52 protein-coding genes, 1 tRNA gene and 2 pseudogenes (2 of these 55 cut by a window edge) are annotated in these 56,325 nt (G+C 61.7%); 30 read left to right on the forward strand and 25 right to left on the reverse strand.

The window, feature by feature from the left end:
- The 5 genes in view from ACXYMS_RS15670 to ACXYMS_RS15690 are tightly spaced (at most 52 nt apart) and all read left to right on the forward strand, a layout consistent with a single transcriptional unit that may run on beyond the window.
- On the forward strand, positions 1–509 hold the end of the coding sequence (locus ACXYMS_RS15670; RefSeq protein WP_458907747.1) for an ABC transporter substrate-binding protein. Its footprint begins 1,087 nt before the window's first position; 509 of the gene's 1,596 nt are visible here — the last part of the coding sequence; the start codon falls outside the window, past its left edge; the stop codon is at positions 507–509.
- A 52-nt stretch (positions 510–561) separates the two neighbouring features.
- Positions 562–1,569, forward strand: coding sequence for an ABC transporter permease subunit (locus tag ACXYMS_RS15675; protein ID WP_458907748.1), 1,008 nt, complete (start codon positions 562–564; stop codon positions 1,567–1,569).
- A gap of 8 nt (positions 1,570–1,577) precedes the next feature.
- Positions 1,578–2,492, forward strand: a complete 915-nt coding sequence (locus ACXYMS_RS15680) for an ABC transporter permease subunit (protein WP_458907749.1) — start codon at positions 1,578–1,580, stop codon at positions 2,490–2,492.
- 3 nt (positions 2,493–2,495) lie between these two features.
- A complete protein-coding gene (locus ACXYMS_RS15685; protein ID WP_458907750.1) occupies positions 2,496–3,344 on the forward strand; it encodes an ABC transporter ATP-binding protein in 849 nt (282 codons plus the stop codon).
- Positions 3,341–4,168, forward strand: coding sequence for an ABC transporter ATP-binding protein (locus tag ACXYMS_RS15690; protein WP_458907751.1), 828 nt, complete (start codon positions 3,341–3,343; stop codon positions 4,166–4,168). The genes ACXYMS_RS15685 and ACXYMS_RS15690 overlap by 4 nt, the downstream gene beginning before the upstream one ends.
- Here the strand turns inward: ACXYMS_RS15690 and ACXYMS_RS15695 are convergent.
- Complete coding sequence (locus ACXYMS_RS15695) at positions 4,165–5,199, reverse strand: Gfo/Idh/MocA family protein (protein WP_458907752.1); 1,035 nt, start codon at positions 5,197–5,199, stop codon at positions 4,165–4,167. The two genes, ACXYMS_RS15690 and ACXYMS_RS15695, sit on opposite strands and share 4 nt — an antisense overlap.
- 85 nt (positions 5,200–5,284) lie before the next feature.
- Between ACXYMS_RS15695 and ACXYMS_RS15700 the strand changes: the two genes are divergently transcribed.
- Positions 5,285–6,010: an SIMPL domain-containing protein gene (locus ACXYMS_RS15700; RefSeq protein ID WP_458907753.1), complete on the forward strand. Its 726-nt coding sequence runs from the start codon at positions 5,285–5,287 to the stop codon at positions 6,008–6,010.
- A gap of 635 nt (positions 6,011–6,645) precedes the next feature.
- Here the strand turns inward: ACXYMS_RS15700 and ACXYMS_RS15705 are convergent.
- From ACXYMS_RS15705 to ACXYMS_RS15735, 7 genes are all read right to left on the reverse strand, one after another.
- Positions 6,646–9,291: a bifunctional diguanylate cyclase/phosphodiesterase gene (locus ACXYMS_RS15705; protein WP_458907754.1), complete on the reverse strand. Its 2,646-nt coding sequence runs from the start codon at positions 9,289–9,291 to the stop codon at positions 6,646–6,648.
- Between the two features lie 165 nt (positions 9,292–9,456).
- Positions 9,457–9,867: a methylmalonyl-CoA epimerase gene (gene mce / locus ACXYMS_RS15710; protein WP_458907755.1), complete on the reverse strand. Its 411-nt coding sequence runs from the start codon at positions 9,865–9,867 to the stop codon at positions 9,457–9,459.
- A complete protein-coding gene (scpA, locus tag ACXYMS_RS15715) occupies positions 9,864–11,978 on the reverse strand; it encodes a methylmalonyl-CoA mutase (protein WP_458907756.1) in 2,115 nt (704 codons plus the stop codon). Before scpA ends, mce begins: the two co-directional genes overlap by 4 nt.
- The gene (locus ACXYMS_RS15720) at positions 11,978–13,957 is read right to left on the reverse strand and encodes an acetyl-CoA carboxylase biotin carboxylase subunit (RefSeq protein WP_458907757.1); all 1,980 of its coding nucleotides are present in this window, start codon (positions 13,955–13,957) and stop codon (positions 11,978–11,980) included. Before ACXYMS_RS15720 ends, scpA begins: the two co-directional genes overlap by 1 nt.
- 11 nt (positions 13,958–13,968) lie before the next feature.
- Positions 13,969–15,501, reverse strand: a complete 1,533-nt coding sequence (locus tag ACXYMS_RS15725; protein ID WP_458907758.1) for an acyl-CoA carboxylase subunit beta — start codon at positions 15,499–15,501, stop codon at positions 13,969–13,971.
- Positions 15,502–15,603: 102 nt separating this feature from the next.
- Positions 15,604–16,158, reverse strand: a complete 555-nt coding sequence (locus ACXYMS_RS15730) for a gamma carbonic anhydrase family protein (protein ID WP_458907759.1) — start codon at positions 16,156–16,158, stop codon at positions 15,604–15,606.
- A gap of 17 nt (positions 16,159–16,175) precedes the next feature.
- Positions 16,176–17,585, reverse strand: coding sequence for a protein adenylyltransferase SelO (locus ACXYMS_RS15735; RefSeq protein ID WP_458907760.1), 1,410 nt, complete (start codon positions 17,583–17,585; stop codon positions 16,176–16,178).
- A 104-nt stretch (positions 17,586–17,689) separates the two neighbouring features.
- On the opposite strand from ACXYMS_RS15735, the gene ACXYMS_RS15740 reads away from it, so the two are divergent.
- Positions 17,690–18,385 carry an HAD family hydrolase gene (locus ACXYMS_RS15740; RefSeq protein WP_458907761.1) on the forward strand — a complete coding sequence of 232 codons (696 nt, stop codon included), beginning with the start codon at positions 17,690–17,692 and terminating at the stop codon, positions 18,383–18,385.
- 292 nt (positions 18,386–18,677) lie between these two features.
- A complete protein-coding gene (locus ACXYMS_RS15745) occupies positions 18,678–19,571 on the forward strand; it encodes a cell wall hydrolase (protein ID WP_458907762.1) in 894 nt (297 codons plus the stop codon).
- Positions 19,572–19,830: 259 nt separating this feature from the next.
- Here ACXYMS_RS15745 and pckA read toward each other — a convergent pair whose 3' ends face one another.
- Positions 19,831–21,423 carry a phosphoenolpyruvate carboxykinase (ATP) gene (gene pckA, locus ACXYMS_RS15750; protein ID WP_458907763.1) on the reverse strand — a complete coding sequence of 531 codons (1,593 nt, stop codon included), beginning with the start codon at positions 21,421–21,423 and terminating at the stop codon, positions 19,831–19,833.
- 257 nt (positions 21,424–21,680) lie between these two features.
- Between pckA and ACXYMS_RS15755 the strand changes: the two genes are divergently transcribed.
- The 10 genes from ACXYMS_RS15755 to ACXYMS_RS15800 all read left to right on the forward strand — a co-directional run bounded on the left by ACXYMS_RS15755 (position 21,681) and on the right by ACXYMS_RS15800 (position 31,139).
- Positions 21,681–22,397, forward strand: a complete 717-nt coding sequence (locus tag ACXYMS_RS15755; protein ID WP_458907764.1) for a response regulator transcription factor — start codon at positions 21,681–21,683, stop codon at positions 22,395–22,397.
- Between the two features lie 113 nt (positions 22,398–22,510).
- Positions 22,511–24,193 carry a stimulus-sensing domain-containing protein gene (locus tag ACXYMS_RS15760; RefSeq protein ID WP_458907816.1) on the forward strand — a complete coding sequence of 561 codons (1,683 nt, stop codon included), beginning with the start codon at positions 22,511–22,513 and terminating at the stop codon, positions 24,191–24,193.
- A 10-nt stretch (positions 24,194–24,203) separates the two neighbouring features.
- Entirely contained in the window at positions 24,204–24,671 is a 468-nt protein-coding gene (locus ACXYMS_RS15765; protein ID WP_458907765.1) for an HPr kinase/phosphorylase, read from the forward strand.
- Between the two features lie 142 nt (positions 24,672–24,813).
- Positions 24,814–25,212 carry a PTS sugar transporter subunit IIA gene (locus ACXYMS_RS15770; protein ID WP_458907766.1) on the forward strand — a complete coding sequence of 133 codons (399 nt, stop codon included), beginning with the start codon at positions 24,814–24,816 and terminating at the stop codon, positions 25,210–25,212.
- A gap of 4 nt (positions 25,213–25,216) precedes the next feature.
- A complete protein-coding gene (locus ACXYMS_RS15775; RefSeq protein ID WP_458907767.1) occupies positions 25,217–25,516 on the forward strand; it encodes an HPr family phosphocarrier protein in 300 nt (99 codons plus the stop codon).
- A gap of 77 nt (positions 25,517–25,593) precedes the next feature.
- Positions 25,594–26,106 (forward strand): DUF2937 family protein, encoded by a 513-nt coding sequence (locus tag ACXYMS_RS15780; protein WP_458907768.1) that lies wholly within the window; start codon positions 25,594–25,596, stop codon positions 26,104–26,106.
- Positions 26,107–26,200: 94 nt separating this feature from the next.
- Positions 26,201–27,604: an adenosylhomocysteinase gene (gene ahcY / locus ACXYMS_RS15785; RefSeq protein ID WP_458907769.1), complete on the forward strand. Its 1,404-nt coding sequence runs from the start codon at positions 26,201–26,203 to the stop codon at positions 27,602–27,604.
- 358 nt (positions 27,605–27,962) lie between these two features.
- Entirely contained in the window at positions 27,963–30,425 is a 2,463-nt protein-coding gene (locus ACXYMS_RS15790) for a sensor histidine kinase (RefSeq protein WP_458907770.1), read from the forward strand.
- 18 nt (positions 30,426–30,443) lie between these two features.
- Positions 30,444–30,866 carry a tRNA (adenosine(37)-N6)-threonylcarbamoyltransferase complex ATPase subunit type 1 TsaE gene (gene tsaE / locus ACXYMS_RS15795; RefSeq protein ID WP_458907771.1) on the forward strand — a complete coding sequence of 141 codons (423 nt, stop codon included), beginning with the start codon at positions 30,444–30,446 and terminating at the stop codon, positions 30,864–30,866.
- A 45-nt stretch (positions 30,867–30,911) separates the two neighbouring features.
- On the forward strand, positions 30,912–31,139 hold the full coding sequence (locus tag ACXYMS_RS15800) for a hypothetical protein (protein ID WP_458907772.1): 228 nt from the start codon (positions 30,912–30,914) through the stop codon (positions 31,137–31,139).
- A 56-nt stretch (positions 31,140–31,195) separates the two neighbouring features.
- On the opposite strand, the gene ACXYMS_RS15805 is transcribed toward ACXYMS_RS15800, so the two are convergent.
- Complete coding sequence (locus tag ACXYMS_RS15805) at positions 31,196–31,456, reverse strand: hypothetical protein (protein WP_458907773.1); 261 nt, start codon at positions 31,454–31,456, stop codon at positions 31,196–31,198.
- A 140-nt stretch (positions 31,457–31,596) separates the two neighbouring features.
- On the opposite strand from ACXYMS_RS15805, the gene ACXYMS_RS15810 reads away from it, so the two are divergent.
- On the forward strand, positions 31,597–31,806 hold the full coding sequence (locus ACXYMS_RS15810) for a hypothetical protein (RefSeq protein WP_458907774.1): 210 nt from the start codon (positions 31,597–31,599) through the stop codon (positions 31,804–31,806).
- 14 nt (positions 31,807–31,820) lie between these two features.
- On the forward strand, positions 31,821–32,291 hold the full coding sequence (locus tag ACXYMS_RS15815) for a hypothetical protein (RefSeq protein ID WP_458907775.1): 471 nt from the start codon (positions 31,821–31,823) through the stop codon (positions 32,289–32,291).
- Here ACXYMS_RS15815 and ACXYMS_RS15820 read toward each other — a convergent pair.
- Positions 32,280–32,726: a DUF1810 domain-containing protein gene (locus ACXYMS_RS15820; protein ID WP_458907776.1), complete on the reverse strand. Its 447-nt coding sequence runs from the start codon at positions 32,724–32,726 to the stop codon at positions 32,280–32,282. The genes ACXYMS_RS15815 and ACXYMS_RS15820 overlap by 12 nt on opposite strands.
- A 756-nt stretch (positions 32,727–33,482) precedes the next feature.
- On the opposite strand from ACXYMS_RS15820, the gene ACXYMS_RS15825 reads away from it, so the two are divergent.
- A complete protein-coding gene (locus tag ACXYMS_RS15825; protein ID WP_458907777.1) occupies positions 33,483–34,874 on the forward strand; it encodes a biosynthetic peptidoglycan transglycosylase in 1,392 nt (463 codons plus the stop codon).
- 9 nt (positions 34,875–34,883) lie between these two features.
- Here ACXYMS_RS15825 and polA read toward each other — a convergent pair whose 3' ends face one another.
- Positions 34,884–37,808: a DNA polymerase I gene (polA, locus tag ACXYMS_RS15830; RefSeq protein WP_458907778.1), complete on the reverse strand. Its 2,925-nt coding sequence runs from the start codon at positions 37,806–37,808 to the stop codon at positions 34,884–34,886.
- A gap of 240 nt (positions 37,809–38,048) precedes the next feature.
- Between polA and ACXYMS_RS15835 the strand changes: the two genes are divergently transcribed.
- Positions 38,049–38,402 carry a response regulator gene (locus ACXYMS_RS15835; protein WP_458907779.1) on the forward strand — a complete coding sequence of 118 codons (354 nt, stop codon included), beginning with the start codon at positions 38,049–38,051 and terminating at the stop codon, positions 38,400–38,402.
- An 18-nt stretch (positions 38,403–38,420) separates the two neighbouring features.
- Here ACXYMS_RS15835 and ACXYMS_RS15840 read toward each other — a convergent pair.
- Positions 38,421–38,762 (reverse strand): annotated as a pseudogene (locus ACXYMS_RS15840) (transglycosylase SLT domain-containing protein); the annotation flags it as partial.
- 556 nt (positions 38,763–39,318) lie between these two features.
- Here ACXYMS_RS15840 and ACXYMS_RS15845 point away from each other — a divergent pair.
- The gene (locus tag ACXYMS_RS15845) at positions 39,319–39,756 is read left to right on the forward strand and encodes an FKBP-type peptidyl-prolyl cis-trans isomerase (RefSeq protein WP_458907780.1); all 438 of its coding nucleotides are present in this window, start codon (positions 39,319–39,321) and stop codon (positions 39,754–39,756) included.
- A gap of 353 nt (positions 39,757–40,109) precedes the next feature.
- Here the strand turns inward: ACXYMS_RS15845 and ACXYMS_RS15850 are convergent, their stop codons facing one another.
- The 4 genes from ACXYMS_RS15850 to ACXYMS_RS15865 form a co-directional block, all read right to left on the reverse strand.
- On the reverse strand, positions 40,110–41,012 hold the full coding sequence (locus tag ACXYMS_RS15850; RefSeq protein ID WP_458907817.1) for a sugar-binding protein: 903 nt from the start codon (positions 41,010–41,012) through the stop codon (positions 40,110–40,112).
- 160 nt (positions 41,013–41,172) lie between these two features.
- Positions 41,173–42,204, reverse strand: a complete 1,032-nt coding sequence (locus ACXYMS_RS15855; RefSeq protein ID WP_458907781.1) for an ABC transporter permease — start codon at positions 42,202–42,204, stop codon at positions 41,173–41,175.
- Entirely contained in the window at positions 42,204–42,920 is a 717-nt protein-coding gene (locus tag ACXYMS_RS15860; RefSeq protein ID WP_458907782.1) for an ATP-binding cassette domain-containing protein, read from the reverse strand. The genes ACXYMS_RS15855 and ACXYMS_RS15860 overlap by 1 nt, the downstream gene beginning before the upstream one ends.
- Positions 42,921–43,267: 347 nt before the next feature.
- Complete coding sequence (locus ACXYMS_RS15865) at positions 43,268–43,867, reverse strand: DNA-3-methyladenine glycosylase I (RefSeq protein ID WP_458907783.1); 600 nt, start codon at positions 43,865–43,867, stop codon at positions 43,268–43,270.
- 172 nt (positions 43,868–44,039) lie between these two features.
- Between ACXYMS_RS15865 and ACXYMS_RS15870 the strand changes: the two genes are divergently transcribed.
- A tRNA-Arg gene (locus tag ACXYMS_RS15870) sits at positions 44,040–44,116 on the forward strand.
- 564 nt (positions 44,117–44,680) lie between these two features.
- Here ACXYMS_RS15870 and ACXYMS_RS15875 read toward each other — a convergent pair.
- The 4 genes and pseudogenes from ACXYMS_RS15875 to ACXYMS_RS15890 form a co-directional block, all read right to left on the reverse strand.
- A pseudogene (locus tag ACXYMS_RS15875) lies at positions 44,681–45,742 on the reverse strand (recombinase family protein); the annotation flags it as partial.
- Positions 45,720–45,950 (reverse strand): hypothetical protein, encoded by a 231-nt coding sequence (locus ACXYMS_RS15880; protein ID WP_458907784.1) that lies wholly within the window; start codon positions 45,948–45,950, stop codon positions 45,720–45,722. The gene ACXYMS_RS15880 and the pseudogene ACXYMS_RS15875, both read right to left, overlap by 23 nt.
- A 379-nt stretch (positions 45,951–46,329) precedes the next feature.
- Positions 46,330–47,358, reverse strand: coding sequence for a site-specific integrase (locus tag ACXYMS_RS15885; protein ID WP_458907785.1), 1,029 nt, complete (start codon positions 47,356–47,358; stop codon positions 46,330–46,332).
- A gap of 147 nt (positions 47,359–47,505) precedes the next feature.
- Positions 47,506–47,928, reverse strand: coding sequence for a hypothetical protein (locus ACXYMS_RS15890; protein WP_458907786.1), 423 nt, complete (start codon positions 47,926–47,928; stop codon positions 47,506–47,508).
- Positions 47,929–47,996: 68 nt separating this feature from the next.
- On the opposite strand from ACXYMS_RS15890, the gene ACXYMS_RS15895 reads away from it, so the two are divergent.
- The 4 genes from ACXYMS_RS15895 (at position 47,997) to ACXYMS_RS15910 (ending at position 51,364) form a co-directional block, all read left to right on the forward strand.
- Positions 47,997–48,695 (forward strand): division plane positioning ATPase MipZ, encoded by a 699-nt coding sequence (locus ACXYMS_RS15895; protein WP_458907787.1) that lies wholly within the window; start codon positions 47,997–47,999, stop codon positions 48,693–48,695.
- Positions 48,696–48,697: 2 nt separating this feature from the next.
- Positions 48,698–48,997 carry a hypothetical protein gene (locus ACXYMS_RS15900; RefSeq protein WP_458907788.1) on the forward strand — a complete coding sequence of 100 codons (300 nt, stop codon included), beginning with the start codon at positions 48,698–48,700 and terminating at the stop codon, positions 48,995–48,997.
- Between the two features lie 252 nt (positions 48,998–49,249).
- Positions 49,250–50,158: a tyrosine-type recombinase/integrase gene (locus tag ACXYMS_RS15905; protein ID WP_458907789.1), complete on the forward strand. Its 909-nt coding sequence runs from the start codon at positions 49,250–49,252 to the stop codon at positions 50,156–50,158.
- Between the two features lie 3 nt (positions 50,159–50,161).
- On the forward strand, positions 50,162–51,364 hold the full coding sequence (locus ACXYMS_RS15910; RefSeq protein WP_458907790.1) for an IS91 family transposase: 1,203 nt from the start codon (positions 50,162–50,164) through the stop codon (positions 51,362–51,364).
- Positions 51,365–51,828: 464 nt separating this feature from the next.
- Here the strand turns inward: ACXYMS_RS15910 and ACXYMS_RS15915 are convergent, their stop codons facing one another.
- Positions 51,829–52,710, reverse strand: coding sequence for a LysR substrate-binding domain-containing protein (locus tag ACXYMS_RS15915; RefSeq protein ID WP_458907791.1), 882 nt, complete (start codon positions 52,708–52,710; stop codon positions 51,829–51,831).
- A gap of 92 nt (positions 52,711–52,802) precedes the next feature.
- Between ACXYMS_RS15915 and ACXYMS_RS15920 the strand changes: the two genes are divergently transcribed.
- Together ACXYMS_RS15920 and ACXYMS_RS15925 are read left to right on the forward strand one after the other, a co-directional pair.
- On the forward strand, positions 52,803–53,339 hold the full coding sequence (locus ACXYMS_RS15920; RefSeq protein ID WP_458907792.1) for a GNAT family N-acetyltransferase: 537 nt from the start codon (positions 52,803–52,805) through the stop codon (positions 53,337–53,339).
- A 1-nt stretch (position 53,340) separates the two neighbouring features.
- Positions 53,341–54,105, forward strand: coding sequence for a phosphodiesterase (locus ACXYMS_RS15925; RefSeq protein WP_458907793.1), 765 nt, complete (start codon positions 53,341–53,343; stop codon positions 54,103–54,105).
- Between the two features lie 806 nt (positions 54,106–54,911).
- Here the strand turns inward: ACXYMS_RS15925 and ACXYMS_RS15930 are convergent.
- The 3 genes from ACXYMS_RS15930 to ACXYMS_RS15940 form a co-directional block, all read right to left on the reverse strand.
- Positions 54,912–55,493, reverse strand: a complete 582-nt coding sequence (locus ACXYMS_RS15930) for a DNA-binding protein (RefSeq protein WP_458907794.1) — start codon at positions 55,491–55,493, stop codon at positions 54,912–54,914.
- Between the two features lie 107 nt (positions 55,494–55,600).
- Positions 55,601–55,900: a DUF6634 family protein gene (locus ACXYMS_RS15935; RefSeq protein WP_458907795.1), complete on the reverse strand. Its 300-nt coding sequence runs from the start codon at positions 55,898–55,900 to the stop codon at positions 55,601–55,603.
- On the reverse strand, positions 55,900–56,325 hold the 3' portion of the coding sequence (locus ACXYMS_RS15940; RefSeq protein WP_458907796.1) for a hypothetical protein. It continues 177 nt past the right edge of the window; only the last 426 of its 603 coding nucleotides appear in the window; the start codon falls outside the window, past its right edge — the gene reads right to left on this strand; its stop codon occupies positions 55,900–55,902. Before ACXYMS_RS15940 ends, ACXYMS_RS15935 begins: the two co-directional genes overlap by 1 nt.

Consider the following 56,325-nt stretch of genomic DNA (forward strand, 5'->3'; position numbering starts at 1 on the left):
GCGTCGAAGATCTCTCCATGAAGGTCTGGGCCATGCCCGTCTCGCGTCCGTACAATCCGGATGCGCGCCGTATGGCCGAGCTGATCCAGGCTGACTTTGCCGAAGTCGGCGTGACCGTCGAGATCGTCTCGATGGAATGGGCCGAATATCTCGAACAGTCGTCTTCGGTTGATCGCGATGGTGCGGTGCTGCTGGGCTGGACCGGTGACAATGGCGATCCGGACAACTTCCTCGCCGTGCTGCTCGGCTGCGATGCCGTCGGGGGTGCCAACCGCGCCCAGTGGTGCAACGAGGAGTTCGAAGCTCTTGTTCAGGAAGCCAAGACCATTTCCGATCAGGCCGAGCGTACCGCGCTCTACGAAAAGGCCCAGGAAGTGTTCAAGCGCGAAGCCCCCTGGGCGACCATTGCCCACTCGCTGGTCTTTATGCCAATGAGCAACAAGGTCACTGGCTATGTGATGGACCCCAAGGGCACGCACGCCTTTGACGGCGTCGATATCGCCGAGTAATCGGGACTAAGACCGGGGGCGGCGCCGCTGCCCCCGGCATCCCTGAAAAGATATGATCCGTTTCATTCTCAATCGCCTGCTGCTGATTGTACCGACCTTTATCGGTATCACGATCGTGGCCTTCGCCTTCGTCCGCGTCCTGCCGGGCGATCCCATTCTCCTCATTGCCGGCGAGCGCAGTGTTTCGCCCGAGCGCTACCAGGCGCTCCTGGTCCAGTTCGGTTACGACCAGCCGATCTGGGTGCAGTACTGGGACTACCTTTCCGGCATATTCCAAGGTGATTTCGGCACCTCGATCTCGACCAAGCGTCCTGTCATCCGCGACTTCCTCACCCTCTTCCCGGCAACGGTCGAGCTGGCCTTCTGCGCCACCATCTTTGCCGTGGTCCTGGGTATTCCCGCCGGCGTCATCGCTGCCGTCAAGCGCGGCTCGTGGTACGACCAGACCCTTATGGGCACGGCCCTTGTGGGCTATTCCATGCCCATTTTCTGGCTCGGGCTGCTGCTCATCATTTTCTTCTCGGGCATTCTGGGTTGGACCCCGGTCTCCGGGCGCATCGACCTGCTCTATTTCTTCCCTGCCGTGACTGGCTTCATGACTATAGACGCGCTGATTTCCGGGCAGGAGGGAGCCTTTGTTTCGGCCATGCGCCATCTCATTCTCCCCTCCATCACCCTGGGCACCATTCCGCTGGCGGTGATCGCGCGCCAGACCCGCTCGGCCATGCTCGAAGTGCTTGGTGACGACTACGTGCGCACCGCCCGCGCGAAGGGACTGTCGCCTCGCCAGGTGGTCGGGGTGCATGCCCTGCGCAACGCGCTGATTCCGGTGGTGACCACCATTGGCCTGCAGGTCGGGGTGATGATGGCCGGCGCCATCCTCACCGAGACGATCTTTTCCTGGCCCGGCATCGGCAAATGGATGATCGATGCCATCTCGCGCCGCGACTATCCGGTGGTCCAGGCAGGTCTGCTGCTGATCGCGTTGATCGTCATGGCGGTCAATCTCATCGTCGATGTGCTCTACGGGCTCATCAATCCCCGTATCCGGCATAATTAGGAGGCGACATGTCAAATCCCGCCACCATCGCCGATCCCAATGCTGCGCCGCGCATCTCCGCGCTGACCCAGTTGCGCGAGTTCTGGTATTATTTCTCGGTCAACCGCGGCGCCGTCATCGGTCTCGTGGTCTTCGTCCTCCTGGTGCTGACTGCGCTTTTCGCCAATTGGATCGCCCCTCATTCGCCCATCCAGCAATATCGCGACGCGCTGCTGATCCCGCCCTTCTGGGCCGAAGGCGGCCGGGCCGACTTCCTGCTCGGTACGGACGCGGTGGGCCGCGATATCCTTTCGCGCCTCATCCATGGCGCCCGCTATTCGCTGCTGATTGGCACCGTTGTGGTGGTGATTGCTTTGGTCACCGGCATCATTGTTGGGTTGGTCGCGGGCTATGCCGGCGGCTGGGTCGATACGGTGCTGATGCGCGTCATGGACCTGATCCTTGCTTTTCCATCGTTGCTGCTGGCCCTGGTGCTGGTGGCCATACTGGGGCCGGGGCTGTTCAATATGATGATCGCCATCGCCCTGGTGCTGCAGCCCCATTTCGTGCGCCTCACCCGTTCGGCAGTGATGGGCGAGATGGGCAAGGACTATGTGACCTCCTCCCGCATGGCCGGCTCCGGCCATATGCGCCTGATGTTCAAGACCATCCTGCCCAATTGCCTGGCGCCACTGATCGTCCAGGCGACGCTGAGCTTCTCGAGCGCCATTCTCGATGCGGCCGCGCTGGGCTTTCTCGGCCTTGGCGCCCAGCCGCCGACGCCCGAATGGGGCACCATGCTGGCCGAGGCGCGACAGTTCATCCTGCGCGCCTGGTGGGTCGTGACTCTTCCCGGCCTTGCCATCCTCATCACCGTGCTGGCAATCAACCTGATCGGCGACGGGCTGCGCGACGCGCTCGATCCCAAGCTGAAGCGGAGCTGAGCCATGCCCCTGCTTGAAATCAGGAACCTTACCGTCGCCTTCGACACCTCGGTCGGCCTGTTCAAGGCGGTAGACGGCATCGATATTGCCGTCGATGCGCACGAAGTGCTCGCCATCGTGGGTGAATCGGGCTCCGGCAAATCGGTGGCCATGCTCGCCACCATGGGCCTGCTGCCCAATACGGCGACGGTCACCGCCGACGTCATGACTTTCGAGGGCAAGAACCTGCTCGGCATGAGTCCGGCCGACAAGCGCAGGATCATCGGCAGAGACATTGCCATGATCTTCCAGGAACCGGTGGCCAGCCTCAATCCCTGCTTCACCATCGGCTTCCAGATCGAAGAAGTGCTGTCCCGCCATATGGGGCTGAAGGGCAGGGCGGCGCGCGACCGGGCCGTCGAACTGTTGCATCTGGTCGGCATCAAGGATGGCGCCGAGCGCCTCGGCGCCTTCCCGCACCAGATGAGCGGCGGCCAGTGCCAGCGCGTCATGATCGCCATCGCACTCGCCTGCAACCCCAAGCTGCTGATCGCAGACGAGCCGACAACGGCGCTCGACGTCACTATCCAGAAGCAGATCCTGGACCTGCTGGTGGGGCTGCAGGCCGAGACCGGCATGGCGCTGATCATGATCACCCATGATATGGGCGTGGTCGCCGAAACGGCCGACCGTGTCATCGTCCAGTACAAGGGCCACAAGATGGAAGAGGCCGATGTCCTTTCGCTCTTTGCCAATCCGCAATCGAACTATACCCGCGCCCTGCTCTCCGCCCTGCCGGAAAATGCAGTCGGTGACCGCCTGCCCACCGTCTCGGACATGATGTTCGAAGCCGCGCCGGGGGTGGGCCGATGAGCACACCCGTTCTCGAAGTGCGCGACCTCAAGCGCGACTACATCGTCTCGGGCGGCTTCCTACGCCCGGTCAAGGCGGTGCATGCTGTCAAGGGCGTGAACTTCACGCTCGAAAAAGGCAAGACCCTCGCCGTCGTGGGGGAAAGCGGATGCGGTAAATCCACCCTTGCCCGCATGATCACTCTAATCGATCAGCCGACCTCCGGGGATATCTTCATCGATGGCCTGCCCGCCAGCGCCAGCCATGTGACCAAGCAGATGCGCCAGAAGGTGCAGATCGTCTTCCAGAATCCCTATGGCTCGCTCAACCCCCGCCAGAAGATCGGGGACGTGTTGGCCGAGCCGCTGCTGCTCAATACCGATATGCCGCTATCCGAGCGGCGGGAACGGGCCATGGCCATGCTCATCAAGGTGGGCCTCGGACCGGAGCACTTCAACCGCTACCCGCACATGTTCTCGGGTGGCCAGCGCCAGCGCATCGCCATTGCCCGGGCGCTGATGCTCAATCCGAGCTTCCTGGTACTCGACGAGCCGGTCTCGGCGCTCGACCTTTCGGTGCAGGCGCAGATCCTGAACCTGCTCAAGGACCTGCAGGACGAGTTCGGCCTCACCTATGTCTTTATCAGCCATGACCTCAGTGTGGTGCGCTATATCGCCGACGAGGTGATGGTGATGTATTTCGGTGACGTGGTCGAACATGGCAGCCGTGACGCGGTCTTTGCCGATCCGCAGCACGACTATACCAAGACCCTGTTCGCGGCCACGCCGCGCGCCGATGTCGAATCCATCCGCGCCCGCATCGCCAGGAAACAGGCCGCCGCCTAAACCTCCACCCTTCTCCCGTCCTTCCCCGAGCGGATCAGGGCGTCGATCAGCCTGTGCACGTTGAGCGCCGTGCGGCCGGTCGAGACCGGCTGCCGGCCCTGCTGCACCGCCTCGGAGAAATCGGCAATCTGGGCCATGTGCCAGTCAAAGGGGAAGGCCATAGGGTCGGCGCCGCCGCCCGAATTGCTGGCCTCGCCTATGGTTTCCGTGCGACCGTCGAACCAGTGGAGGGTCAGATTGCCCCCGGTCAGCGTGGCGCTGACTTTGGCAAAATTGAGTGTCAGGCTTTCCGCGCCGCCGGGGAAATTGGCGGTGGTGGCCATCAGCCCGCCCACGGCGCCGTTCTCGAATTCCATACCCCCGGCGACGAAGTCCTCGGTCTCCATCTGGTGCAAGCCCGTTGTCGCCGAAAGCGCCGTCACTGCCTTGACCGGACCGGTCAGGCTCAGCATCAGGTCGAGCGAATGGATGGCCTGGGTGATCAGCACGCCGCCACCGTCCTGCGCGAAGGTCCCGCGGCCCGGCTTGTCGTAATAGCCCACCTGCGGCCGCCACCACGGCACGACCAGATGCACCGCCTGCAATGCACCGAGTTCGCCACTTGCCACTTTTTCGGCCAAGGCCTTTGAAGCGGCGCGGAACCGGTGCTGGAAGATGATGCCCAGCGTCACGCCCGCGCTTTCGCAGCTTTCGACAATGCGCTGCGCCGCCGCGGTGGAGCGCTCCACCGGCTTTTCCATCAGCACATGCTTGCCCGCTTGTGCAGCGGCAGCTACGATATCCTCGCGCGCATTGGGCGGCGTCAGCACGAGGATGGCGTTAATGGCCGGGTCGGCCAGCATGGCCTCATAATCGTCGGCGGCGGGGAAGTCATATTCAGCGCAGAATTGGTCGAGCTCGGCCCGATTGCGCCGCCAGACCCCGCGCACGTCGATCCGGTTCCTGAGCGCATTGAGCGCCAGCGCATGCGGCTTGGCCCCCATGCCCGCACCCACCACGCCCAGACCGAACTTCCCCTGTTCATTGCCCATTCAGCCGCCTCCTTGTAATGCCTTTATCGCGCCATGATCGCGGCGCTCAACTCCCCATCAGGGGATATAGGGTGAGGGACCTAACATGAAATTGGCTGGTATTGTTGCAGCGCTTTGTGTGGCGCTGGGAATTGCGTTGGCGGGCTGGTTTGTCGGCACCTCGCTGGTGGAAAGCCGCCAGCCGCTGCGGGTGGTGACGGTCAAGGGGCTGTCCGAACGTTCGGTCGAGGCCAATCTCGGCTTCTGGCCGATCCGCTTCGTCGCCACCGGCCCCACCCTGGAAGCTGCCCGTTCCAGCCTTGAAACATCGGAAGCCTCGGTTCGCGGCTTCCTTGACGCGCGTGGTTTTGCCGAGGATGAAATCCAGGTGCAGAATGTCTTGGTGGAAGATCGCGCCGCCGGCTACAGCGCCGGTTCGATGAATGACGAATACCGCTTCGTGCTCACCGAGGACATGCTGGTCACCACCGACCGGGTGCAGGATCTTGCCGAGGCCAGTCGCTCGGTCGCGGACCTGCTGCGCCAGGGCGTGGTGTTTTCCTCTGATGCCTATAGTGCCGGTGCAAGTTTCGTCTTTACCGGCATCAATGACCTCAAGAGCGAGATGCTGACAGAGGCAACGCAGCGCGCCAAGGAAACGGCCGAACAATTCGCCACCGAATCGGGGGCACAAGTGGGCGATATCCAGACCGCTAACCAGGGCGTGTTCGAAATCCTGCCCGCCGTGGAAATCCCCAATGACCGGCCGGAGAAGCAGATCGACAAGAAGGTGCGGGTGGTGACCACCATCACCTATTTCCTCGTGGACTGACAAAGTCGCTCCTTGGGGCAGCGGCAAGTGCCGGCCAGCCCTTTCGGCCTCCGGTTCTGAAAATGGACGTGTCCCGAGGCGCGTGCGTCTCAGTAAGTTTTAGTAGATAGAGACGTCGCCGCCTCGGGACACCGGTTTTTCGTAGAGGACTCCGGACCCCATTGAACGCTCGTCGCAGGGTGACCGCTTCCTAGACGCGCAACTGGAGCGACCCAGTTCCGCCCGGCTCCCCCCGCAAAGTTCGCTGCAGTCCGTCCGCGCGGGAGTGATAGATGGGAGTATGGGGCAGGATCGAGGGGCGGGGATTACTTTTTGTTTCGACAGGCACGATGCCAACTCGCGCCCTTGCGGGGCTTCGGCCCGTCCCGCAGGGCCAATCACGCCGGTGACGTGATTGGAGCAGAGAAGGCCATGAGCGATGTACGCTGATGGCTGGAGTAGGGTGGGGGACTGGCGGGCTGGTTGTCAGTCAATGCCCACCAATGCGTGACGCACCCCCACCAGCTCTGCTACGGCCCGTCGGGCCTAGTGTCGCTGCCTCCCCCATCGAGGGGGAGGAGAAGCGTCGCGTTTGCCACATTATATTACGAAGCCATGCTTCACCGTGGGTTTCAGCGGGTTGCGCACCTACTCGCCTAGACTTTCCTCACAGGGGAGAGCTTGCCAGCGGCACGGTTGGAAGCCCATGCATTTTCCCGCAGGAAACTTTCCAGCGCGTCGCGGCTCATGGGCCGAGCAAAGGCATAGCCCTGCAGAATATCGCAGCCCAGATCGCGCAGGATGGCGGCATGTTCCATCGTTTCGACGCCTTCGGCGACGATCTCGATATCCATGGACTTGCCGATATCGACAATGGAAGCGACGAGTTGGCGCTGCGCTGGCTGGTCAAGAATGGGCTTGACCAGTTGCCGGTCGATCTTGAGCCGGCGCGGATGCAGTTTCTGCAGGGAGACGATGGAGGCATAGCCGGTGCCGAAATCATCGATCTCGACATCGATGCCCAATTCCTTCACCTGGTCGATATTCCAGGCGACGATGCCGTCACTTTCATCAAGATAGATGGATTCGACCAGCTCGAAGGAGAGCCGGCCCGGCGCCAGTGGCAAGGCCTTGAGGCTTTCGATCAGCCCCTCGTCATGCAGGCGCCGCAGTGACACATTGACCGATGCCCGCGGCACGTTGAGGCCCATCTCATCCCAGCGCGCCAGGTCGGCCAGCGCCTGCTCAAGCACCAGCCGGTCGATCTGGGCGACGACGTTGATTTCCTCGGCCACGTCCATGAAGCTGTCAGGCGCCTTCAGTCCGTCCACGGGATGCTGCCAGCGCGCCAGCGCCTCGACGCCCACCAGGTCAAGGGTGTGCGCATCGAACTGGGGCTGGTAATGCGCGAAAAAGGCATTGTTATCGAGACCCTTCAGAATCTCGTCCGCCACCCGCTTGGTGTTGATCACCTCGGCCTGCAGGGCTTCGGAGAAGAATTCATGCCGGCTGCGGCCAAGGGCCTTGGCGCGATAAAGCGCAATATCGGCGTTGACCAGCAATTGGCGCACATCGATATCGGCCGAACGCGACACGGCAACGCCGATGCTGACGCCGAAGCGGCATTCATGCCCTTCATGCACGGCAGGGCGGCGCATTTCGCGCACGATGCGGTCGGCGATCAGCTTGAGCCGCGCGTCGCTGGGGCCGGCGCTGGACAGGATGACGAATTCGTCGCCGCCAATGCGCGCCACGAAATCGGTTTCCCGGCAATTGGCCCGCAACACCTTGCTGGCATGGATGAGCATGGCGTCGCCTGCCGCATGGCCGAGCGTGTCATTGATCTGCTTGAAGCGGTCGAGATCGATATGCAGCAGCGCGATCGAGCCGCTGCCATGATAGCCATCGGCCGCATGGCTCATCAGCACCTCGTCGAGATAGCGCCGATTGGGCAATCCCGTCAGGCTGTCATGCAGGGCATTGTGCTCGATGCGGATGCGCGCGGCCTCGAGTTCATTGTTGCGCGCCTCGGCTTGGCGCTTGGCGCGGCGCAGATCCTCGTTGAGTTCGACGTCATTGGTCACGTCCCAGTTGACGCCCACCACCTTGTCGGGTTGGCCCGGCTCGCTGAACAGCGCCGCAACCGAGCGGACATGACGCAGACCGCCATCGGGCAGGCAGACGCGATAATCCGATTGATAGCGCCCGCTGGCAATCATGCGACGAAAATCAATCTCGGCGCGCTCACGATCTTCGGGATGCACGGCGGCGCGCCAGTGGTCGTGGCTGCGCGGCCCGCCATCATCGGGCAGGCCATAAATTTCATTGGTCCGCTCGTCCCAAGTCTCAACGCCGGTACGCATGTCCATTTCCCACACCCCGACCTTGGACACGTCGACCGCCAGGTTGAGCCTGCGGGTCAGGCGAGCCAGCTCGACTTCCCTGTTCCCCAGTTCGTGGATGTGGTCGTGGCGCTCGCGGATCATGCGACTGGTGACGAAGACCGGCAACAGGATCAATGCGCCGGCGGCCAGGATCATGCCGCGCAGCAGCCAGGTGGACACCGGATCGGCGCCCCAGCCGGCCTTGGGTACGGCGGCGATCTGCCAGCTGCCTGAGGGGAGCACCACATCGGCAACCACAGGATCCTCTGCGCTCAGGTCGGGCCCATAAAAGCGCCGGCCCTCGCTTCCCGTGCCGTTACTGCCAGAGATGGAAATGTCGAAAGGGAGGTCGGGATTATAAAGGCCGCTATCGGCATAGAGCCGGTCGACATCGACCACGGCCGATACCAGGCCCCAGAACCGGCGACTATCGCCATGCCCGACATAGACTGGAAAACGCCCCACAAAACCACGGCCGCCCTGTACCAGGTTTATCGGTCCGGCAATGTTGAGCTTCCCGGTCTGGAGCACGTCGCGCACCGCCGGCCACTGCGCCGGCGTCACACGATAATCGAGCCCGGTTGCCGCTTCATTGCCCTCAAGCGGATAGGTCATGCGGATCACGAGATCCGGTGCAGCGGAAATCGAGCGCAGCTGGCTGTCTTCATCGAAGAGATTGCTGACCAACGCGTCATAGCGCGCCTGGTCCAGGTCCGGTTCGGTGGCGATCACCGAGACCAGGCCCTTGACCAGTTGGATATTGCTCGAGATATGCCCCTCAAGCTTGGCCCGGATGATGGAGATCTGCTGCAGGGTGTCGGCCCGAAGGCGACTTTCGGCAATCTGCTGGCTCTGGCGGTCGAGAAGGACGCCAGCCAGCAGCATGGCGACCAGCGCGAGCAGTACCGGCACGGCCATAGTGCGCCGCCAATCTCCTCGATGTTTGTCTGCCCGACCTTGGTTCATTATCTCGCCTGAGCGCCCGACACGTTCTGTGTCCTGGACGATACTATTCGCCGAGGCGTTGACGAGTGCCTTACCATCCCGCCTATGTGACCGTTTGGTAAACGCGGCGGAAACGGCTCAGTCAGCCACTTCTTCAAGTTCGATCAGCGTGCCGTTAAAATCTTTTGGATGGAGGAACACGACCGGGCGGCCATGGGCGCCGATACGGGGCTGCCCATCGCCCAGCACCCTTGCGCCATCAGCCTGGAGTCGGGCAATGGCAGAAGCAAGGTCGGGCACTTCGAAGCAGAGATGATGCATGCCGCCCGCCGGATTTTTGGTGAGGAAGGCGGCAATGGGGGAGGCTTCGCCCAGCGGTTCGAGCAGTTCGACCTTGGTATTGCCGGTATCGATGAAGACCACGGTGACACCATGCTCGGGCAGCGCCTGTGGCGTGCCCACCACGGCGCCGAGCTGGTCGCGATATTTCCCAGCGGCGGCCGCAAGGTCGGGCACGGCAATGGCAATGTGATTGAGGCGACCGATCATCGATTGCTCAGCCTTCCCTCAATCTCGTTGAGCACTGAAAATGCCGCGTCCAGCACATTGGTGCCGGGGCCGAAAATGGCGGCGACGCCCGCCTCGTAGAGGAAATCATAGTCCGGCTCGGGAATGACCCCGCCGACAATGACGGTGACCTCACCCAGTTCGCGCGCATTAAGCGCCGCGATCAGTTCGGGCACCAGCGTCCTGTGCCCGGCGGCGAGAGATGACACGCCCACCGCATCCACTTTCATCTCTTCGGCATGGGCTGCCACTTCCGGTGCGGTTTCGAAGAGGTCCCCCATATGGACCACAAAGCCGAGGTCAGCGAAGGCCGATGCGATGATCTTGGCGCCCCGGTCGTGCCCGTCCTGGCCCATCTTTGCGATGAAGATGGATGGCGCCCGGCCGCGCGATGCCTTGAAGGCAGCGACCCGGTCAGTCACTGATTTCAGTTGCGGATCGTCGCCATAGCCCCCGGCATAGACGCCGGAAATCACCTTGGTGATGGCGCGATGGCGCCCGAAAACATCTTCCATGGCCAGGGAAATCTCGCCCAGAGTGGCGCGGGCGCGGGCGGCCTCGATAGCCGCTTCGAGCAGGTTCCCCTCGTCCTTGGCCGCATATTCGCGCAGGGCGGCCAGCATGGATTGGCACCCGGCCTCGTCGCGCGTAGCGCGGATGCGCTCCAACTGGGCGATCTGTTCGGCGCGCACCTTGGCATTGTCGATCTGGCGCAGCTCGATCTCTTCCTCGGTCTCGACCCGGTAGCGGTTCACCCCGACGATGACATCCTCGCCCCGGTCCACCCGCGCCTGCCGGATGGCCGCGGCCTTTTCGATGGCGAGCTTGGGCCCGCCCGACTGCACGGCAGCGGTCATGCCGCCCAGCGTCTCGGCCTCGTCGATCAGGGCGCGAGCGCCCTTGACCAGTTCGGCAGTCAGCGCCTCGACATAATATGAGCCACCCAGCGGATCGACCACATCGGTGATGCGGCTTTCATGCTGCAAGATGAGCTGGGTATTGCGGGCAATACGGCTCGAAAATTCGGTCGGCAGCGCAATGGCTTCGTCGAAGGAATTGGTGTGCAGGCTCTGCGTGCCACCCAGCGTTGCCGCCAGGGCCTCGATGGTGGTGCGCACGATATTGTTGTGCGGGTCCTGCTCGGTCAGCGATACGCCCGAGGTCTGGCAATGGGTGCGCAGCATTTTGCTGCGCGGGTCCTTCGCGCCAAGATCGGTCATGATCTGGCTCCACAGCTGACGCGCGGCGCGCAGCTTGGCCACCTCGAGGAAGAAGTTCATGCCGATGCCGAAAAAGAAACTCAGGCGCCCGGCAAACGCATCGATATCGAGGCCCCGCTTCTGGGCGGCGCGCACATAGTCCATGCCGTCGGCCAGCGTATAGGCCAGCTCCTGCACTGCCGTCGCCCCGGCCTCGTGCATGTGGTAGCCGGAGATCGAGATGGAGTTGAATTTCGGCATGTGGCGGGCGGTGTGGGCGATGATGTCGCCGACGATCCGCATGCTGGGCTCGGGCGGATAGATATAGGTGTTGCGGACCATGAACTCCTTGAGGATGTCGTTCTGGATGGTCCCCTCGAGCTGGTCCTGGCGGACGCCTTGTTCCTCGGCGGCGACGATGAACATGGCCAGCACCGGGATGACCGCGCCATTCATGGTCATGGAAACGCTCATCTGGTCGAGCGGAATACCCTCGAACAGCACCTTCATGTCTTCCACGCTGTCGATGGCGACGCCCGCCTTCCCCACATCGCCGACCACGCGCGGATGGTCGCTGTCATAGCCACGATGGGTGGCCAGGTCGAAGGCGACCGAAAGCCCCTTCTGCCCCTTTTCCAGCGCCTGCCGGTAAAAGGCATTGCTTTCCCGTGCCGTGGAAAAGCCGGCATATTGGCGGATGGTCCAAGGGCGATTGGCATACATGGTCGCCCGCACGCCCCGGGTGAACGGCTCGACGCCAGGGATTTCCGAGTTCTCGCCGAAATACACCGGCTGCACGGGAATGCCGCCATAGTCGCGTTCAAGCGAGGCCAGCGGCGTGTCGCGGAGTTCGCGCTGGGCAAGGGCAGCCCATTTCTCCTCTTGCTCGCTCATCACACCGCCTCGAATTCGAGCATGACCTGATCCACTGCCAGCACCGCGCCGGGCACCACATGCACCTTGCTCACCCGCGCCCGTTTTTCGGCCTTGAGCACATTTTCCATCTTCATGGCTTCGACAATGGCCAGCGTCTGTCCGTCTTCGACCACATCACCCTCGCTGACATCGATCCGCACCACCTGGCCCGGCATGGGGCAGAGCAGAAACTTGCTCATGTCGGGCGGCACCTTGATCGGCATGTGCTTGAGATATTGCGCCACATGCGGCCGCAGCACGAGCACCTTCATGTCGGCGCCGCGATAGCGGATGCGGAAGCCGGAGGTGGTGGGATTGACCTTGAGCACGGCCAGTCCGCCGCCCGACCATTCCAGCCGCGCCAGAGTGTCGCCCGGCTGCCAATGCAGATGCGCCGCCTGGCTGCGCCAGCCCATGTCTACGAGCGTTTCCAGACCCTTCTGGTGCAGGGTCACGGTTTCGGCCTTGTCGCCAATCTGCACATGCCACTGGCTTTCCGTCTCGGCCCCAAGACGGCGCTGCTCGCGGCGCGCCATCAGCAGCGCGGCGGCGGCCACCACATCGGCGTGATGCGTCTCGCTCAACTCAGCACCGGAAAAGCCCTCGGGAAATTCTTCGGCAATATAACCCGTCGTCAACCGTCCCTCGCGGAAGCGCGCCTGGTCCATGACGGTGGAGAGAAACGGCAGATTATTGCCCACGCCTTCCACCTCGAATGCGTCCAGCGCCACCGCCATGGCATCCACGGCGTCTATGCGCGTCGGCGCCCAGGTACAGAGTTTTGCAATCATCGGATCGTAGAAGGTGGAAATCTCGCCACCCTCGAACACCCCGGTATCGTTGCGCACGACCAGCTTATCCGTCGCGCTCTCCGCCGGAGGGCGATAGCGCGTCAGGCGCCCGGTCGAGGGCAGGAAATTGCGATAGGGATCCTCGGCATAGAGCCTGGACTCAATGGCCCAGCCGTTGCGCTGCACTTGCGCCTGCGTCAGCGGCAGTTTTTCGCCGTTTGCCACGCGCAGCATGAGTTCGACGAGATCCAGCCCGGTGATCAGTTCGGTCACCGGATGCTCGACCTGCAGCCGCGTATTCATCTCGAGGAAGTAGAATTTGCGATCCTTGTCGACGATGAATTCCACCGTGCCGGCGCTGGTGTAGCCCACCGCCTTGGCCAGTGCGACCGACTGTTCGCCCATGGCCTTGCGCGTCGCCTCGTCGAGGAAAGGCGAGGGCGCCTCCTCGATCACCTTCTGGTTGCGCCGCTGGATCGAGCATTCGCGTTCGTTGAGGTAGAGCACATTGCCGTGGCTGTCGCCGATCAGCTGGATTTCGATATGCCGCGGCTCGGTGACGAATTTTTCGATGAAGATGCGATCATCGCCAAACGAGCTTGCCGCCTCTGACTTGGAGCGCTCAAACCCCTCGCGGGCTTCCGCGTCGTTCCAGGCAATGCGCATGCCCTTGCCGCCGCCGCCCGCCGATGCCTTGATCATCACCGGATAGCCGATGGATTTGGCAATGGTGACGGTGTGCTCGGCGTCGTCGATCAGGCCCATATGCCCCGGCACGGTGGAGACGCCCGCTGCGGCAGCCAGCTTTTTGGAGGTGATCTTGTCGCCCATCGCCTCGATGGCTTTGACCGGCGGTCCGACAAAGATGATCCCGGCAGCGTCCAGCGCCTCGGCGAATTTTGGGTTTTCGGACAGGAAACCGTAGCCGGGATGCACCGCCTGCGCGCCGGTGGATTTGCAGGCGGCGATGATCTTGTCGATCTGGAGATAGGAATCCTTGGCCGGCGAGGGGCCGATATGGACGGCCTCGTCGGCCATGCGCACATGCAGCGCCTCGCGGTCGGCATCGGAGTAAACCGCGACGGTGGCAATGCCCATGCGCTTGGCGGTCTTGATGACCCGGCAGGCAATCTCGCCTCGATTGGCGATGAGGAGCTTGGTGATCATGGTGTGGCTCCTCACAGCGGAATGTTGTCGTGCTTCTTCTTGGGCATAACCGACGTCTTGTGTCGCAGTGTCGAGAACGCCCGGATCACGCGCCTTCTTGTTCCATGCGGCATGATCACGTCGTCGATGAAGCCGCGTTCGGCGGCGACGAAGGGGTTGGCGAAGCGCGATTCGTAGTCGGCCGTGCGCTGGGCGATCTTTTCCTTGTCCGAGAGTTCGGAGCGATAGAGGATTTCCGTCGCGCCCTTGGCGCCCATGACGGCGATTTCGGCCGAGGGCCAGGCGTAGTTGACGTCGGCCTTGATGTGCTTTGAGGCCATCACGTCATAGGCGCCGCCATAGGCTTTGCGGGTGATGACGGTGACCAGCGGCACCGAGGCTTCCGAATAGGCGAACAGCAGTTTGGCCCCATGCTTGATGATGCCGCCATATTCCTGCGCCACGCCGGGGAGGAACCCCGGCACGTCGACAAAGGTCAGGATGGGGATTTCAAAACTGTCGCAGAAGCGGATGAAGCGCGCGGCCTTCTTGCTCGCATTGATGTCGAGGCACCCCGCCAGCACCAGCGGCTGGTTGGCGACGACGCCCACTGTGTTGCCATCGAGTCGAATGAAGCCGCAAAGGATATTGCCGGCATGGTTCTTCTGGATTTCGAGGAAGTCGCTCTCGTCGGCAACGGTCTCGATCACTTCGCGCATGTCATAGGGCGTGTTGGCGCTGGCCGGGATGATGGTGTCGAGCTTGTCGTCGCGCCGGTCTATGGGGTCATGCGTCGGAATGCGCGGTGGTTTCTGCCCGGCCGCCAGCGGCAGATAGGAAAAGAGCCGCCGCACTTCGAGCAGGGTCTCGATGTCATTGGCAAAGGCCGCGTCGGCCACCGAGGAAATCTTGGTGTGCGTCGACGCCCCGCCCAGCTCTTCCTGGGTGACGCTTTCATTGGTGACGGTCTTGACCACATCCGGTCCGGTCACGAACATGTAGCTCGTGTCCTCGACCATATAGATGAAGTCGGTCATCGCCGGCGAATAGACCGCGCCGCCGGCACAGGGCCCCATGATGACCGAAATCTGCGGAATGGCCCCCGAGGCCTGCACATTGCGCCAGAACACATCGGCATAGCCGCCCAGGGAGGCCACGCCCTCCTGGATGCGCGCCCCGCCGCTGTCGTTGAGCCCGATGACCGGCGCGCCATTCTGCATGGCGAGATCCATGATCTTGCAGATCTTCTTCGCATGCGTCTCGCTCAGGGATCCCCCGAAGACCGTGAAGTCCTGGCTGAACACATAGACCAGCCGCCCCTCGATATTGCCCCAGCCGGTCACCACGCCATCGCCGGGATAGATTTGCTTTTCCATGCCGAAATCCACCGCCCGGTGGGTGACGAACATGTCGTATTCTTCGAACGAGCCGGGATCGAGCAAGACATCGAGCCGCTCGCGCGCCGTCAGCTTTCCCTTGCCATGCTGAATGTCGATGCGCCTTTGCCCGCCACCCAGCCGCGCCTCGGCGCGCTTGCCTTCAAGGGCGGTAAGAATCTTCTGCATGGCTCGGGCCTCCACTGCCTCTTGTTTTTGACCGGACAGTCAAATCCGAGATTGGCGGGACTGGACCAAAAAGGCAAATGGCTTCCGCGCTATGTGCCAGAATCAGGCCGGATCAAACGCCGGCCCATGCCCCAGCGCCGGCTTCATCCCGGCGGCAAAACGTTTGGCGTTCTGCACATAGCGCTCTGCCGACGCGGCTAGACTCGCAACGCCTTCGGCGTCGATCTCGCGCACGACCTTGGCCGGCGCCCCCATCACCAGCGAATTGTCGGGGATGATTTTGCCCTCGGTCACCAGCGCATTGGCGCCGATCAGGCAGTTCTTCCCGATCACCGCGCCGTTGAGCACGGTCGCGCCCATGCCGATCAGCGAATTGTCGCCAATGGTACAGCCGTGGACGATTGCGGAATGACCCACGGTAACATTGTCTCCGATCATAAGCGGAAAGCCCCTGTCGGTGTGCAGCACGCAGTTTTCCTGCACATTGGTGCGCGCGCCGATGGAAATGGGCTCGATATCGCCCCGCGCCACGACGCCAAACCAGATGCCCACCTCGGGGCCGACCGATACATCGCCGACCAGCACCGCGGTCGGCGCGATCCAGCCGACATTCTCGTCGATCCGGGGCGCAACGCCATCGAGGGCAAAAATGGGCATGGGTTCTCTCCCTGAGCTTACGGCTTGATGCCATATGCTTCGCGCATCTGGGCGATTTCCGAAAGCGTACTTTCGAACAGGGTCCAGTCGTCGCGTTCGGCAATCGGCGCCCAGATGGCTTCCATCTCCTCGATCAGCATGCTGCGCGGTGTTTCGCGGGCGAAATAGGCGTGATCGAGATTGACCTCGTCAGCGGGACCATAGGCTTCGAGCAGGTCGGCCATCGGCCGGAAGGCGTCGGTGGTATAGTGCGCAGCCGAGGGGCTTTTTGCTGCTCGCTCTGCGCTCAAGACCCCGCCGCGCCAGTCGAAGAAGAATTGTTCATAGGGAGATTTGCTGGCCGCGAGAAACCCGAACAGCGTGGTGACAAAGGCCCCATCCTGTTCCACGCCGCGCGGTTTGAGACCCAGCCGCCGCAGCATCTGTCTTGGCAATTCTTCGCGGAAAACCGGCCACACACTATTGAGGGCCGGTTCGAGCTTTTCGATTGAACTGAGGGGCAGGAGGCATTCGGCCAGCCTGGTCAGGTTCCAGGCAAGGGTGTCGGGCTGGCGGCCAAAGGCATAAAGCCCAGTCTCGTCGAAATAAGCAGCGGTGAAAGCGGGGTCATAGTGTGGCAGGAAGCGCCACGGTCCATAGTCGAAGCTCTCGCCGGTAATGTTGATATTGTCGGTATTGAGCACGCCATGCACGAAGCCGGCAGCAATCCACTGTGCCCCGAGCCGGGCGACGTTTTTCACCACCGCTTCGAGAAAGGCCACCGCCTTGTCCTCGACATCGATGAGCGCCGGATAATAATGCGCTATGCAATGATCGAGCAGTTTTTGCAGGTTCTCATTGTCCTCCAGATAGGCCAGTCGCTGGAAGGTGCCGATGCGGATATGACTGTGGCTCAGCCGGGTCAGCACCGCGGAACGGGTGGGCGAGGGCTCGTCGCCGCGATAGAGCTGCTCTCCGGTTTCGACCAGGGCGAAGCTTTTGGAGGTATAGACGCCTATCGCCTCCAGCATCTCGGTGGCCAGCACCTCGCGCACCCCGCCCTTGAGCGTCAATCGTCCGTCGCCGCCGCGCGACCAGGGCGTCTTTCCGGTCCCCTTGGTGCCAAAATCGAGCAGCCGACCATCCTCCGGGTCCATGCATTGGGCGAACAGAAATCCCCGTCCATCCCCTAGTTCCGGATTGTAGGAGCGGAATTGATGGCCGTGATAGCGCAGCGCCAGCGGCTCGGGCAGCGAACCGGGCAGGGGTTCGAAGCGTCCGAAATGGCTGAGCCATTGGGTGTCGCTCAGCCCGCCCAGCCCGATTCGTTCGGCCCAGCGCTGGTCGCGGTGGCGCAAGATAATCTGGGGGAAATCGGCAGGCGCGACGCGGTCGAAAAAATCGTCGCCCAGCAATTGGTGGGTCTTGGCGGGAGCAAATTGTGTCATGGTGGCGCAACGCTAGCAGAAGCCATTTCGTTCGTCGCGGCTGCAACCCCGCTCTGCGCTTCCCCGTCTGGCGATTGCCGCCAAATCGGCCTATAGAAGCCCGGATGACACTTCAATCTCTTGCCGCTCCCGCCACGATCCGTCTGGCTCCCTTCGAGGCCGCCATATTCGACATGGATGGCACCTTGCTCGATACCGAGGCGGTGTTCCGCGATATCGTCTTCGATGTGTGCACCGAGCTTGGCTTCGAGATGACCCATGACGTACACCGCTCCATGGTCGGCTCCAGCCATGAACGCACCAGCCAGTTGCTGATTGAAGCCTATGGCGTGGCTTTCCCCTATTCGCTGTTCGACGAAAAATGCCGCGTCATCATGCGTGAGCGCAGCCATGGCGGCGTGCCGGTCAAGGCCGGCGCGGTCGAGTTCATTACCGAATTGCGCGCTCGCGGCATTCCCACGGCGGTCGCCACCTCCTCGCGCCATCCCCATGCCGAGCATCACCTCAATGCGGCCGGCCTGCTCGACCTGTTCGAAACGGTGGTGACGCGCGACGACGTGGTCAATCCCAAGCCGCATCCCGAACCCTATCTGCTGGCCGCCGAACGGCTGGGCGTTGGGCCGACGCGATGCCTGGCGCTGGAGGACAGCCATTCGGGCGTCCGGGCCGCCCATGCCGCCGGCATGCAGACCATCATGGTTCCCGATTTGGTCGGTCCAAATGACGATATTCACGCCCTTGGCGTGTTCATCATGGATAGCCTGGCCCATGTCCACTTGGCGGCCTTCGAAGCCGAATAGCGATCACGTTTAACCATTCGCCGAAATCGTTAAACCTTTATCCAATCGGGTAAGGCGCGGTTCAGCACGACCAAACCATGGAAATTTCTAGGGTTTTCCTGGGCCTTCGGCTCCGTTAACTGTGCCTTAAGTCGCTAACAGCTATGGTTAACCAGCAGTAAATTTCGACTTCCATCCTGCCGCTGCCTTGGCTAGTGTGCGGCCGGGAAGTGCGGAGACTTTGGTAAACAGAGTCTCTGGATCAGAAGGCCCACCGGCAGTACCGGATGGGCCCAGGGGTAAGGACTACGCATTGAGACCTGGCTGGCAGCAGAACATCACGCGAGCCGTTTCGTCCGTGCTGGCGCTTGGTGCCGCCGCGCTCGTGCTGCTGGTGACGCTATCGCCGGCCCATGCCGAAACCGACCTTGCCCTGCCTGTGTCCATGCCCGCCGAAGTTTCTACGCTGCGTCTGCAACCGGCCCTTGGACCGAAAGCCGTGCCGCTGGCGCCCGGCCATCAACCCCTGACGCCGGCCCTGCTTGCCAATTATGTAAAGCGCCAGCAGCAATTGCGCTCGGTTGACGTGACCCCCTCCGGCCCGCAGCCCGAACTGACCAGCGACCTGCTGATGGGCTATATCGGCCGTGGCTCTCTTGAGAGCGGCAACACTGCCCTTACGGCCATTGCCAGCTTCACCCAACCGTCGCCTCGTGCACTGCCTTCCGTAACCAGCGACCTGCTGGCCTCCTATGTCCAGGCCGGTTATCAGCCGACCGAGCGGCGCGTTGAGATCGCCAATGGCGAGCGCGAATGCTTGGCCCAGGCGATCTATCACGAGGCGCGCGGCGAAACGGCCACCGGCCAGATGGCCGTGGCCAACATCATCGTCAATCGCGCCCGGTCGTCCAAATTCCCCGGCTCGCTCTGCGGCGTGATCTATCAGAATGCCGACAAGGGCCGCTATCGCTGCCAGTTCACCTTTGCCTGTGACGGCCGCGATGACACGCCGGGCGAACGTCGCGCCTGGGCCCGATCGCAGGACCTGGCCAAGCAGGTCTATGCCGAGTTCGCCCTGGGCGAGGATATCGGCGTGCTACCCGGTTCGGCGCTCTACTACCACACCACAGCCGTTCGCCCGTCCTGGTCCAACACCTTCAGCCGCGTCGCGACGGTCGATAGTCACATCTTCTATTCACCGAACTGAGAGCCGGGCCAAAGGCAAAATCGTCCAGTGGACCGATTCTAGGCGAGCAGGCGATGAGAGCTATGCTCGACGGGCGAAGCACCGGAGCGGTGAGTACTTCAGAGGGCGCCACTGGCGCCCTTTGTGTTATCTGCGCTAGCACTGCCGCACATCCGATGCCGTCCTCGGACTTGATCCGAGGACCACTCGCACCAGGCAGCACGTTGGGAATGGTCCTCGGATTCAAGTCCGAGGCGCCATGGTGCGTGCGAAGAGCGGTCTATTCCGCCGCCAGTTGCAGCCGTGGGCCGGCTTCAGCATTGGCCTCCGGCCCGAACTTTTCAAAATTCTTGCGGAACAGAGCGACCAGCTTGGTGGCCTGGGCGTCATAGGCGTCGCCATCGGCCCAGCACTGGCGCGGATCGAGCAGGCGCTCCTCGACGCCGGGCACGCTCATCGGGACCTCGAAGCCGAACAGCGGGTCAAAGCGCATGTCGACATGGTCGAGCGCGCCATCCAGCGCGGCACTCAGGAGGCGCCGCGTCGAGGCGATGTCGATGCGCTTGCCCATGCCATAGGCGCCGCCGATCCAGCCGGTATTGAGGAGCCATGCCTGGGCGCCGCTTTCCCTCAGCCGCTCTGCCAGCATCTGGCCATAGACTGTGGGGTGCAGCGGCATGAAGGGGGCGCCAAAGCAGGCCGAGAACGTCGCCTGCGGCTCGGTGACGCCGCGTTCCGTGCCGGCCACCTTGGCAGTGTAGCCCGAAAGGAAATGATAGACCGCCTGTTCGGGCGAGAGCCGCGCCAACGGCGGCAAGACGCCAAAGGCGTCTGCGGTCAGAAACACCACGGTCTTCGGCGTCCCGCCCACACTGCCCCTGGCAATCGACGGCAACACGTCGATGGGATAGGCCGCGCGGGTGTTTTCGGTCAGCGACACATCCTCGAACACTGGCATATTGTCGGCATCGAGCACCACGTTTTCCAGCACCGTCCCGAAGCGGCGCGTCGCGGCGAAGATTTCTGGCTCCGCCCTGGCGCTCAGATTGACGGTTTTTGCATAGCACCCGCCCTCAAGGTTGAAGACGCCATTGCGGCTCCAGCCATGCTCGTCGTCGCCAATCAGCGGGCGGTTGGGATCATTGCTGAGCGTGGTCTTGCCGGTGCCCGAGAGGCCGAAGAACAGGGCGGCCTCGCCCTCTGGCCCCAGATTGGCCGAACAATGCATGGGCAATACATCCTGTTCGGGGGCGTGGAAATTGAACAGCGAGAAAACGCTCTTCTTGATTTCCCCGGCATAGCGCGTCCCGGCGATCAGCACGATGTTGCGGCTCATGTCGAGAGCGATCACCGTTTCGCTTCGACTGCCATGGCGAGCCGGATCGGCCTGGAACAACGGCGCATGAACGATTGTCACTGGCGCTGCATGGTCCGAGGCCGGGATGCCGTCATTGCGGCGAATGAGCAGGTTCTGGATGAAGAGGGCATGCCAGGCGCTGGGGGTGAGGACGGTCACGTCGTACTGGTATTGGGGGTCTGCGCCTGCCAACAGATCCTGTCGGTAAAGCGCCTGTCCGCCCAGATGCTGCTCGATATCGGCCAGCAGCACATCGAACGCGTCTGGCGTTATCGCGCCCGCATTGTCCCACCAGACCCTCTCCGCCGTCAGCGCGTCGCGGACAATGAACTTGTCCTTGGGCGAGCGGCCGGTAAAAGCACCGGTTTCCACCGACAGCGCGCCATCCGCGGTCAGCCTGGCGCCGCCCTGGCCAATGGAAGCGGCAACCAGTGCAGGGGCAATGGCGTTATCGCTCAGCGACAAGGCAGCATCCGCAATTCTGGTCCTGAGGTTCATGTGATTGAACGCCGGCATCGCTATCACTCTCCATTTTGCCGCCCATCCAGGGTGGCGTGATAGAGTTCAAAATAGAGGTGGGGTGAGGCGCGCAGCCATCCCGAAATCGGTCGTACGACGGAAGTCTCATCGGCACGAAATAAGCGCCGGTACTGGCGCAAACGCCGTCCGCGCCTTATTTAGTACGTAATTGTCGCCTGCAAAGTCGCTCAACGGCGGGCCGGAAACCGGGCCACGCCAGAACCAAGCAAGCGTCACGAGAAGAAAGGCAGCTCATGCCAAAGATCGCCCTGGTGGATGACGACCGCAATATCCTCACCTCCGTTTCCCTCACCCTGGAAGCGGAAGGATATCAGGTTGCGACCTATACCGACGGCGCTTCGGGGCTCGAGGGTCTGACCACTGACAAGTGCGACCTGGCCATTCTCGACATCAAGATGCCCCGCATGGATGGCATGGAACTGCTGCGGCGCCTGCGGCAGAAATCCGATGTGCCGGTGATCTTCCTTACCTCCAAGGATGAGGAAATCGACGAGTTGTTCGGCCTTAAGATGGGGGCCGACGACTTCATCACTAAGCCGTTCAGCCAGCGCTTGCTGGTGGAACGGGTCAAGGCGATCTTGCGCCGCTCGGCCCCGCGCGATCCTTCCGCCACCGGCACGGCTGGTGGGGAGGCAAATCCGGGCAAGGCACTGATCGAGCGCGGCGCGCTGGTTATGGATGAAGAACGCCACACCTGTACCTGGAAGGGTCAGCGCGTGACCTTGACGGTCACAGAATTCCTCATCCTGCAGGCGCTGGCGCTGCGGCCCGGCGTCGTTAAGTCGCGCAATGCGCTGATGGACGCGGCTTATGACGACCAGGTCTATGTCGACGATCGTACCATCGACAGCCATATCAAGCGCCTGCGCAAGAAGTTCAAGGCGACCGATGACGACTTCGAGATGATCGAAACGCTTTATGGCGTCGGTTATCGCTTCAAGGAGCAGTAAGGACCTTCGTGGCCACGCTCGACCCGCATGCTGGTGAGCACGATTCCAGGACGGAATCCGCTCCGGCCGATAGCGCATCGCGTTCCGGCCGGCGGCGCTGGCGTTTGGTGTTGATGCCGCTGTTCAAGCTGGGCGACGCGATCCGGCGATTTGTCGACTTTACTATCTTTTCGAGCCTGACCCGCCGCATCGTTGTGCTCAACATGGCAGGCCTCCTGGTGCTGGTGGTGGGTATTCTCTATCTCAACCAGTGGCGCGCCGGGCTGATCGATGCACGTGTGCAATCGCTTCGCGTCCAGGGCGAGATCATCTCGGCAGCCATCGCCGCCTCGGCCACGGTGGACAGCGACATCATTTCCATCGACCCCGACCGGCTGCTGGATGCGCAATCGGGCAGCATTTCGCCACTGTCCTATTTCGATCCGACGCTGGAATTTCCCATCAATCCCGAGCGGGTGGCGCCCCTGCTGCGCAATCTCATCACCCCCACGCGCACCCGCGCCCGCATTTACGACGGGCAGGGCCTGCTGATCCTCGACAGCGAGAATATCTATGCGCGCGGTGAAGTGCTGCGGCAGGCCATCGATACCTCTAAGACCGGCCAGTTCTTTCTCCTCGACTGGCTCAACGCCATCATCACTTGGGCGCCCGGCGGCAATTATCCGACCTATCAGGAATACCAGGCCGACGAGGGGACCCGCTATCCAGAGGTCGCCTCGGCCCTGCAGGGGGCTCCCGCCGATTTCGTGCGGGTCGATGCCCAGAACCAACTGGTGGTTTCGGTCGCCGTGCCGGTGCAGCGGCTGCGCGCCATTGTCGGCGCCATCCTGCTTTCCACCGAGCCGGGCGATATCGATTCGGTGGTGGCGCAGGAGCGTTGGAGCATATTGCGCATCGCCATGATCGCCGCCGGCGTGCAGGTTGTGCTTTCCCTGCTGCTGGCCGGCACCATTGCCGGGCCGATGCGGCGCCTTTCGGCCGCCGCCGAGCGGGTGCAGACGGCAGGCGATGCGCGCGCCGAAATTCCCGACCTGACCGATCGCCCCGATGAGATCGGCCACCTCTCCGATGCCCTGAGACGCATGACTGACGCGCTCTATAACCGTATCGAGGCCATCGAGCGCTTCGCCGCCGACGTAGCGCACGAACTCAAGAACCCGCTGACCTCGCTGCGCTCAGCCGTGGAAACTCTGCCGCTGGCCAAAAAGCCCCAGGACCGCGAGCGCCTGACCAATATCATCCAGCACGATGTACGCCGGCTCGACCGCCTGATCACCGACATTTCCAGCGCCAGCCGCCTTGATGCCGAACTGGCACGCGAAAGCGCCGAGCGGGTCGACGTGGAAAAATTGGCCGAGGCCATGGTCGCGATCCAGAAGGATATTGCGGCAGGCCGCGACGTTGCCGTGGTCATGGGCAAGCGGTCCGGGCGCGGCACCACCCTGGTCAATGGCCATGAAAGCCGGCTGGCCCAGGTCTTCGCAAATCTTATCGACAATGCCGTCTCGTTCTCGCCGCCAGGCGGTACGGTGACCCTTGCCGTCTCTACCGAGGGCGAGGGGATCACCATCACTGTCACTGACGAGGGGCCGGGAATCACCGGCGATGTCAGCCGCATCTTCCAGCGATTCTATACCGACCGTCCCGAGACCGAGAGCTTCGGCAATCATTCGGGCCTGGGCCTGTCGATCTCCAAGCAGGTCGTGGATGCCCATAAGGGCCGGATTCGCGCCCAGAATCGCTCGGACCGATCCGGTGCGATTTTTACAATTGTGCTGCCGCGGGCCCGCAAATAGACTCGGCGGAATGAACAAGCCAGTGAACGTGCATGGGACGGGTCTCGTCCTGGGTGAAATCGGTGTGCTGCTGCGCGGGCCTTCCGGTGCCGGCAAGTCAACTCTGTCCCTGGCCTTGCTCGACCGGTGGGAGAGCAAGGGGCAGGAAGCCCTTCTGGTCGCCGATGACCGGGTCGACCTGGTGGATGAGGGTGGTGCCATCTTCATGGTCGCTCCGCCGCAGGTGGCTGGCCTCATTGAATTGCGCGGGCGCGGCATTGTCAGTCGCCCGCATCGGCAGCGCGCACGACTGCACCTGGTCATCGACTTGGTTCCCGATCTCGCACGCATGGTCGAGGAGGAAGAGCTGCAGACAGAAATCTTCGGTTGTCCGCTGTCGCGAGCGCCTATTCCGCAGGCCGGCGTGGTGAGTCTAGGCCATCAGATGCTGCTGGCGGCCGAAGCAGTACGCGCAAGCCTGCAACACGCAAAGACGTGACAAATTATCCCTTGCAACGTTTTCGGATGGGGACAAGACTGTGCCCCGCTTGGCCGACGGCACCCTGCTGCAGCCTAGGCGGGGGGCTGAAAAGCCGTCGCGATGGGGCATGCCCGTTGCGACGGTCGATTGGGGAAATTGCATGATCGGATTGGTTCTGGTGACCCACGGCGCGCTGGCCGACGAATTCAAGCTGGCGATGGAGCATGTGGTTGGTCCACAGGAATTTGTCGAAGCCATCGCCATTGGCCCCGAAGACAATGCCGAAAGCCGGCGCGATGATATCCTGGCTGCGCTTGACCGCGCCGATAGCGGTGATGGCGTCATCATTCTCACTGACATGTTCGGCGGCACCCCATCCAACCTGGCTATTTCAGTGATGCAGAACCGCAAGGTCGAGGTCATTGCCGGGGTCAATCTGCCCATGCTGGTCAAGTTGGGTCGCGTCCGTAGCGAGATGACCATGGAAGAAGCGGTGGCCATCGCCCAGGAAGCGGGCAAGAAATACATCACCGTCGCCAATTCGATCCTGGGCAGCTGACGCCATGGACGCCGGCAGGGCCCTCGCCCAGCAATTGACCATCGTGAACCGCAAGGGCCTGCACGCCCGCGCCTCGGCGCGCTTCGTGCGGACCGCGGAGTGTTTCGATGCCACCATCGCCGTGATCAAGGATGGCACATCGGTTGCCGGCAATTCCATCATGGGACTGATGATGCTGGGGGCCGGCCCCGGCTCCAATATCCTGGTCCAGGCCACCGGCAAGCAGGCCCGCGAAGCTCTCGAGGCCATTGTCGAACTGGTCAACAACGGCTTTGACGAGGATGTGGAGGGGACGGCGGAGTAGCCGGGTAGCAACTCTTGCCTCCACCAGGCATTGATTTGCCATAGGCCTCAGCCAAGTCTGGCAGGCGGGAGGGCAAGATGCGACGCTTGATAGCCGGAACCGGTGGCTTGGCCCTGGCCATCATCCTCAGCCAGTTTCCCGAATATGCCCAGCAATACACCCAGCGCCTCGGCGGCGCGGTCGATGAACTGCGCGTCATCACCGAGGAATTCGACCGAGCGGCCACGGAGGGCGGGCTGGACCGGCAGGCGGCACTCGAGCGCTACACCATTTCCAATGATGACTTCCTTGCCGGGCGTGGCACCTCCATGACGGCCACCTTCGCGCGTTATGAGAGACTGAGCCAGACCCTGGCGCAAATCCGGGGCGCCGGTCCCCTTGACCGCCTGCAATCGCTGCCCGCCTTTGTCGATACAGATATCGGGCGCCGTACGCTCGAGAACTACCGGCCGGCGGTACCGGTCACCATGGAAGGCATTCTCTATGCCGGGGCCGGATTCATCCTCGGCTATCTGATGTTTTCGGGGCTCGCTCGGCTCTGTGCCATGCCGTTCCGACGGCGGGGCAGGGTGCGGGTCACGCGAGCTTAGCGGATATAAAGATTTGTTTATGTCCGTCATTGATCGGTAACCCCCGCTCCCGTATAGGAATGGCAACGAAATTCATCATGCCGGAGCCAGCCCCATGACCAAGAGCCCGACCGACTATGCGGTCAAGGACATTTCCCTTGCCGATTTTGGCCGCAAGGAAATCACCATTGCCGAAATCGAAATGCCCGGCCTGATGGCCATCCGCGAGGAATATGCCGCCGCCCAGCCCTTAAAGGGCGCGCGCATCGCCGGCTCGCTGCACATGACCATCCAGACAGCCGTGCTCATAGAGACGCTTGTGGCGCTGGGCGCCGATGTGCGCTGGGTCTCGTGCAATATTTTCTCGACCCAGGACCATGCGGCCGCCGCCATCGCCGCTGCCGGCGTGCCGGTCTTTGCCCACAAGGGCGAGACCCTCGAAGAGTACTGGGAATTCACCGACCGCATGATGGAATGGGGCGATGGCGGCACGCCCAACATGATCCTGGACGATGGCGGCGATGCCACCATGCTGGTGCTGACCGGCGCCAGGGCCGAGACCAACCCCTCCATTCTCGAAAAGCCCGGCAACGAGGAAGAGGAAATCTTCTTCGCCACCATCAAAAAGCGCCTGGCCAAGTCGCCCAATTTCTATTCGACCATCCGCGCCGCCATCAAGGGCGTGTCTGAAGAGACCACCACGGGCGTCATGCGTCTCTATCAGTTGCACGCCAAGGGGGAATTGCCCTTCCCGGCCATCAACGTCAATGACTCGGTCACCAAGTCTAAATTCGACAACAAATATGGCACCCGTGAATCGCTGGTCGACGCCATCCGTCGCGGCACCGACGTGATGCTGGCCGGCAAGGTCGCCATCGTCTGCGGCTTTGGCGATGTGGGCAAGGGTTCTGCTGAATCGCTGCGCGGCGCTGGCGCCCGCGTGCTGGTCACCGAAGTCGATCCGATCTGCGCCCTGCAGGCCGCCATGGAAGGATTCGAGGTCGTGACCCTGGCCGAGGCCGCCCATCGCGCCGACATCGTCGTCACCGCCACCGGCAATCGCGATGTGCTGATGGTCGATGACATGCGCAATCTCAAGGACATGGCCATCGTCTGCAATATCGGCCATTTCGACAACGAGATCGACGTCTTGGGCCTCCGCAACTTCAAGTGGACCAATGTGAAGCCACAGGTCGACATGATCGAACAGCCCAATGGCAAGCGCATTATCCTTCTGTCCGAAGGGCGTCTGGTGAACCTGGGCAATGCCACCGGCCACCCCAGCTTTGTCATGTCCGCCAGCTTCTCGAACCAGACGCTGGCCCAGATCGAACTCTGGACCAATGGCGACAAGATCGAGAAGAAGGTGCATGTGCTGCCCAAGCATCTCGATGAAAAGGTTGCCGAACTGCATCTGGCCAAGCTGGGCGCGAAGCTGACGACCATGACCAAGGCCCAGGCCGACTATATCGGCGTGCCGGTCGAAGGTCCGTTCAAGTCGGGCGAATACCGCTACTAAGACTGAACCGCCCTGCGGACTCAGGTAGCGTCAGTGGCGCTGCATTGGACTGACTTCTGCGGTCGCAGTGAAAAAGCCCGGGCATTGTCCCGGGCTTTTACCTTTTCTAAAGGTTTCTGTTTCGTTCCGGGGTCAAGGCCTTTCCTTGGCCTTTGCCCGCAACGCACAGCCATCAAGACTCTTTTTCGCGATTCGCCTGCCCGCTATGGTCTTGGTGATTCGGGTTGCGGGGGGACGCGCAAGCCGGTTCTGGGGGCAGCTGGGGCCGTATTCGGCCCTGCGTCAGCAGCCTGTGAAGTTGAGGCGTACCGGCCCATCGGCCGGGTTGGCATCGCAATCAAAGCGAAAGAGGGCTGGTATGACGCCGGATCATTTCCGGAAACAATTGGGATTCGCGACGCTTGGCGCCGCCCCCATCACCCTGGTCACGGCAGTTCCCGCCCTGGCTCAGGGTCTTGTTCCGGCAAATCTGGGCGGCATCGCCCCCTTCGCTGTCGCCATCGGGGCGGGTGGCTTCGCGCTGCTTTCCATGGCGCTGGTCCGCACTCTGCTCACCGATAGCCGCGCTGCCCGCCGCCGCGCTGCCGAACAGATCGCCGACCTGCGGGCCCTGGTCGATGAATACGAAAACCTGATTTCGGGCAGCCGCGAACTGACCGTGCTCTGGCAGGGCCATGGAGGCCCGCGCATTCTAGGGCAGGCCGCTGCCGTGCTGCCGCCCGGCCGCCAGCCGCAAAGCGTGCTCAATTTCCACACCTGGCTGGGCGCCGCCGAAACCAACCGGCTGACCGCGCTGGTCGAAGACCTGCGGATGCATGGGCATGCCTTTGCCACGAGCCTCGATACGCTCGACGGGCGCCTCGTCCGCGCCAATGGCTGGGTCATGGGGAGCGCCGTGGCGCTGCGCCTGCGCCCGGCATATAGCCAGCCCAATGAGAGCGCGGCGCTGACGGCCGAGGCCCAGAGCGGTGACTGGGAAGGCGCACGAGCCATTCTGGCGCTGCTTTCCAAGCCGGCCTTCCTCCGGGACGAGCAGGGCCGCCTGGTCTACGCCAACCCCGCCTATCTCGCCCTTGCCAAATCGGTGGGCAAGACCTGCACCGAGGCCAAGCCCGTCGAACTGCTTGACGCCACCCAGCTCGCAGCCCATCTCAAATCCTGCCACGAGGATATCGAGCCGGTCAGCCTGCCGCTCGATTTCAACGCCCATGGCAAGTTCGAACTGATCGAATTCCCGGTGCCCAACGGCCGCGCCGGCTATTTCCGGCCCCAGGCAGAGCTTGCGCGCCCCGCGCCGCCGGCGGAAACGGGCCTTGCCCATATCGGCGGCATCATCGACGCGCTGGGCACCCCGATTGCCATTTTCAACGCCAGGCGCGAGCTCACGCAGTACAATGCCGCCTATGCAGCGCTGTGGAACCTAGACCGCAAGTTCCTGGCGCCGGGTCTTGATGAACGGGCGATCCTGGACAAGCTCAGGACCGAGGGCATGCTGCCCAACCAGGTCGATTACCACACCTGGCGGGCCAGGCACCTTGAGAGCTATGCCCGCAAGGAACCCTTCGAGGCCGACCCCTGGCACCTGCCGGACGGGCGCACCATCAAGGTCATTTCAGCCCCGGCCGGCGCCAATGGCGGCGTGATCTATGTGTTCGAGGACCTGACCGAACGGCTGGAGCTGGAAAGCACAAACAAGGCCTTCACCAATGTGTTGCGCGAAACCATCATGGCCCTCAATGAGGCGGTGGCGGTGTTCGGCACCAATGGGCGGCTGACCCTCTCAAATCCGCAGCTTTCAAAGCTCTGGAAGCTGCCGATGAACGATCTGGGGACCAATCCCCATATCGACCAGCTCGCTGAAACCAGCGGCCGCGCCATTCCCGAGGACGGCGCGACGATCTGGCGGGACTTGAAGCGCACCATCATCGACCTCAATCCCACCCGCACCGACCGCACGGGCCGCATCAATCGCTCCGACGGACGCCTGATCGATTATGCCATCACCCGCCTGCCCGATGGGCAGACCATGATGACGTTCCTCGACGTCACTGAAAGCGCCAGCTATTCCAAGGTGCTCAAGGAGCGCAATGACGCGCTGGTCGCCGCCGACCGCCTCAAGGACGCGTTCGTGGAGAACGTCTCCTATGAATTGCGCTCGCCGCTGACCAATATCATCGGCTTTGCCGACCTGCTCTCGGGCATGGAAAGCGGGAGCCTCAATGACCGGCAGCGCGAGTATATCGACTATATCCGCGCCTCCTCGGTGACGCTGGGCGTGTTGATCGACAATATCCTCGACCTTGCCTCAGTCGATGCCGGCATTGCCGAGCTCAAGCCCGAAACGCTCGACGTGGTGGCGCTGATCGACAAGGCGCGCGCCGGCATTACCGCCACTTTCCCCGAAGTCTCGGGCGAGGCACCCCATCTGGTGGTCGATATCGAGCCCGGCCTGCCCGCCTTTGTCGGCGACGGCACCCGCATCGTGCAGGTGCTCTACAATCTCCTCTCCAATGCGGCGCGCTTCTCGCCCCCGGGCGGGGAAATCCGCCTTGCCGCCAGCCATCGCGGCGATCGCATGCTCTTCATCATCGATGACGAGGGCCCCGGTATTACCGACGAGATGAAGGCGGCCATCCTCACAAGGCTCGACGGCCCGCAATCGGGTGGCCGCCAGCGCGGCGCCGGGCTGGCCCTTTCCATCGTACGCACCTTCGTCAACATGCATGGCGGCACCATCTCGGCCGAAAAGCGCGAGCCCAAGGGCAGCCGCATCATCGTCAACCTGCCGCTCGACAGCGCCCTGGCCGGGGTGGCGGAGTGAGGAGCCGGTGCTTCTCCGATGACTGAAACCTTCCTCCCCGATGACGACGCCACGTCCCGCTTCGGTGCCGAGCTTGCCATGACGCTGAAGCCTGGGGATATCGTCAGTCTTGAGGGCGATCTGGGCGCCGGCAAGACGGCCATGGCCCGCGCCATCCTGCGCCAACTGGCCGATGACCCGGCGCTCGAAGTGCCCTCGCCGACCTTTGCCATCATCCAGCCCTATGACACGCCAGCCGGCCCGGTGCTGCATGCCGATCTCTATCGCCTGGCCGAGGCAAGCGAGGCCGATGAACTGGGCCTGCTCGAGGATCCTGACGCCATCGTGCTGGTCGAATGGGCCGCCCGCGCCCCGCAGGTGGCGGAGGCCGTGACCGTGCTGGTCCAGCTCGATATCCCGCCCGGCGGGGAGGGGCGGAATGTGCGGCTGACGCGGAACTGATCAGTCCTTCCTGATATTGAATCTCCTGACGAAAGGAGAATGCCAATGGTCTTGCATATGCAGATGCCGCCCATCCAGCCCGACCCCGCCCTGCCCGATGATGGTGTGCCCGGGCCCGTGCCGCCCTTTGGTCCGGCGCCGACCCAGCCGGGCGAATCCGAGCCGCCTCTGCCGGGCGAGGACGAACCGGGAGATGCGCCCGATTTTCCGCCCGGACGCGATCCGTTTCCCGATGACATCGAGCCCGATCGCGACCAGCCCCTGCCCGGATAACTGAAAAAGACCCTGCCGGGGGCAGGGCCAGTCTGGCGTTAAAACACCAGCGGGACTTAGTCGTCGACCCGTCTTTTGTGGTGCTCGTCTTCCTGATTATTGCCGCGCCTGATGCTGCGATCGCCGGTGGAATTGTCATAGGCCTTCGACGGCGGCGTGGCGGCCTCGCGGCGTTCGCTGATCGGCGTCTCATGGGGGTCGACATCGATCCCCTTCGTTTTTTCGCGACCCTCGATGATCGCCTTCTGCTGCTCGCGGGTGCGCGGACCCTGTGTGGTCTTCTCCGTGCCGCGGGTTTCGTGATTGCTCTGCTGCATGGCAAACCTCCTTGCTGCGTGCATTGGGGTCGAACGGGCGAGAGCGGCGAGAGTTGCCCGATGTGATCCAAGTTTTGCGTCCGGAACCGGAACGCCGCGTTAGAATTTGTGACGGGAGGGCCAGAGAAATGGAGATTTCCATGTCCAGCAAGCAGCCAAAGACCCAGACGCCCAACGATCTCGATCTCAAGCGCAACCCCGGTATCGGCCAGACCACCCGGGGCGTTGACCAGGACGAGATGACCTTCGAGGAAGAGGCGGGCGAGAGCACGGTGGAGGGCGACGTGATGAACGATACCGATGCCGACGGCAGTATCAATCCCGACCGCCGCGGCCGCACCAACAAATAGGGCCCCAACAGCCCATGACCGACAGGACCGAGCTCGACCACACCAGAAACGAAATCCGGGCCGAAATCAGCCTGCTCAATAGTCGCCTTAACGCGCTGATCTCCTCCCAGAGTTTCCTCGTCATCGCCTATGGCTCGGCCCTCGCGGCCGCATATGATGACTGGGCAAATCCCTTCATCGTCATCCTGCCGCCGATCCTGGCCATACTCGGCCTAGTGCTGGTGCTCGAGGCACGTCCCGGCATTTTCGCCGCCCAGGAGGCGATGGCCCATTGGCGGGAACGGGAGGAGCGTCTGATCGACCAATATCCCGAACTCACACAATTTACCCTCGCCACCGACGGAGCCGAGCGCGAGCGCATGCATCTGCGCCAGCACGCGGGCACCAAATTCTCCACCCGCGTGCCGCTGATCCTGCTCGCCGCCTGGGGCGTGTTCTTCGCCCTGCCATTCATCCTCTATTTTCTGGGCATTTCAGGTCCCTAATAGCTCCACTGTCCGCGCGTCCTCATGCCCGTCATGAAAGGCCGTGAGCGCCGCGCGGAAGAGGCGCTGTTCCGGTACGGCGCGCGCAAACAGCGTCATCGAGGAGATGAACTTCTTGTCGTCGGGCGAGCCGAAAACGGTGCCGAGATCGCGCGGCGCGACGCTGTCGGGCGCATGCAGCAGCACCGCCTCGGTGCATTCGACCAACCGCGCGCCCAGGATCGCATGGGCCGCAAAGGCGGCGGCGTCTTCGAGGCCGGACAGCGCATAAAGCTGCGCCATCTCGCTGCTGCCCAGGCCGGCCAGTTGCGGAAAGATGAACCACATCCAGTGCGTCTGTTTCCGCCCCGCGCGCAATTCGTGCAGCGCCGCCGGATAGACCTGATCCTGCGCGGTGAGGAACTTGGCGATCATGGCGCCGTGTGTCTCGGTCATCGCATCCTCCTGTTTTTCAGCCTGGCCTAGTGTACGCCCAAAGCTGCGGCGCGCCAAAATCCGGGCACGACGACGTCCCGCCCGGCCTTCTGGCTTGCGGTTGCTGAACAGAGCGGAGTTCCGAGACGGCCTGCGTCCCCGAAACAAATAAAAGTGGGACGGAAGCCGCCTTGGGACGCTTGCCATGCGAGCCTTGTTCGCTCAATTCGCTCCACCGGAGCGAATTGCCCTTCGGTCGCTCCAGGCTCTCATGACCTTCTCGCCTCAAATCTCCCCACAGGAGAGATTTGCCCTTCGGGACAGATCGAAGTTTCGCATTAGGGGGAACCAGACCACCTGCCTTTTTACCGGCAAGTGTTTGTCCCCGAGACGACGGCCGACCAACGACTGTCCCGTGCCCTTCTGTCTCCCCACATCTGGTCGCTGCAGACCGCCCTGTCGTGGGGAGATGGGGGATTATGGGGGAGGTCGAGGGGACGGGGACTACTTGTGGATTGGTGAGTTTTTTGAAGGGGATACCCCCACCCAACCTCCCCCTGATAGGGGGAGGAGCGCGTCGAGCTTGGTGTGGGCGCGGTGAAGGCTCCGAAACGTCCAAAGACCCCAAACCTACTCTTCCCCCTTCTTCAGGGGGAGGCCGGGCGGGGTTCTGCCAACTCATCTGAATTTTACACCGATGTGAATCAGTGGCAGTGAGTACAGTAAGCGCGACAGCTTGCGCCCAAGCAGACTGTTAGAATGTTATGCGAGGCTGCTATGCGACATGATTTGGATGCCGATTGGCAGAATTTCTTTCCGACGTATCGCCTTGGCAGCAATGAAATAGCTTTGGCTGAGTACAATGCAGCGTCCGAAAGAGCTAAATCGGACGACAACGCGGTTTCTATTGCCAACGGAGTTCTCCTCGCGGCCTTGCTTCCCGTTCTGCCTGCAATATCACCATTCTTGGCCGACATCCTAAAGGGCCCCTCACTCACGTCGGAGCGGCTGACGAATTTCGCCATTTTCATTCTGGCAATGATAATGGCGACGGGCGTTGTAAGCGCCTACTTTTGTCATTTAAGGCGTTCGTACGTGTTCTCCGCAAGAAAAGTAATAGTTCTTCGAAGAATGCTTGGACAAAGCTATGGTGTCTCGACATTAGTGCTGCCGAATTGGCGTATTGAGGGAGCAGATCACCCCTTTGCAATAAGATTGTTTCCCGGATGGCGTCTACAAAGCAGCTACCCATATTACGCAATTGCTGCACTGGCGGCGTCGGTAGCAGCGTTTGGGTTTTCTTTCTACTCCACCGAAATCCTTATCGCCCTCCATGTGCCCTTGCTTCGAGATGGATTTCGCACGGCGCATATTTTTAATGCTGGATTCTGGTTTTTCTGGTTTTTCGCAACGCTATATTATATTCGCCGCAGCCTCTTTGATCATTTTGAAACTAGTTTACTTATATTGACAAAATTACTATGCAAAATTTTGAAAGTTCGACTTCAAGGTCGAACTCACTCCGTCTTGTATAGTGCTAAGTTAGCTCGCTATGAAGCGATAAGGCACAAAATAGAACTTAGGTACGCCAAGGAATTTGCGGTAGAGCGTGAGGATAGGCGGTTTTATGGCCACAATGGAAATGATTGGCTGGCCATGGCGCGCGCGGCCCGAGACAGATTTCGAGGCAAGAAGGCTGGAGGTGGAACCACCATCACCCAACAACTTGCCAGAACGCTCTTCATAAAGGACTTTCACAAGACCGTGCGGCGGAAGGTGGTGGAAGTTCTTCTCGCTCGTTGGCTCGAAAAAATTCTAACGAAACAAGAAATAATCGAAATTTATCTTTGTAGTGTTCGATATGAACGTGAAATTTTTGGCATCGCTCACGCGCGAAGCCATTTCTTTGGTCAATCTGAAGTAGACAAGATTAATTCGGCAATATTGATTGAGAGAATCTCATCAGTCACCGGAAAATTCAGGAGAGAGTCTACGGCAGTCATGCTCGAAGATTTCGTACGCAAGGGCCTATTGGAGGCGTCCGAAGCCAAGCAAATATTGGTTCTATATAGAGATCTCATCTCAGCAGGAAAAATCTCAGCAGGAAGTGGTGGTGAACCTGAAGAAGTGATTGCCGAATTCGAAGCGCAATACAAGCAATACGGCTAATTAAGCCACCTAATGAGCCTCGTCCCAATTCTTCGCCGCGTGCGCATCCACCTGGATCGGCACTGACAGCCGCACCGCCGGCTCTGCCGCCCCTTCCATGACCCGCTTGATCACCGGAATGGCCTGGTCCTCGGTCCCTTCCGGCACCTCGAAGATCAACTCGTCATGCACCTGCAGCAGCATGTCGGCTTCGACGCCGGCCTTTTTGAGTTCCGGCTCCATGCGGATCATGGCGCGGCGGATGATGTCGGCGGCGCTGCCCTGGATGGGGGCGTTGATCGAGGCGCGTTCGACAAAGCTGCGCTCGCTGGGATTGCCGGAATTGGCATTGGGGAACTGGATGCGGCGGCCGAAAATGGTCATGACGTGACCCTCGGCTTTCACCCGCACCTTCTGGGCGTCCATATAGTCCTTGATGCCCGGGAAGCGCTCGAAATAGGTTCTTATATACTCCCCGGCAACGCTGCGCTCGATGCCGAGCTGATTGGCCAGGCCAAAGGCGGAAATGCCGTAGATGATGCCGAAATTGATCGCCTTGGCGCGGCGGCGCACATCGCTGGGCATGCCTTCGACCGGCACGTTGAACATCTCGCTCGCCGTCATGGCGTGAATATCCAGCCCCTCCTCGAAAGCGTCCTTGAGCGCCTGGATATTAGCGATATGGGCCAGCACCCGCAATTCGATCTGGGAATAGTCGGCGGAAATAAGAACCTTGCCCGGCGGGGCGACGAAGGCAGTGCGGATCTTGCGGCCATCCTCGGTGCGGACCGGGATGTTTTGGAGGTTCGGATCGTTTGAACTGAGCCGCCCGGTGAGCACGGAGGCCTGCGAATATGACGTGTGTACGCGGCCGGTGCGCTGGTTGATATAGGTGGGGAGGGCATCGGTATAGGTGCCCTTGAGCTTGGTGAGCTGACGCCAGTCGACAATGGTGCGAGCCAGCGGAATGCCCTTCAATGCCAGGTCTTCGAGCACATCGGCGCCGGTGGCCCAGGCGCCGGTCTTCGTCTTGGTGCCGCCCTCAAGCCCCATCTTGTCGAAAAGGATTTCGCCCAATTGCTTGGGGGAGCCGAGATTGAAACTCTGGCCGGCCAGTTCATGCGCCTCGGCCTCGAAGGCGGCGGCGCGCTGGGCGAAATCGCCCGAAAGGCGGGCGAGGATCTGCCGGTCGACAGTGATGCCGCGCGCTTCCATGCGGGCGAGAACCGGGGCGAGCGGGCGCTCGATGGTTTCATAGAGCGCCGTCATGTTCTCGGCAGCAAGGCGGGGCTTCAGCACATGCCAGAGCCGCAGGGTAATGTCGGCATCCTCGGCGGCGTAGCGGGCGGCCGAGGCGATGTCGAGCTGGTCGAAACTCTTCTGCGCCTTGCCGGTGCCGGCCAGCTCGCCAAAGGTGATGGTCTTGTGGTTGAGCCAGTGGTCGGCCAGCACGTCGAGGCCATTATAGCGCGGACCATCGAGGGCGTAGGAGATGAGCATGGTATCATCGATCGGCGCCATGGTGATGCCGTAGCGCTCCAGCACCTCCATGTCATATTTGACATTCTGCCCGATCTTGAGGATCGATTTGTCCTGCAAAACGCGCTTGAGAGCCTCGAGCACGAAGCCGATGGGCAATTGGCCTTCGACCAGCCCGTCGCCGCCCTCGAACATGTCGCCGCTCTTGCGGTGGCCGACCGGGATATAGCAGCCCTCGCCGATCTCGGTGGAAAGGCAGATGCCCACAAGGTCCGCCGATTGCGCATCAAGGCTGGTCGTCTCGGTGTCGATGGCGACGTGACCCTTGTCCATGATTTTAGCGATACAGGCTTCGAGCGCATCGGGCGTGGTGACGATTTCATAGGCGTCGTAATTGATCGGAATGGCTTTTATCCGCGCATGTTCCTCGGCGGCATGGCGGGAGGGGCCGGAGCCGGGCACGATGCCAGCGGCGAGCTTGGCCTTGGCCACCGAAAGCGAAGTGGATTTGACCGGCGCGCCGGGGACTGGTGTGTCCTTATTGGCCGCCAGTTCCGGATCGGGCGCGAAGTCATCGGGATTGGCCTCAAGCAGCGTTCCCATCCGCTTGGTGATGGTGGCAAATTCCATGGCCTTCAAAAACGGGAACAGCGCCGAGGGGCTCATGGGTTGGCGGATGAGGCCATCGAGATCGATCTCGACCGGCACTTGTCTTTCGAGGGTGACGAGAGTTTTCGAAATGCGGGCCAGCTCCGCATTGGCGATCAGCTTTTCGCGGCGGGCATTCTGCTTGATCTCGGTCGCGTGCTCGAGGAGGTTTTCGAGAGTGCCATAGGTATTGATCAGCTCGGCGGCGGTTTTCACCCCGATTCCCGGCACGCCGGGAACATTGTCGACAGAGTCTCCGCACAGCGCCTGCACGTCGATGACCTTGTCGGGGGTGACGCCGAACTTGTTGAACACTTCATCGGCCCCGATCCATCTCAGGGGAGGTTGCCCGGGGCGGGGAATGGTATCGAGCAGGCGGATGGAGCCATCGGGCTCGACCAGTTGCATCAGGTCCTTGTCGGAGGAGGCAATAGTGACCTTGAAGCCGGCGTCGCGCGCCATGCAGGCATAGGTCGCCATGATGTCATCGGCCTCCCAGCCCTCCATTTCGATGGAGGGAATGGAAAAGGCGCGGGTGGCCGAGCGGGTGAGGGGGAATTGCGGCACCAGTTCCTCGGGCGCGGGCGGACGCTGGGCCTTGTATTGGGGATAGATGTCGTCGCGAAAGGTTTTGCCCTTGGCATCGAAAATGACGGCCATATGGGTGGGCGCATCGTCGCCATCCATGTCCTGGGTCAGCTTGTAGAGCATGTTGCAGAACCCCTGCACGCAGCCCACCGGCAGTCCGTCGGACTTGCGGCTCAGCGGCGGCAGGGCGTGGAAGGCGCGGAAGATATAGCCCGAGCCATCGACGAGCAGCAGATGCATGTAACGATTCCCTCATCCAGATCGATGGCGAGTCTATCGCCTCAAGCGCCATGATGGCACCCATTTTTGCCCTTCCCTGGCAGCAGTCATGACCAAAAAGGAGCTGACTGTCCTATCCCTGCCACTTTTGTGGGCCAAGCTCCCGGCTAGAAGAAAAGGCGACCCGCGCCTTTTTGCGCATGCCGTTTGCGGCAGCCGAAAGGATACCTCTTGAAAAATCAATCCCTCAGGGGGCCTGCCATGACCATATTGGTCGTGGACGACGATGCTTTGATCACGCTCAATACGGTCGATCTGGTGACCGAGATGGGCCACATCGCCATTGAGGCCTATTCGGCGGCCGAGGCCTTGAGCATTCTCGAACAGCATCCCGAAATCGGCGCGCTGATCACCGATTATGCCATGCCCGGCATGAGCGGGCTGGACCTGGCGAAGGCCGCACGCGCCCTGCGCCCCGGCCTGCCCATTCTTCTGGCCACCGCCTATGACGAATTGCCCGAGGACGCAAAATCGGACTATCCGCGGCTCGAAAAGCCGTTTCGCGAGGATGAATTCATCCGCCAGGTCGATGACCTGCTATCGACGCTCGCCTGACAAGATGCGTCTTTCGGGCTAGCGTAGCCCACTTTTTTCCAACAGACCCATACGCTTGGCGTCGTAATAATAGCCCCGGGCATAAAATTGCACGGCGCGATCGTCATTGCCGCCCGCAGTTATATAGGCGCCGGCGAGATAGCGCACCGCAAAGCGCAGGTTGGTCTCCGCATCAAGGAGGCCCGCCGGTTCGCCCCGATAGCCCATGCCCCGCGCGGTGGCGTGGCTGATCTGCATGAGCCCGTAATAGGGGCCATTGCGGGCGGCCGGATTATAGCCGCTTTCGCGTACGATGACGCGCCGCACCAGATGTTCGGGCACGCTGTATTGCGTGGCGTAATGGCTGATCAGTCCATCGAGCGGCCCGCGCTCGCTGCCAGCATAACCCAGCAGCAAGCTGCTCGGGGCGCTCGGCACGGCTGCGGCCTTGGGCACATGGCCCGCCGGCGTGACGGCCACGGGCGCAAGGCTGGCAATGGCGGCGCTGGCTGTCCTGTTACCGGGCAGCGGTTTGATATTGGCCATCGAGCAGCCGCACAGGACCAGCGCTAGGGCAATTGAACCAGCAATGGGGATGGGCTGAGCCGTCATCGAACTACCTTTGAAATGCCAGATATCCCTCACTCTGCCCGCTACGCGGCAAACGCGGCGGCTTGATGGCCGAAATGCGACGCCCCGGCAAGTGTTATCACCCAATAGGCCAGAAAAGCGCAGACGAGGCAGGGCTTTGTCTCCAAAGGTTTACATCTGGGGCTGGTGCCCTAGACTAGGGACTTCGCCGTCGTGCGTATTTGCGGCAAGAGATTTGCCGCCGCCGAGCCGCTCCGCCCCATGCTGGCCGAGCGGCCCGCTGCGCGACTGACCCTGAAGGCCCTCATTTCTGCAGGGCGACAGACAATTCCGAAAGGCTCGTCCCATGACCACTGCCGCAACCGGCGACACTGTGCGCATTCATTATTCTGGCCGCCTCACCGATGGCACCCAATTCGACAGTTCCGAAGGCAAGGCCCCGCTCGAATTCAAACTTGGCGAAGGCCAGGTGATCAAGGGTCTCGAACAGCACGTCGCGGGCAAGGAAACCGGCGACAAGAGCACGGTGACCATTCCTGCGGATGCTGCCTATGGCCAGCGCCGCGACGATGCTATCCAGCAACTCGACCGGGCCAAGGTGCCTGAAGGCATCGACCTGCAGGTCGGCACCCAGCTCCAGGCCCGCACCGCCGATGGCGGCATGCTGCCGATCACCGTGGTCGGTGTGGATGAACAGAGCGTCACCGTCGACGCCAACCACCCGCTGGCCGGCAAGGACCTGGTTTTCGAAGTCGAACTGGTCGAAGTCGTCAAGGCCGCGTAGCGTCGAGCCCTACCGAAGGAAAAACCGCGCCGGTGGCGCGGTTTCAGCCGAGAAGGCCATGAGCGCCATGCGCGAATGGCAGGTCGATGCCGGCCGAGGTACCCCGCACAGCCTCCCCCAGACAGGGACAAGCGCCTGGGACGCACCTTGTTTCAGTGATAAGTGCGGTCCATCCCGTGGCCCGGAAGCGACATTTGATTGGGGACTGGCTCCATCCCTTTGACTCCCATGGCGTCTTTCAAGCTGGAACGGTCCAGCCTCTTGCCACAAAAGACAACACCCGGCCGCGGTGAAGCGCGGCCGGGTGTTCCTGGGAGGAAAACGCCGCCGGAGACCGGCGGCGCCTGTCAGACTTAGTTGAGGAAATCAGCCACATTGGCGGCAGTGACAACGTCATTGCCGGTGTAGATGATGTCATCAACGGTCTCGCCGTTAACGATGGCAAGCAGCGTGTCCATCGACACGACACCCATTTCATAGGGACGCTGGCCGACCAGGCCATGCGCGTAGCCTTCGTTGAGCAGTTCGAGCTGCTGGGGCAGGGTATCTGCCACCACCAGCGCCAGAGCGCCGCTGTCGACATCAGCCTTGTACTGGTCGACGAAGTTCTTCCAGCCATCAGGCGCGAACATCGGCCAGCCGCCGACCGGAACGATTGCACTGATGTCCGGATTGGCGGTCTTGAGATCGCCCATCTGCTGCACGGCCAGCGCAATGTCGTCGTTCGAGAAGGTCGGCGAACCGGGCACTTCGGTCCAGTTTGAACCGGCCAGGGCCTCCCGGACGCCATCAACACGCAGCGCCAGGTTCGGCGCGGCAGCGCCGCCCGAGATCATGCCATAAGTGCCGCCATCGGGGGCCACTTCCAGCAAAAGCTTGCCCAGATCGACCCCGAACAGCTTGTTGTCGGTGCCGACATAGGCGGTGCGGGTGCTGTCGGGGGCGTCGGAATCAAAGGTGATGACGGCGATGCCCGCTTCAGTGGCGCGGTCGATGACGGTGGTGGCGGCGGCGATGTCGGACACCGAGATGGCCAAGCCATCCACGCCCTGGGTGATCAGATCTTCGATGATCTGGGCCTGGGTGGTGGCTTCATGTTCCACCGGGCCGATATAGAGGCAGGTGACATTGCCCAGCTCGGCGGCGCGAGCCTCGCAGCCGTCCCGGGTCAGGTCGAAGAATGGGTTGTTCATCGCCTTGGGAACGACGGCAAAGGTGTAATTGTCCTGGGCAATGGCGGTGCCGCCGAGGAACATCGTAGCGATCGTGCCGAGCACGATGGCGGTCTTGGTCATGGTTAGTCTCCTCCGTTTTGGCCTGCCATTGGGCAAGCCGCTCCTTTCGCCGGCGAAGGTTCGCCGGCCTCCCGACACCGCGTTCGCCCCCTCGGCCGAACGCGGCGATTCCGATGTGTATTCAGCCGTTGCGCGACGAGCGCAGCCGGTCCACCAGCACGGCCGCGACGATGATCGCGCCTACCAGTGTTTGTTGCCAATAGGGGTCCACCCGGGCCAGAACCAGCCCGTTGCGGATCACCTCGATGAGAATGCAGCCGATGATGGCGCCGGCCGCGCCGCCGACCCCACCCGCCAGATTGGCGCCCCCGATCACCGCCGCTGCGATGATGGTGAGTTCGTAGGCCGTGGCCAGATTGGCCGGGGCCGAGCCGAGCCAGCCCGAAATGATGATGCCATTGATGCCGGCCGCTACCGAGCACAGCACATAGACCTGGATCTTGACCCGGTCGACATTGACGCCGGTCAGCCGCCCCGCATTCTCATTGCTGCCAATGGCAAACACATGCTTGCCCCAGGCGGTATGGTTGAGCGCCACCCACATCACCGCCGCGCAGATAACGAGATAGAGGAAGGACACCGGCACCACGTCGAACAGCTTGCCCGCCGTCACCGTCAGGAACAATTCCTTGTCCGGCCCGGCCGGAAAGGTACCGCGCCCCTGGGTGGTGACATAGACCAGGCCCCGCACCATGGAGAGCGTGCCCAGCGTGGTGACGAAGGGACTGAGCTTGAGCTTGGCGATGGCAAAGCCATTGAACAGCCCGACGGCACCGGCTGCGCCCAGGCCTGCCAGGATGGCGACGATCAGGGCGCTGCCCGCAAAGGGATGGAATTCGGCCGCCGCCAAGCCGTTCATGGTCAGCGAGGTGATGGTCGCCGAAAAGGCGATGGTCGAGCCCACCGACAGATCGATGCCCCCGGTGATGATCACCAGAGTCATGCCCAGTGTGGCGATGGCGATGAAGGAGAAATTGCGGGTGATATTGGAGATATTGCCGCCGGTCATGAAATTGGGCGAGAGCAGACTCATCACCACGACCAGCACCACCAGCGCCACCAGCACATAGGCCGACTGGCTGTTGAGAAAGCCGCGCTGCCAGAAGCGGGTTTGTCCCACATTGGTAAAACTCGATGCATGCGCCTGGGACATTACGCGGCCTCCTTGGCGCCGGTAATCAGCGCAGTCACTTCTTCGGGCGAGGAATTGGCTATGGGTTTGTCCGCCACCTTGGTGCCGCGCCGCATGACGATGACCCGCTCGCACACGGCGAAGACGTCGGGCATGCGGTGGGAAATCAGGATCACGGCGATGCCGGCATCCTTGAGACGATGGATGAGGTTGAGCACTTCGGCCACCTGCCGCACCGAAATGGCGGCGGTCGGCTCATCCATCAGGATCAGCTTGGCATCCGAAAGCCTGGTGCGGGCAATGGCCACGGCCTGGCGCTGCCCGCCCGACATCTGGCGCACATAATCGCCCGCGCGGGTCTCGGACTTGAGTTCGTCGAACAATTCCTCGGCCCGGCTTCGCATGTCGGCATGGCGCAGGAAGCGGAAGGGTCCGACCTGGCGCTTGAGTTCGCGCCCGAGAAAGATGTTCTCGGCAGCGGTAAGGTTATCGGCCAGCGCCAGGTCCTGATAGACAGTCTCGATACCGAGCTTGCGGGCCTCGCCCGGACTGTGAATATGGGCATGGGCGCCGTCAAAATGCAGCGCGCCGCCTGTGGGCTGGTAAATGCCCGAGATGATCTTGACCAGCGTTGACTTGCCCGCGCCATTGTCCCCCATCAGCCCCACGACTTCGCCGGGCTGGACGGAAAAGCTGACATCGGACAGGGCCCGAATGGCCCCGAATTCCTTGGTCACGCCATTTAATTCCAGAAGAGCCAACACGTCCTCCCTTGTTGGCGGTTCTTTCGAAGTACGTACCTTGGGTGGGGATACGGCGGCGCGCAATCAGCCTGCGTGCTGGTGCGCCGCAACGGGGTTTCCCGCATGGCTCATCCAGCCGGCAGTCCTGGCTAGCGCTCGCATCCTCCCAAAAGCGACCGTGGCAAACCTATAACGCGTCCTATTAAATAGTACAATATTATTATTTTGGACAACGCCTTGGTCAAGTGGCCTGACCAGACTAGGCGTAGCACCGCCGGAAGGGAAGCCTTTCTTTCGTGTCACGAATTTTATAGGGACAGCGGCCCTGGTGGCGCTGCCTGTCAGTCCGGCATCACGAACGCCTTCCGCAATGCGGCCGCCCTGGCCCGGCTCGCGCAACCCTCGGCATGGTCGTTGACCAGCCCCATGGCCTGCATGAAGGCAAAGACGGTGGTCGGCCCGACAAAGCGCCAGCCGCGCTTCTTGAGCGCCTTGGAGAGCGCTTCGGATTCGGGGCTGGTGGTCTGGCTCTGTGGTGGGGCGGGGGATTTCGCCTCATAGCGCCACACAAAGGCGGCGATGGAGCCCGCCTCGACGATCAGCTCGCGGGCGCGGGCGGCATTGTTGATGACAGCCTCGATCTTGCCGCGATGGCGCACGATGCCGGCATCGCCGAGGAGACGGTCAATGTCGCCTTCGTCAAAGGCGGCGACCCGGCCGATGTCGAAGCCGGCAAAGCCGGCGCGAAAGGCCTCGCGCTTGTTGAGGATCGTCCGCCAGCTCAGCCCCGACTGGAAGGCCTCAAGGCTCAGCTTTTCAAACAGGCGCGTGTCATCGCTGACCGGAAAGCCCCATTCCTCGTCGTGATAGGGCACGAATTCCGGCGCCCCGCCACACCAACGGCAGCGCTGCAATCCATCTTCGCCAATGATCGTGTTCATTGTCCCTCCTGGTTTCTGGTCATTTCTCGATCCCTGCATTGCCGGATTCTGTCAGCATTGTCGCGTGCTGATGGGCATGCCCAGGCAGGGTCCATTCGAGCGGGTTGCGCAAGTCCGGCCCATCGACTAGTTTGCGCTCCGTTCCGTCGGGAATTTATCCCGATTCCGGCCTGCACCCGTAGCTCAGCTGGATAGAGCGCTGCCCTCCGAAGGCAGAGGCCACAAGTTCGAATCTTGTCGGGTGCGCCATTCTCGTGCAAAAGTGGGCACCATTGCGCGCGCGGAATTTTCCCCGTCGGAAACGGCTTTCAAAAGTTGGTCTTTTGGTCCGCAGATGCGGATGTGACCCTTGCCGATGGTGACCTTGCTGACAAACATGTGCAGCCAGGTGCGTCGGAACGAAGGATCAGCGTCCCGGAGGCGGCGACGGATTCCTGATGAGAAGCGACGGATCAAGGCGGGCGACAGTTCCGCCTTGGCACTCCTGCGTTGACGCAGGGATTCCAGGTTGGCGTTTCCCTCTCGAATCTGCCGCTTGGCCAGGTCAACGCGCTCCTTGAACTTCGGATCGTGAAGATCGGCGACGCCGGCCTCAATGGCGTCATAGAGCCGATCAAGTCGTGACTGCGCTTCGGCCGTAGCGACGCGCTGGCGATCGATTTCGGATTCAAGCTGTTGACGCGTATTGTCCGTGCGCTCGGTCATGGCTTCCAGAATGGCGGCGAGGCGCTCTGGCGCGAAGACCTGTTCCTGGACCGCGCTGATGACCATCTCATCGACTTTGTCCATGCGGATGGAATGGCCGCAGCCGGTGCCTTCAGTCGCGCTTTTGGCGCAGGTCAGGTAGCGGTATTGCCCTCCCTTGCCAGTGCGCAGCATCATGCCGCGCCCACATTTTTCGCAGACGGCGATGCCGGTCAGAAGCGTCGGGCCGGTGACCACGCGAGGTGCCGTCTTCCTGGGATTGCGTGCCCGCAAGGTTCGTTGGACGGCATCGAAGGTTTCCTGGTCAACAATGACCGGCACGTCCATTTTGATCCATTCGGATGGCAGGCGCTCCTTCCGGGTTCGGCTATCGATCCGGTTGTAATAGTGAATGCCGATATAGGCTTCGTTCTTGAGGATGCGCTCGACCGATGCGGTATAGAAGGCCTTGCCGCGATAGCGGTAACCCTTGGTGTTGAGGAGGGTGGTGATGGCCTTGATGCCCATCGGGCCGCCCCCCTCGTCGCCATGCACATAGTGTCGGAACACCTTATTGACGATGGCGGCCTCTTCCTCGTTGACTTCGAGGACCTTCTTTTCCTTGCGGCGCAGCACCAGAGCGACTTTGGTGCGATAGCCGAAAGGCGGAGCTGAGCCATTCCAGTAGCCCTCTTCGGCATTGGCCATCATCATATCGCGAACGACCCCAGCATTAACTTCGGACTGATGGCCGTCGAAAGCCGCGAGGATTGTCTCCATCAGTTCGCCGTGCGGCCCTTCCGGAATATCCTGCGTTGCCGAGATTAGGCGTACACCTGCCTCCTTCAGCTTTGATTTGTACTGGAGATATTGGGTGACGTTGCGGAAGAACCTGGAGAAGGCATAGACGATAACGAGATCGATCTGATTGCATGGGTCGCAGGCAAACTCCAGCATGCGCTTGAGCTCTGGGCGCCGATCGACCCGAGCCGTCAGTCCGGGTTCGACGAAGGTTTCGACAAGATCGGCATCGCGCAGCACACAGGTGGCGTCGATCTTCCTGTCTTGCTCCTCCAGCGAGATCTGGTGATCGGCCTGTCGCTTGGTGCTGACGCGGCAATAGCCTACAGCCCTAAGCCGCCTTATGGAAGACTGAGGTCCGATCTGCTTAGGCTTCATCATCGTCATCATCCTGTGCGCTGGCCAGCAGATCGCTGGCCCAATGCAGATAGAGATCGGCTTCAGCCACGGGCACGTCGAGCCCGACGGTAAAGTCGAGTGTGACCATCATCTCCGCGACGGCCTGCAATCTTGCGCCGGTGCACAGGCGCGAGGACTTCAAGACTGGCTTGGCGCGGGGAACGCCTGGCGCCAGCGGGCCGGGTGGTTTCAACGCCATTTAGGACCTGGTGCCCCGCACCCGCCAGCGGTCTACGACATCGGGGATTGACTGCTGGCTGGTGCGGGAGAATTTTCGGCACCTGACCCCGAGCGGCACCAAGTCCGAGCGCGGTGATCGTTCTCAGTGCGATTTTAGCGTTGTCCATTTTTCCGCCTATGACAAACGTATTTTTGTAGAGAAAATCAGAATGTTACGCTCTCAATCTGTGGGTCTGCGGGTCCATGGGTCCTTGGGGCCAGCGCAATGCGGATTGGCCGCGGTCGCGCCGTTAGGCGCATGCGTCTGGGCCTGCTTTCGACCATGCCAATGGGCTCGAGATGTCGATCGAACCCATGGGGCGTGGAACGCGGCCAAATGTTGCCCGGCGCGTAGCCATTCATTTCGGCTTGGGTCCGGTTGACTGCCCTGCGGTCCAACCGCGAGTTCGGTTGCCCGGTCGAACCTTGGCGACGAGATCAGGATCGAGGGCAGGGGGCTTTGCGCTCTCTGAGTGCTTCCAAGCGCGGCGAGCGGGAGAATAGTGAGATAGGGCCGTGTCGGCGCTGGCATGGTTCATAACGACGGCGACTTCAGCGGGCGTCATGCCCATAGCGGCCATGTTAGCTCGTGCTTGATGGCGCACCGTGTATGCAGTCACCTTTTTCGATCGGCCGCGCACCACGTTTCGTGCTTCTCGAATCGCATGCTGACAACGACGAAGCAGCTTGCTCGTCGTGGCGCCATTTTCGCGTTCGGCCTTGATAAGCGCTGCGATGAACCTGAGCTCTTCGATCTCAAAAGGCTCAAGATGGTCGACTATGGGCATCCGGAGGGGCAAGAGACCCTTGCCGTTGATCTTGGAGTACTTGGCTGAGCAAACCCAAAGACGGCCGCGGTGATCTTCACTCAGCGTCAAGAACTCCCCTGGCCGGGTCGCCAATTCCACCCCGTACTCCAGAAGCGCAGCGGCAATGCGGCGGATGCTTGTGTCGCTGGCCAACAACTGGCTGACCAGGGCCGAAAGGGTTTCAGGCTTGACCGACTTTGCACGCCCGGAAGAGGTGGTGCTCATCTGCTTACCCTTTGCGGTCTTTGACCTGGGCACCTGGTCCCGCATCAGGGTGTCTATGCGCTCGATTTCTTCCAAGGTGATACTATCTTCATCCCACAGATCGCGCAGATGCTGCCGGACACAGGCATGGTACATCTTGAGTGCATTGGGCTTCAGCCTGGATGCGCGATGGCCGATGTCGATTGCAAGGTCCGCCACGGACACTACGTCCATACCGAGCTTCCGACACAGGGTCTTTGTCATCCCAAGATAGCGTTCTCGATATCCATGCTCGCTTTGCGTCGACCGGGTCTGTATGTGTCCGCCCGCATCCGGGCGCCGCAGACATCCTGGATAATGTGAGATATCGGTCATTTCGGTCTCGGCGGCTATGTTACAGTTGAGTCGACTGTAACCGGCGGATCAGCAAGAATCCCGCGCGACGGATTGGGTCATTCCGATCGTGCGGATGATCCGGTTCACCCTCTTTTGCCTCTATCAATGCGATCCCTGGGCGTGCCATCAATCCATCCCCTCGTGGGTCCTGGTCTTGCCAATCGACTGAACAATGTGAGGAGACAGGATCAGGTCGATCTCATAGAGCAGGCTCTTGCCTTTCTCCGAGATAGCTACCCAGCGATTCCGGCGATCCTGCGGATCCGGCTCCTTATCTATGAGCCCCAGGCCGGGGATCCGGGCGGTGCCCTCGCCGAGCAACTCGAGTTGACGCGCAACGGTTGGATATTTTTGTCCTTTTGCCACGATGTCGGAGACGGAGACATTCTGGCCCTGCCCCTTTGGGGTCATCCCCACCCTTAAGAGTGTTGAGAGTTGGCCTATCGTCAGGGTGGGATAGCGCAGCTGCACAATGTGCAGGGCATGCGCAAAGTTCTCCAGCGCCGGGCTGTCGTGGGGCTCTCTGGCCCCAAGAAGGAAAAAGAACATGACAGGTCCTTGACTTATCCAATAAGCGATCACAATATTAGATCAGACAAGAACGTCAAGGGTCGAACATGCGTTATCCACTCAATAGAGAACCAATCCCACTGCCACCGCGGTTCAAGCGGTTTGTCCTGTTGATGGGGGCGTCAAAGGGCGGCACAGGCAAAAGCACTCTAGCCGTCAACCTGGGAGTGACTGCCAGTCTGGGCGGCCTCAAGACCATTATCTTTGACACAGACGTTGATGGCGACACCGGACAAGAGTCGTGTATGCGCTGGGCCAAGAACCGAAGCCCCGGCGAACTGGTTGTGCGCCGCGCAAACCTTGCTCGCATCGGGGAAGCAATTCGCTGGGCAGAGCAGAACGGGTTTGACCTTATCATCATCGATACGGCAGGTCGTGACATGGCGGGTATGAAGCATGCCCTCGACCTGGCCGACTTTATGCTGACCCCGTCGCAACCCTCGCCACTTGATCTCCAGGCGACGGCGCCAATCCGCCGCCTCTGGTCGGTTTCTCAGACTCCAGCCAGCATCGCGTTGACCCAGGTCATCAGAGAGACCCTGCCGCGCACCCGCTACTACGTGGACCGCTACGCCGAGCAGGGGGCTGTGTTGCCTGCGGTCGTGGGTCGGCGCGTACAGTATCTGGATGCTATGGAGCGGAGTTTGGGCGTGTCCGAATACCTGCCGGGCGATGTCGGTGATCGGGAGATGCGTCGGTTGTTGGTGGCGATCTTCGCGGAAGCCCAAAAGCGACAGGTGGCCTGAAAATGACCCAAGTTGAGGAAATCGAGGGGGAGGCGGCGGTCGCTCCAGGGAAGGTGACCTGGAACGTGCGGGAAGTGCGCATCCGTTTGCCGCGCGCCGGTATCGCAGCGCTCAAACAGAAGGCTGATGCAGACGAGACAACCGTTAATGCCCTCATTGCCCGCTACATTGATCAGGGCTTGCGAGCCGATGGTCGCTCTGGGTTGTTTGAACTGGCGTCCTGGTTTGGGAACTATCTGCGCCGCAAAGGTGGCCGCGATCTACCTGCCCAGGACAGGCCCGGACAACAGGATTTTTCGTAAGAGCGAATAGACGGCTTGACAACCGGACAGCCAAATCATGCCGGTCCGTGGGTCCGTGGGTCCGTGGGTCCGTGGGTCCGTGGGTCCGTGGGTCCGTGGGTCCGTGGGTCCTCAATGGGGCCGGTGAACTAACCCGCTGCGCGGGAGGGTGCGCGCGGTGAGATAACGGCAAGGCATCGGTCGTCACGGCTTGGTTGAGGATCGCCTGGTTCAGGCGTTCCCTTTTGGCTCCTTCAACCCAGGAGCCGAACGATGACGACGCCACTCCCCAACACCCCTGTCAGCCCGCTGCGCCAGAAGCTGATCGACGACATGACCATGCGCCACTTCTCGGTGGCGACCCAGCGCAACTACATCCGTGATGTGGGGCGCTTCGCCAGCTTCCTGCGGCGACCGCCAGATTCCGCGACCACCGAGGATGTTCGCCAGTTTCAGCTGGCCCAGAGCGAGGCCGGCGTACCGGTACCCACCATGAACAGCGTGGTCTCGGCGCTGCGGTTCTTTTTCACCAACACCCTCGATCGGCCCGACCTGGCGCGCAAGCTGGTGCGGGTGAGCCGCCCCCGCAATTTGCCGGTGGTATTGAGCCGTGACGAGGTGGCGCGCCTGCTCAATGCCACCACCAGTGTCAAGCACCAGGCAGCGCTGTCAGTTGCCTACGGCGCAGGATTGCGCGTCGGCGAAGTCGCCATGCTCAAGGTGCGCGATATCGACAGCGAACGCATGCTGATCCGGGTAGAGCGCGGCAAAGGCGGGCAGTACCGCAATGCCATGCTCTCACCCGACCTGCTCACCCTGCTGCGCCAGTGGTGGCAGGTCGGCCATCGCCAGGGCGTGCTGCACCGCGACGGCTGGCTGTTTCCGGGCCAGCACGCCCTCAAGCCGATCAGCACCAGGCAACTCTATCGTGTGGTCGTCGAGGCGGCCCAGGCGGCCGAGATTACCAGGCGCGTTGGGCCGCACACATTGCGGCACAGCTTTGCCACCCATCTCCTGGAGGACGGCGTCGATATCCGCATCATCCAAGCGCTGCTCGGTCACGCCAAGCTGGAGAACACCGCCCTCTACACCAAGGTGGCAACGCGCACGGTGCGGGCTGTGACCAGTCCGCTCGACCGCCTAGGCATCTTCGTTCCGACGGAGGAACCACCCGACCCCTGAGCGGTGCGCCCCACCATCGAGGTCGCCGATATCTTCCGGGTTGCCGGTCCAGCCTATCGCGCGGACCATGCCGGGCACCTGAGCCTCAGCCAGCTCAAGGTCATGTCAGCGATCGAGACCTGCCGCACCGCTGCGCTTGGCGGTCACGTCGAAGCTTGTTCCGACTGCGGGCATCAGCGCATCGCCTATAACTCCTGCCGCAACCGGCACTGTCCGCGCTGCCAAGGCGCGGCGGCACGCACCTGGCTGGAGCAGCGTGAGGCCGATCTTTTGCCCGTCGGGTACTTCCACGTCGTGTTCACGCTGCCCACCGAGGTCGCCGATATCGCCTTCCACAACAAGGCTCAGGTCTATGACCTGCTGTTCAAGGCGGCGTCTGAGACCATGCTGACGATTGCCGCCGACCCAAAACATCTGGGCGCCCGCATCGGCATCACCGCCGTGCTTCACACTTGGGGTTCGGCCATGACCCACCATCCGCACATCCACATGATCGTGCCCGGCGGCGGCATCGCGCCGGATGGGCGATGGATCTCGTCGCGCCCGGCCTTCCTGCTGCCGGTGCGGGTGCTCGGGGCGCTGTTCCGCCGGTTGTTCCTGAGCAGGTTGCTCGACCTCCATGATGCCGGAAAGCTCGCCTTCTTCGGCAAACTGGCAGGGATCAGCGACCGCCGTGCCTTCCAGCGTCATCTAGCGCCGGTCCGCAGAAAGCGTTGGGTGGTCTATTCCAAAGCGCCCTTTGCAGGGCCTGAGGCGGTGCTCGCCTATCTCTCCCGTTACACCCACCGGGTCGCCATCTCCAACAGCCGCCTCTTCGCCTTCGATGGCAATGAGGTCACCTTCCGCTATAAGAACTATCGCTGCTCCGGCGCCGACCGGCAGCAGGTCATGACCCTGGCCGCCGACGAGTTCATCCGCCGCTTCCTGATCCACGTTCTGCCGCGCGGGTTCCACCGCATCCGGCACTACGGCCTGCTCGCCGGCTCCGTTCGCAAGGAGAGCCTCGCCCAGGCACGCAACATGTTGGGGCTGGCGCCGGCGACGGACGAACCGCCGACCGAGGAGGTTGCCCCAGATCCTCACCCGACTTGTCCTTGCTGCGGCGGTACCATGGTGATCATCGAGACCTTCGCTGCATGGTGCCAACCGCGGGCCCCGCCGACCGCCCGACCATCAACCCGGGAGACCTTCGATGACCCGGCATAACCGATTGCGAGCTCAGACCGCGATAACACCATCGCAGCCTGCGAGAGACCTCGCGCCCCTCCATAAATGGATCGTCATCTCACGCGCGCTCGGCCCTACCTGTCGCGGCAGACTTCAACTCAACGGCCGCAACATTGACCTGTTCAACCCTAGCGCTGCAGCCCGATCACACCATCCGGGCGGCCCCCAGACTGGCCAAATCGAGAAAAATCCATAGCCCCCATCCCGTGGGTCGCGGGTTCGTTCTTCGGGGACTTTCGGGCGCCTAACGGCAGCCGAAACTCTCAACGGGAAGCGGACTGGCAGCTTTGAGGCGGCGACGACGGAATAGCTGCCGTTGAGCGGTGTATCCAACAAAGGCAGGTGTCGACCCCATTTCCGCCGTTCGCCTGTCGAATTTTTTCTCCCAATAGCGGACATTTCTCCAAGTATTGGGTCACAGGAATGCAAGGATCGCTATGCGGTCAGTCAGAGCCCGCTCCTTCCTTCTCTATCCAGGTCCGAAACGCCTGTCGTCGGCGGCTTGGGTCTCGGCCTGGCACGACCAACAGATGAAAATCCTCCATCGCGAGCGAAAGTCCAGGGAAGAGGGAGACCAGTCTTCCAGCCGCAACGTCCGCCGCCACAAGGGCGTTCGGCCCCATAGCAATGCCGACACCATCGATCGCCGCCTGAAGCGAGTGGTACAGGGGTTCGAACCGCATTTGGGCGTGACCGAGCAAGTCAGGGTAACCTGCCAGTTTTAGCCAGTCTGACCAGAGATGCGTGACGGACTCCGCATGAAGGAGCGTGTGCGCAGCGAGGTCCTGAACCTCTCTGATCGGACAACGAGCGAGAAGCGACGGGCTCGCCACCGGACCGCAGGTTTCAGCCAGAAAGGGCGAGCTGGCGTCACCGAGCGATCCTCGCCGGATCGCGATGTCGAACGGGTCGCTGATCGTATCGATCGACGCTATCGAGGCGGATAGTCGAACCTCGATCTCCGGGTGAAGGGCGGAAAAAGCTGGCAGGCGCGGGATCAGCCATCGCATCGTGAATGTCTGCGGCGCATTCACCCTTAGCAACAGGGGGCCGTCCCGCTTGGCCAGTTCCTCGCTGGCGGCTGTCAGCCCATCCATAAGCTTCGTCGCCTCGGCGAGAAACTGTCGTCCGTCCGTCGTCAGGGCAACGCCTCGCCCGTCTTTGGCAAATAGGCGCACGCCTAGCCAGTCTTCGAGAATGCCAACCTGGCGGCTGATCGCGCCGTGTGTCACGCCGAGCTCAACGGCAGCGGCGCTCAGACTTCCTAATCTGCCGGCGCATTCGAACGCCTTCACGGCGTTCAGAGGAGGAAGATGGCGACCCATGTGTGAGCTTTCCTGACAGATGGCCCAAGCTAACTCGATTGTCGTGCGGTTGGAAGGCCCGTACCAATGGGGCACCCAACCGGATCGTCCCGATGCCTTCCTCGTCCGAAGCCGAACAGCTCCTCGTCCGCGCCTTGCTTCCCTCCGACTCTCTTTCGGACCTGACGACGCTGCTCCACTCCGCCTACGAACGCCTTGCGCGCATGGGCCTGCGCTACATGGCGACCCATCAGAGCGAAGATGTCACCCGCGAGCGGGTCCAAAGCGGCACCTGCCTCGTCGCTGTGGACGATGGCAGGATATGTGGCACGATCCTTTACCGCAGTCCTGAACAGACAGGGGGATGCCCCTGGTACGACCTGCCGCAGGTCGCGTCGCTCGGCCAGTTCGCCGTTGATCCGCAGATCCAAGGGCGCGGTATCGGGCTTCGACTCCTGCGCGATGTCGAACGCCGCGCCATCGCCAGCGGTGCCCATGAAGTCGCCCTCGACACGGCCGAACCTGCGAGGCATCTCGTCGACTGGTACACGGGCCTCGGCTATCGCTTTGTCGAACATGCGCAGTGGTCGCACACAAACTATCGAAGCGTCATCCTCAGTAAGCGGTTGTTCATGCCGTCGGCGCTGTGAGATGTTGAAATTCGTTCATCTATCCGATCTTCATCTCGTTCCGCCTGGTGGTGAATTGCACGGGCTCCGGCCAGCCGAACGCTTGGCGAGCTGCGTCGCCCATATCGCCCGTGAACATGGTGATGCGGCCTTCTGCGTGGTGAGCGGAGACCTTACCCATGACGGTGACCCTTTCGGCTACGCCGAAGCGAAACGGATACTGTCTCGTCTTCCCTTTCCTGTTCACCTCATGATCGGCAATCACGACGACCGCGGCGCCTTTCGAGCGGCATTCCCTTATGTCCCCTGTGATCGGAACGGCTTTGTCCAACAGGTCATCGACGTGCCTGAAGGTCGACTGATCCTCCTTGACACGCATGAACAGGGCCGGCCCGAGGGACGCTTGTGCGAGCGGCGCCTGGATTGGCTTGGCGCAGAGCTTGAAAACCGCCCTGGCCCGATCTTCCTGTTCATGCATCATCCGCCGTTTCCGGTCGGGTTTGACCGAATGGACAGCATCCGCCTCCAGGACGGCGATGCGCTTGCCACCCTTCTGGAGCGATCCAACGCCACAGTCCGACATCTCTTTTTCGGCCATCTTCATCGCAATATCGCTGGCGCGTGGAGAAATTGGTCGTTCTCTGGGGTCCGAGGCACAAACCATCAGATCGCCCTCGACTTCACGGCACGCGGTGATGCACCCGTTAGCCTCGAGGCGCCGGGTTATGCGGTAGTTAGGGTGGAGACCGAAAGCGTGGTCGTTCACTTTGCCGAAGTCGAGGGCTAGTGTAGGGGATGGCGGCTTTCCAACGTTCTGCTCCGAAACCCGACAGCCCGTTCCCCACCCCAATGGTGCCAGTCTCCTGCCGACCCCGTTTCGGACATGCCCGCCCCTGAAAATTGGGCGGATAACTGCCCCACAGTTGACAGCCAATTGTTCGAGTGGCTTGCTCTGCGCCACGCGTATAAGTCGTCAAATGCCGGCTAGAGGACATAATGAAAATGTTTGACGTCGTCTATTTCTTAGCATTCTTGGTATTGGTTCCGGTTCCTCTGGCCATTTTTATTATTAAAAATTTGCCTAAAGACGCAGATATCAGTAAAATAAATGGTTTTTATCTATTTCATGCCATCGCATTGGTCGTTTTTGCGCTATATCTTCCATTTTATTTTCTGAAGATGCACTTGGGGTGGGGTAACTAACGTCTCCATTTTTGAGTTTCTGCCCCAAAGCCGACCGCTCGCTTCCCACCCCTTTGGAGACGCTGCTCGCTGCAAGCCGACAGGCGGCTTTCGGGCCTTCGCCAAAGCTTGCTGAATGTCTGAAATGGGGCGCACTCCAGCCGGTCCGCAAATTTCACGAGCCGCAAATGACTCGACGTTTCATTAGATCCGAGTTCGACCCACCCGTTACATGGTGCCGACAGGCCAATGGGTCGTTCAAAACAGCCCTTCTACCCAGGGCCAATACACCCCCGTTACCTCCTCACTTGGTGACAAAAAACCACGGTCTGATAACACCTTTCTGGACGCTAGAAATGTGTTTCCAGATTGCAATTTTTTGCCACAAAGTTCGATGTGGCATGCGGAACCTTAGGTGCTCGGGGGATCGGCCTTCGTGTCGGATAGCCGCTGAGTAAGCTGCGCGAGTTTTTCGTCGACACCCTTCATGGCTTCGGAAAGCTGGCTCTGCTCCATGGCCTCTCGCTCGGTCAGTTGAGCGGAGAGTTTTTCGATTTTCCGCTCCCTAGCCGCTAGCTGCCCTTCGGTGGCCGACAGGGCTTTGCTGGATTTTTCTAGCTCCTTGCCGAGTTCCACAACTCGCTCTTCCAGCACAGCATTCGCCGATCCTAGCGTTTCCACCTCTGCCTCCAGGTCACCCAGCATGCGGTGCAGTCGCTCAATCTGATCGCGATTGCGCGCCGCTTCAGTCTTGCCGCCCTCGGCAAAGATCTGCGCGAGCGCTGGGCGCACAAGATCGATCATGCCAGCCGGAAGGTCGTCCACCGGCTGCTGCGGCTCCTCACGCAATGTTTTCAGATGCCTCAACACGGTAGGCTTGGACCCACCACCGATTGTGGCAATGACGGCATCTGCGGTGGCGCGTTGGCGGGTGAGATGGAGCTGCGCCACGGCGGCGCGCACTTTTTCCAGGCTGGCGATTTCTGCGGTCATGGTGAGCTCCTAGCGTTCAGGGTTTAGTATAGTATGGTTTAGAACCATACTGCAATACAGGGTGATTTTGGGCTGTGGCCCCACGACTATGTGCGGACCGGCTGGAGTCAATGGAGGGTCTCTCCACGCTGCGGACCGAGCCGGTAGTATCGGCTGATTGTGCGTGCCCAGCCCTCGCGGACGTCGGCCGCCAGCACGAGGGATGTGCTGCACGGGCCGTCCGCGAGCTTTGGATGCCCCTGGACCTCTCCCACTAGGTACATGACACCGGACGCGGTCCAGCGTGGTTCCCAGTCGGTCAGCAGCGGCGCATTGGACAGATCCTCTGGACTGGGTGAGTGCCCGCTGGCCAGTCTCTCCCAGTCGCGGAGCGCGCGTTTCAGCGTTTTTGCAGACACCCGTTTCATCACCAGGCCGCCTTGTTGTGTTCACGGCAACGCACGCTCCACCAGCCGATATCCTTGCGCAGGTGACCCTGGGCACCGCACATTTCGCAGATGTGGCCAGAGACGTGTTCAGCCGCCGCGATGATCTCGTCGCCGAGGTCCGGCAGGTCTCCGAACCAGTAGAACCTCAGCGTCCCGAACTTCTCTTTGATCTGGCTCGGTGCCCAGGCTGTGCTCGGTGCGATCTCTCGGAGCCAAGAAAAGGTGGCGTCCAAAAGGTCGGTCCAACCGGGGCCGCATTCGAAGCCAATAACTGCCTTGTCGTGCTTTCGGTGAAGGGCTTGAAGGTCTCGGTCTTCCGGTGACCAGCCCTTGGGGTTGAAGGGCGCCGTGCGTCTCCAACGCAGGCGCTGCATGCGCACAATCAGCTCCACCAAGGTTTCGCG

The organism is Devosia sp. CAU 1758, assembly GCF_054482695.1.

Excerpts from the sequence above, each read along its gene's own strand:
- ACXYMS_RS15675 (WP_458907748.1), top strand. The coding sequence starts at position 562 with ATGATCCGTTTCATTCTCAATCGCCTGCTGCTGATTGTACCGACCTTT.
- ACXYMS_RS15680 (WP_458907749.1), top strand. The coding sequence starts at position 1,578 with ATGTCAAATCCCGCCACCATCGCCGATCCCAATGCTGCGCCGCGCATC.
- ACXYMS_RS15685 (WP_458907750.1), top strand. The coding sequence starts at position 2,496 with ATGCCCCTGCTTGAAATCAGGAACCTTACCGTCGCCTTCGACACCTCG.
- ACXYMS_RS15690 (WP_458907751.1), top strand. The coding sequence starts at position 3,341 with ATGAGCACACCCGTTCTCGAAGTGCGCGACCTCAAGCGCGACTACATC.
- ACXYMS_RS15695 (WP_458907752.1), bottom strand. The coding sequence starts at position 5,199 with ATGGGCAATGAACAGGGGAAGTTCGGTCTGGGCGTGGTGGGTGCGGGC.
- ACXYMS_RS15700 (WP_458907753.1), top strand. The coding sequence starts at position 5,285 with ATGAAATTGGCTGGTATTGTTGCAGCGCTTTGTGTGGCGCTGGGAATT.
- ACXYMS_RS15705 (WP_458907754.1), bottom strand. The coding sequence starts at position 9,291 with ATGGCCGTGCCGGTACTGCTCGCGCTGGTCGCCATGCTGCTGGCTGGC.
- mce (WP_458907755.1), bottom strand. The coding sequence starts at position 9,867 with ATGATCGGTCGCCTCAATCACATTGCCATTGCCGTGCCCGACCTTGCG.
- scpA (WP_458907756.1), bottom strand. The coding sequence starts at position 11,978 with ATGAGCGAGCAAGAGGAGAAATGGGCTGCCCTTGCCCAGCGCGAACTC.
- ACXYMS_RS15720 (WP_458907757.1), bottom strand. The coding sequence starts at position 13,957 with ATGATCACCAAGCTCCTCATCGCCAATCGAGGCGAGATTGCCTGCCGG.
- ACXYMS_RS15725 (WP_458907758.1), bottom strand. The coding sequence starts at position 15,501 with ATGCAGAAGATTCTTACCGCCCTTGAAGGCAAGCGCGCCGAGGCGCGG.
- ACXYMS_RS15730 (WP_458907759.1), bottom strand. The coding sequence starts at position 16,158 with ATGCCCATTTTTGCCCTCGATGGCGTTGCGCCCCGGATCGACGAGAAT.
- ACXYMS_RS15735 (WP_458907760.1), bottom strand. The coding sequence starts at position 17,585 with ATGACACAATTTGCTCCCGCCAAGACCCACCAATTGCTGGGCGACGAT.
- ACXYMS_RS15740 (WP_458907761.1), top strand. The coding sequence starts at position 17,690 with ATGACACTTCAATCTCTTGCCGCTCCCGCCACGATCCGTCTGGCTCCC.
- pckA (WP_458907763.1), bottom strand. The coding sequence starts at position 21,423 with ATGCCGGCGTTCAATCACATGAACCTCAGGACCAGAATTGCGGATGCT.
- ACXYMS_RS15755 (WP_458907764.1), top strand. The coding sequence starts at position 21,681 with ATGCCAAAGATCGCCCTGGTGGATGACGACCGCAATATCCTCACCTCC.
- ACXYMS_RS15760 (WP_458907816.1), top strand. The coding sequence starts at position 22,511 with ATGCCGCTGTTCAAGCTGGGCGACGCGATCCGGCGATTTGTCGACTTT.
- ACXYMS_RS15765 (WP_458907765.1), top strand. The coding sequence starts at position 24,204 with ATGAACAAGCCAGTGAACGTGCATGGGACGGGTCTCGTCCTGGGTGAA.
- ACXYMS_RS15770 (WP_458907766.1), top strand. The coding sequence starts at position 24,814 with ATGATCGGATTGGTTCTGGTGACCCACGGCGCGCTGGCCGACGAATTC.
- ACXYMS_RS15775 (WP_458907767.1), top strand. The coding sequence starts at position 25,217 with ATGGACGCCGGCAGGGCCCTCGCCCAGCAATTGACCATCGTGAACCGC.
- ACXYMS_RS15780 (WP_458907768.1), top strand. The coding sequence starts at position 25,594 with ATGCGACGCTTGATAGCCGGAACCGGTGGCTTGGCCCTGGCCATCATC.
- ahcY (WP_458907769.1), top strand. The coding sequence starts at position 26,201 with ATGACCAAGAGCCCGACCGACTATGCGGTCAAGGACATTTCCCTTGCC.
- ACXYMS_RS15790 (WP_458907770.1), top strand. The coding sequence starts at position 27,963 with ATGACGCCGGATCATTTCCGGAAACAATTGGGATTCGCGACGCTTGGC.
- tsaE (WP_458907771.1), top strand. The coding sequence starts at position 30,444 with ATGACTGAAACCTTCCTCCCCGATGACGACGCCACGTCCCGCTTCGGT.
- ACXYMS_RS15800 (WP_458907772.1), top strand. The coding sequence starts at position 30,912 with ATGGTCTTGCATATGCAGATGCCGCCCATCCAGCCCGACCCCGCCCTG.
- ACXYMS_RS15805 (WP_458907773.1), bottom strand. The coding sequence starts at position 31,456 with ATGCAGCAGAGCAATCACGAAACCCGCGGCACGGAGAAGACCACACAG.
- ACXYMS_RS15810 (WP_458907774.1), top strand. The coding sequence starts at position 31,597 with ATGTCCAGCAAGCAGCCAAAGACCCAGACGCCCAACGATCTCGATCTC.
- ACXYMS_RS15815 (WP_458907775.1), top strand. The coding sequence starts at position 31,821 with ATGACCGACAGGACCGAGCTCGACCACACCAGAAACGAAATCCGGGCC.
- ACXYMS_RS15820 (WP_458907776.1), bottom strand. The coding sequence starts at position 32,726 with ATGACCGAGACACACGGCGCCATGATCGCCAAGTTCCTCACCGCGCAG.
- ACXYMS_RS15825 (WP_458907777.1), top strand. The coding sequence starts at position 33,483 with ATGCGACATGATTTGGATGCCGATTGGCAGAATTTCTTTCCGACGTAT.
- polA (WP_458907778.1), bottom strand. The coding sequence starts at position 37,808 with ATGCATCTGCTGCTCGTCGATGGCTCGGGCTATATCTTCCGCGCCTTC.
- ACXYMS_RS15835 (WP_458907779.1), top strand. The coding sequence starts at position 38,049 with ATGACCATATTGGTCGTGGACGACGATGCTTTGATCACGCTCAATACG.
- ACXYMS_RS15845 (WP_458907780.1), top strand. The coding sequence starts at position 39,319 with ATGACCACTGCCGCAACCGGCGACACTGTGCGCATTCATTATTCTGGC.
- ACXYMS_RS15850 (WP_458907817.1), bottom strand. The coding sequence starts at position 41,012 with ATGTTCCTCGGCGGCACCGCCATTGCCCAGGACAATTACACCTTTGCC.
- ACXYMS_RS15855 (WP_458907781.1), bottom strand. The coding sequence starts at position 42,204 with ATGTCCCAGGCGCATGCATCGAGTTTTACCAATGTGGGACAAACCCGC.
- ACXYMS_RS15865 (WP_458907783.1), bottom strand. The coding sequence starts at position 43,867 with ATGAACACGATCATTGGCGAAGATGGATTGCAGCGCTGCCGTTGGTGT.
- ACXYMS_RS15880 (WP_458907784.1), bottom strand. The coding sequence starts at position 45,950 with ATGGCGTTGAAACCACCCGGCCCGCTGGCGCCAGGCGTTCCCCGCGCC.
- ACXYMS_RS15885 (WP_458907785.1), bottom strand. The coding sequence starts at position 47,358 with ATGACCGATATCTCACATTATCCAGGATGTCTGCGGCGCCCGGATGCG.
- ACXYMS_RS15890 (WP_458907786.1), bottom strand. The coding sequence starts at position 47,928 with ATGTTCTTTTTCCTTCTTGGGGCCAGAGAGCCCCACGACAGCCCGGCG.
- ACXYMS_RS15895 (WP_458907787.1), top strand. The coding sequence starts at position 47,997 with ATGCGTTATCCACTCAATAGAGAACCAATCCCACTGCCACCGCGGTTC.
- ACXYMS_RS15900 (WP_458907788.1), top strand. The coding sequence starts at position 48,698 with ATGACCCAAGTTGAGGAAATCGAGGGGGAGGCGGCGGTCGCTCCAGGG.
- ACXYMS_RS15905 (WP_458907789.1), top strand. The coding sequence starts at position 49,250 with ATGACGACGCCACTCCCCAACACCCCTGTCAGCCCGCTGCGCCAGAAG.
- ACXYMS_RS15915 (WP_458907791.1), bottom strand. The coding sequence starts at position 52,710 with ATGGGTCGCCATCTTCCTCCTCTGAACGCCGTGAAGGCGTTCGAATGC.
- ACXYMS_RS15920 (WP_458907792.1), top strand. The coding sequence starts at position 52,803 with ATGCCTTCCTCGTCCGAAGCCGAACAGCTCCTCGTCCGCGCCTTGCTT.
- ACXYMS_RS15925 (WP_458907793.1), top strand. The coding sequence starts at position 53,341 with ATGTTGAAATTCGTTCATCTATCCGATCTTCATCTCGTTCCGCCTGGT.
- ACXYMS_RS15930 (WP_458907794.1), bottom strand. The coding sequence starts at position 55,493 with ATGACCGCAGAAATCGCCAGCCTGGAAAAAGTGCGCGCCGCCGTGGCG.
- ACXYMS_RS15935 (WP_458907795.1), bottom strand. The coding sequence starts at position 55,900 with ATGAAACGGGTGTCTGCAAAAACGCTGAAACGCGCGCTCCGCGACTGG.